Origin of the sequence: Shewanella sp. MTB7 (assembly GCF_027571385.1) — a bacterium.
Classification (GTDB): Bacteria; Pseudomonadota; Gammaproteobacteria; order Enterobacterales; family Shewanellaceae; genus Shewanella.
In genome coordinates, this window is the sequence record NZ_CP085636.1 from 2,191,091 (window position 1) to 2,248,761 (window position 57,671).

The 57,671-nt window shown below is 40.2% G+C and carries 53 protein-coding genes and 1 pseudogene (2 of these 54 running past the window's edge); 50 read left to right on the top strand and 4 right to left on the bottom strand.

Annotated features, from left to right (window positions below):
* From fliH to HWQ47_RS09405, 25 genes are all read left to right on the top strand, one after another.
* Positions 1-125 carry the 3' end of a flagellar assembly protein FliH gene (fliH, locus tag HWQ47_RS09285; RefSeq protein ID WP_269970856.1) on the top strand. The gene continues 871 nt to the left of window position 1, outside the view, so only the last 125 of its 996 coding nucleotides appear in the window; its start codon lies beyond the left edge, outside the window; the stop codon is at positions 123-125.
* An 83-nt stretch (positions 126-208) separates the two neighbouring features.
* Positions 209-1,549 carry a flagellar protein export ATPase FliI gene (gene fliI / locus HWQ47_RS09290; RefSeq protein ID WP_269970857.1) on the top strand — a complete coding sequence of 447 codons (1,341 nt, stop codon included), beginning with the start codon at positions 209-211 and terminating at the stop codon, positions 1,547-1,549.
* A gap of 69 nt (positions 1,550-1,618) precedes the next feature.
* Complete coding sequence (fliJ, locus tag HWQ47_RS09295; protein WP_269970858.1) at positions 1,619-2,065, top strand: flagellar export protein FliJ; 447 nt, start codon at positions 1,619-1,621, stop codon at positions 2,063-2,065.
* Positions 2,066-2,206: 141 nt separating this feature from the next.
* Positions 2,207-3,865 (top strand): flagellar hook-length control protein FliK, encoded by a 1,659-nt coding sequence (locus tag HWQ47_RS09300; RefSeq protein WP_269970859.1) that lies wholly within the window; start codon positions 2,207-2,209, stop codon positions 3,863-3,865.
* A gap of 120 nt (positions 3,866-3,985) precedes the next feature.
* Positions 3,986-4,507 carry a flagellar basal body-associated protein FliL gene (gene fliL / locus HWQ47_RS09305; RefSeq protein WP_269970860.1) on the top strand — a complete coding sequence of 174 codons (522 nt, stop codon included), beginning with the start codon at positions 3,986-3,988 and terminating at the stop codon, positions 4,505-4,507.
* Positions 4,508-4,668: 161 nt separating this feature from the next.
* Positions 4,669-5,697, top strand: coding sequence for a flagellar motor switch protein FliM (gene fliM, locus HWQ47_RS09310; protein WP_269970861.1), 1,029 nt, complete (start codon positions 4,669-4,671; stop codon positions 5,695-5,697).
* 57 nt (positions 5,698-5,754) lie between these two features.
* A complete protein-coding gene (fliN, locus tag HWQ47_RS09315; RefSeq protein WP_269970862.1) occupies positions 5,755-6,138 on the top strand; it encodes a flagellar motor switch protein FliN in 384 nt (127 codons plus the stop codon).
* A gap of 10 nt (positions 6,139-6,148) precedes the next feature.
* On the top strand, positions 6,149-6,523 hold the full coding sequence (gene fliO / locus HWQ47_RS09320) for a flagellar biosynthetic protein FliO (RefSeq protein ID WP_269970863.1): 375 nt from the start codon (positions 6,149-6,151) through the stop codon (positions 6,521-6,523).
* 5 nt (positions 6,524-6,528) lie between these two features.
* Positions 6,529-7,266, top strand: coding sequence for a flagellar type III secretion system pore protein FliP (fliP, locus tag HWQ47_RS09325; RefSeq protein WP_442802076.1), 738 nt, complete (start codon positions 6,529-6,531; stop codon positions 7,264-7,266).
* Positions 7,267-7,275: 9 nt separating this feature from the next.
* Positions 7,276-7,545 carry a flagellar biosynthetic protein FliQ gene (locus tag HWQ47_RS09330; RefSeq protein ID WP_143563274.1) on the top strand — a complete coding sequence of 90 codons (270 nt, stop codon included), beginning with the start codon at positions 7,276-7,278 and terminating at the stop codon, positions 7,543-7,545.
* Between the two features lie 70 nt (positions 7,546-7,615).
* A complete protein-coding gene (fliR, locus tag HWQ47_RS09335) occupies positions 7,616-8,413 on the top strand; it encodes a flagellar biosynthetic protein FliR (protein ID WP_269970865.1) in 798 nt (265 codons plus the stop codon).
* Positions 8,414-8,543: 130 nt separating this feature from the next.
* Positions 8,544-9,677 (top strand): flagellar biosynthesis protein FlhB, encoded by a 1,134-nt coding sequence (gene flhB, locus HWQ47_RS09340; RefSeq protein WP_269971712.1) that lies wholly within the window; start codon positions 8,544-8,546, stop codon positions 9,675-9,677.
* Between the two features lie 86 nt (positions 9,678-9,763).
* Positions 9,764-11,863: a flagellar biosynthesis protein FlhA gene (gene flhA, locus HWQ47_RS09345; RefSeq protein WP_269970866.1), complete on the top strand. Its 2,100-nt coding sequence runs from the start codon at positions 9,764-9,766 to the stop codon at positions 11,861-11,863.
* Positions 11,864-11,874: 11 nt separating this feature from the next.
* The gene (gene flhF, locus HWQ47_RS09350) at positions 11,875-13,272 is read left to right on the top strand and encodes a flagellar biosynthesis protein FlhF (protein ID WP_269970867.1); all 1,398 of its coding nucleotides are present in this window, start codon (positions 11,875-11,877) and stop codon (positions 13,270-13,272) included.
* A gap of 4 nt (positions 13,273-13,276) precedes the next feature.
* The gene (locus tag HWQ47_RS09355; protein ID WP_269971713.1) at positions 13,277-14,158 is read left to right on the top strand and encodes a MinD/ParA family protein; all 882 of its coding nucleotides are present in this window, start codon (positions 13,277-13,279) and stop codon (positions 14,156-14,158) included.
* Positions 14,151-14,891: an RNA polymerase sigma factor FliA gene (locus tag HWQ47_RS09360; RefSeq protein ID WP_269970868.1), complete on the top strand. Its 741-nt coding sequence runs from the start codon at positions 14,151-14,153 to the stop codon at positions 14,889-14,891. The genes HWQ47_RS09355 and HWQ47_RS09360 overlap by 8 nt, the downstream gene beginning before the upstream one ends.
* Positions 14,892-14,909: 18 nt before the next feature.
* Positions 14,910-15,293 (top strand): chemotaxis response regulator CheY, encoded by a 384-nt coding sequence (gene cheY / locus HWQ47_RS09365; RefSeq protein ID WP_012143382.1) that lies wholly within the window; start codon positions 14,910-14,912, stop codon positions 15,291-15,293.
* A 13-nt stretch (positions 15,294-15,306) separates the two neighbouring features.
* Entirely contained in the window at positions 15,307-16,044 is a 738-nt protein-coding gene (locus HWQ47_RS09370) for a protein phosphatase CheZ (RefSeq protein WP_269970869.1), read from the top strand.
* A gap of 15 nt (positions 16,045-16,059) precedes the next feature.
* On the top strand, positions 16,060-18,231 hold the full coding sequence (locus tag HWQ47_RS09375) for a chemotaxis protein CheA (RefSeq protein WP_269970870.1): 2,172 nt from the start codon (positions 16,060-16,062) through the stop codon (positions 18,229-18,231).
* Positions 18,232-18,255: 24 nt separating this feature from the next.
* Positions 18,256-19,374, top strand: a complete 1,119-nt coding sequence (locus tag HWQ47_RS09380; protein ID WP_269970871.1) for a protein-glutamate methylesterase/protein-glutamine glutaminase — start codon at positions 18,256-18,258, stop codon at positions 19,372-19,374.
* Entirely contained in the window at positions 19,367-19,975 is a 609-nt protein-coding gene (locus tag HWQ47_RS09385; RefSeq protein ID WP_269970872.1) for a hypothetical protein, read from the top strand. Before HWQ47_RS09380 ends, HWQ47_RS09385 begins: the two co-directional genes overlap by 8 nt.
* A 38-nt stretch (positions 19,976-20,013) precedes the next feature.
* On the top strand, positions 20,014-20,805 hold the full coding sequence (locus HWQ47_RS09390; protein ID WP_269970873.1) for a ParA family protein: 792 nt from the start codon (positions 20,014-20,016) through the stop codon (positions 20,803-20,805).
* On the top strand, positions 20,789-21,835 hold the full coding sequence (locus HWQ47_RS09395; RefSeq protein ID WP_269970874.1) for a chemotaxis protein CheW: 1,047 nt from the start codon (positions 20,789-20,791) through the stop codon (positions 21,833-21,835). The genes HWQ47_RS09390 and HWQ47_RS09395 overlap by 17 nt, the downstream gene beginning before the upstream one ends.
* A gap of 7 nt (positions 21,836-21,842) precedes the next feature.
* Positions 21,843-22,328: a chemotaxis protein CheW gene (locus HWQ47_RS09400; RefSeq protein ID WP_269970875.1), complete on the top strand. Its 486-nt coding sequence runs from the start codon at positions 21,843-21,845 to the stop codon at positions 22,326-22,328.
* Between the two features lie 84 nt (positions 22,329-22,412).
* Complete coding sequence (locus tag HWQ47_RS09405) at positions 22,413-22,817, top strand: DUF2802 domain-containing protein (RefSeq protein WP_269970876.1); 405 nt, start codon at positions 22,413-22,415, stop codon at positions 22,815-22,817.
* A gap of 496 nt (positions 22,818-23,313) precedes the next feature.
* Here the strand turns inward: HWQ47_RS09405 and HWQ47_RS09410 are convergent, their stop codons facing one another.
* On the bottom strand, positions 23,314-23,652 hold the full coding sequence (locus HWQ47_RS09410; protein WP_269970877.1) for an EscU/YscU/HrcU family type III secretion system export apparatus switch protein: 339 nt from the start codon (positions 23,650-23,652) through the stop codon (positions 23,314-23,316).
* A gap of 64 nt (positions 23,653-23,716) precedes the next feature.
* Positions 23,717-25,717 (bottom strand): hypothetical protein, encoded by a 2,001-nt coding sequence (locus HWQ47_RS09415; protein ID WP_269970878.1) that lies wholly within the window; start codon positions 25,715-25,717, stop codon positions 23,717-23,719.
* A gap of 234 nt (positions 25,718-25,951) precedes the next feature.
* Here HWQ47_RS09415 and HWQ47_RS09420 point away from each other — a divergent pair, with 234 nt between their 5' ends.
* Together HWQ47_RS09420 and HWQ47_RS09425 are read left to right on the top strand one after the other, a co-directional pair.
* Positions 25,952-26,788 carry an MlaA family lipoprotein gene (locus HWQ47_RS09420; protein ID WP_269970879.1) on the top strand — a complete coding sequence of 279 codons (837 nt, stop codon included), beginning with the start codon at positions 25,952-25,954 and terminating at the stop codon, positions 26,786-26,788.
* Between the two features lie 53 nt (positions 26,789-26,841).
* A complete protein-coding gene (locus HWQ47_RS09425; RefSeq protein ID WP_269970880.1) occupies positions 26,842-27,945 on the top strand; it encodes a response regulator in 1,104 nt (367 codons plus the stop codon).
* Between the two features lie 768 nt (positions 27,946-28,713).
* Here HWQ47_RS09425 and HWQ47_RS09430 read toward each other — a convergent pair.
* Positions 28,714-30,186, bottom strand: a complete 1,473-nt coding sequence (locus tag HWQ47_RS09430) for a peptide MFS transporter (RefSeq protein ID WP_269970881.1) — start codon at positions 30,184-30,186, stop codon at positions 28,714-28,716.
* A gap of 1,244 nt (positions 30,187-31,430) precedes the next feature.
* Between HWQ47_RS09430 and mntA the strand changes: the two genes are divergently transcribed.
* The 23 genes from mntA (at position 31,431) to HWQ47_RS09540 (ending at position 56,388) form a co-directional block, all read left to right on the top strand.
* A complete protein-coding gene (gene mntA / locus HWQ47_RS09435) occupies positions 31,431-31,856 on the top strand; it encodes a type VII toxin-antitoxin system MntA family adenylyltransferase antitoxin (RefSeq protein WP_269970882.1) in 426 nt (141 codons plus the stop codon).
* Complete coding sequence (hepT, locus tag HWQ47_RS09440) at positions 31,849-32,244, top strand: type VII toxin-antitoxin system HepT family RNase toxin (protein ID WP_269970883.1); 396 nt, start codon at positions 31,849-31,851, stop codon at positions 32,242-32,244. Before mntA ends, hepT begins: the two co-directional genes overlap by 8 nt.
* A 703-nt stretch (positions 32,245-32,947) precedes the next feature.
* Positions 32,948-33,484 carry a transcription/translation regulatory transformer protein RfaH gene (gene rfaH, locus HWQ47_RS09445; protein ID WP_269970884.1) on the top strand — a complete coding sequence of 179 codons (537 nt, stop codon included), beginning with the start codon at positions 32,948-32,950 and terminating at the stop codon, positions 33,482-33,484.
* 1,859 nt (positions 33,485-35,343) lie between these two features.
* The gene (locus tag HWQ47_RS09450; protein WP_269970885.1) at positions 35,344-38,076 is read left to right on the top strand and encodes an SLBB domain-containing protein; all 2,733 of its coding nucleotides are present in this window, start codon (positions 35,344-35,346) and stop codon (positions 38,074-38,076) included.
* A 206-nt stretch (positions 38,077-38,282) separates the two neighbouring features.
* Positions 38,283-38,639, top strand: coding sequence for a four helix bundle protein (locus HWQ47_RS09455; RefSeq protein ID WP_269970886.1), 357 nt, complete (start codon positions 38,283-38,285; stop codon positions 38,637-38,639).
* 257 nt (positions 38,640-38,896) lie between these two features.
* Positions 38,897-39,859 carry a Wzz/FepE/Etk N-terminal domain-containing protein gene (locus tag HWQ47_RS09460; RefSeq protein WP_269970887.1) on the top strand — a complete coding sequence of 321 codons (963 nt, stop codon included), beginning with the start codon at positions 38,897-38,899 and terminating at the stop codon, positions 39,857-39,859.
* 89 nt (positions 39,860-39,948) lie between these two features.
* Positions 39,949-40,914, top strand: coding sequence for an FAD-binding oxidoreductase (locus HWQ47_RS09465; protein ID WP_269970888.1), 966 nt, complete (start codon positions 39,949-39,951; stop codon positions 40,912-40,914).
* 20 nt (positions 40,915-40,934) lie between these two features.
* Positions 40,935-41,708 (top strand): glucose-1-phosphate cytidylyltransferase, encoded by a 774-nt coding sequence (gene rfbF / locus HWQ47_RS09470; RefSeq protein WP_269970889.1) that lies wholly within the window; start codon positions 40,935-40,937, stop codon positions 41,706-41,708.
* A complete protein-coding gene (gene rfbG / locus HWQ47_RS09475) occupies positions 41,709-42,791 on the top strand; it encodes a CDP-glucose 4,6-dehydratase (RefSeq protein ID WP_269970890.1) in 1,083 nt (360 codons plus the stop codon). It begins immediately after the preceding gene.
* A 1-nt stretch (position 42,792) separates the two neighbouring features.
* Positions 42,793-44,106 (top strand): lipopolysaccharide biosynthesis protein RfbH, encoded by a 1,314-nt coding sequence (gene rfbH / locus HWQ47_RS09480; protein ID WP_269970891.1) that lies wholly within the window; start codon positions 42,793-42,795, stop codon positions 44,104-44,106.
* A gap of 51 nt (positions 44,107-44,157) precedes the next feature.
* Entirely contained in the window at positions 44,158-45,879 is a 1,722-nt protein-coding gene (locus HWQ47_RS09485) for a thiamine pyrophosphate-binding protein (protein WP_269970892.1), read from the top strand.
* Entirely contained in the window at positions 45,879-46,889 is a 1,011-nt protein-coding gene (locus tag HWQ47_RS09490; RefSeq protein WP_269970893.1) for an NAD-dependent epimerase/dehydratase family protein, read from the top strand. Before HWQ47_RS09485 ends, HWQ47_RS09490 begins: the two co-directional genes overlap by 1 nt.
* Positions 46,890-47,005: 116 nt before the next feature.
* The gene (rfbB, locus tag HWQ47_RS09495) at positions 47,006-48,052 is read left to right on the top strand and encodes a dTDP-glucose 4,6-dehydratase (protein WP_269970894.1); all 1,047 of its coding nucleotides are present in this window, start codon (positions 47,006-47,008) and stop codon (positions 48,050-48,052) included.
* A 1-nt stretch (position 48,053) separates the two neighbouring features.
* Positions 48,054-48,926: a glucose-1-phosphate thymidylyltransferase RfbA gene (rfbA, locus tag HWQ47_RS09500; RefSeq protein WP_269970895.1), complete on the top strand. Its 873-nt coding sequence runs from the start codon at positions 48,054-48,056 to the stop codon at positions 48,924-48,926.
* Positions 48,923-49,324, top strand: coding sequence for a sugar 3,4-ketoisomerase (locus HWQ47_RS09505; RefSeq protein ID WP_269970896.1), 402 nt, complete (start codon positions 48,923-48,925; stop codon positions 49,322-49,324). The genes rfbA and HWQ47_RS09505 overlap by 4 nt, the downstream gene beginning before the upstream one ends.
* Positions 49,321-49,782, top strand: a complete 462-nt coding sequence (locus HWQ47_RS09510) for an acyltransferase (RefSeq protein WP_269970897.1) — start codon at positions 49,321-49,323, stop codon at positions 49,780-49,782. Before HWQ47_RS09505 ends, HWQ47_RS09510 begins: the two co-directional genes overlap by 4 nt.
* Positions 49,783-49,785: 3 nt before the next feature.
* On the top strand, positions 49,786-50,886 hold the full coding sequence (locus HWQ47_RS09515; protein WP_269970898.1) for a DegT/DnrJ/EryC1/StrS family aminotransferase: 1,101 nt from the start codon (positions 49,786-49,788) through the stop codon (positions 50,884-50,886).
* A gap of 116 nt (positions 50,887-51,002) precedes the next feature.
* The gene (locus tag HWQ47_RS09520; RefSeq protein WP_269970899.1) at positions 51,003-51,392 is read left to right on the top strand and encodes a hypothetical protein; all 390 of its coding nucleotides are present in this window, start codon (positions 51,003-51,005) and stop codon (positions 51,390-51,392) included.
* Entirely contained in the window at positions 51,364-51,579 is a 216-nt protein-coding gene (locus HWQ47_RS28065) for a DapH/DapD/GlmU-related protein (RefSeq protein WP_442802089.1), read from the top strand. The genes HWQ47_RS09520 and HWQ47_RS28065 overlap by 29 nt, the downstream gene beginning before the upstream one ends.
* A gap of 39 nt (positions 51,580-51,618) precedes the next feature.
* Complete coding sequence (locus HWQ47_RS09525) at positions 51,619-52,617, top strand: glycosyltransferase family 2 protein (RefSeq protein ID WP_269970900.1); 999 nt, start codon at positions 51,619-51,621, stop codon at positions 52,615-52,617.
* Positions 52,611-54,041: a hypothetical protein gene (locus HWQ47_RS09530; protein WP_269970901.1), complete on the top strand. Its 1,431-nt coding sequence runs from the start codon at positions 52,611-52,613 to the stop codon at positions 54,039-54,041. Before HWQ47_RS09525 ends, HWQ47_RS09530 begins: the two co-directional genes overlap by 7 nt.
* Positions 54,042-54,132: 91 nt before the next feature.
* A complete protein-coding gene (locus tag HWQ47_RS09535) occupies positions 54,133-55,302 on the top strand; it encodes a glycosyltransferase family 4 protein (RefSeq protein ID WP_269970902.1) in 1,170 nt (389 codons plus the stop codon).
* 9 nt (positions 55,303-55,311) lie between these two features.
* Positions 55,312-56,388: a hypothetical protein gene (locus HWQ47_RS09540; protein WP_269970903.1), complete on the top strand. Its 1,077-nt coding sequence runs from the start codon at positions 55,312-55,314 to the stop codon at positions 56,386-56,388.
* 415 nt (positions 56,389-56,803) lie between these two features.
* Here the strand turns inward: HWQ47_RS09540 and HWQ47_RS09545 are convergent.
* Positions 56,804-57,671 (bottom strand): annotated as a pseudogene (locus HWQ47_RS09545) (IS5 family transposase); it runs 53 nt beyond the window's last position.

Below are 57,671 nucleotides of genomic sequence, written 5' to 3' on the forward strand. Positions count from 1 at the left end.
AATTGAACGTTGCTGATACGATTTCCGAAACTGACAGAGACACATCGAATGATGAGCCAGTTAATCAAGCTGATGCATCTGCGACACCAATATCTGGTGATGATTCAGGCGACAAGCCGCAATAAGCGGCAGTTGTTGTCAAAGAACTTAAATAGAATAATCGTTTTTTTAGGTATTAAATTGTTTCTAGCCACAAGGCGAACAAAAGATGCATAGCCGTCAGAACCAACTGCTTAATAAAATTAAACAACAGTCGGGAAAAGTCCATCCATTCGTTGCCGAAGCGAGTGGCCAACTTGTTCGCGTGGTTGGATTAACACTGGAGGCGACGGGTTGTCGTGCTTCGATTGGTAGCCTTTGCAGTATTGAGACGTTAGCAGGTGATCTCGTTGCTGAAGTGGTCGGTTTTGATGACAAGCTTCTTTACTTGATGCCGATAGAGGAGCTTCGAGGGGTTTTACCCGGTGCTAAAGTGACGCCTCTAGGAGAGCAAAGTGGACTGAATGTAGGTCTATCTTTACTCGGTAGAGTGCTCGATGGTAATGGCCAACCTCTTGATGGTTTGGGGCGCTTACAAACGGATCAAAAGGTGCCAAGACACACGGTCCCTATTAATCCCTTATCCCGCCGCGCAATAACCGAGCCACTCGATGTGGGGGTCAGAGCCATTAATGCCATGCTGACGGTAGGTAAAGGGCAAAGGATGGGGCTTTTTGCAGGTTCCGGCGTAGGTAAGAGTGTACTGCTTGGCATGATGACTAGGGGGACCACTGCCGACATTATCGTGGTGGGATTAGTGGGTGAACGTGGCCGGGAAGTAAAAGAATTTATTGAGGAGATATTAGGTGAAGAGGGACGTGCTCGCTCAGTCGTTGTGGCAGCTCCTGCCGATACTTCCCCCTTGATGCGACTAAGAGCCTGTGAAACGTCAACCCGTATAGCTGAATATTTCAGAGACTTGGGTTATAACGTATTATTATTGATGGACAGTCTAACCCGTTATGCCCAAGCGCAAAGAGAGATAGCCCTAGCTGTAGGGGAACCGCCTGCAACCAAAGGATATCCGCCTTCGGTATTTGCAAAACTGCCTAAATTAGTCGAAAGAGCAGGTAATGGAGCACCTGGCCAAGGTTCGATTACCGCTTTTTATACTGTACTCACTGAGGGGGATGATCTACAAGATCCGATAGCAGATGCGGCAAGGGCTATTTTAGATGGTCACATCGTATTGTCCCGTCAATTAGCCGACTCTGGTCATTACCCTGCGATTGATGTCGAAGCCTCTATCAGCCGTGTTGCCCCTATGGTCATAAGTCAAGAGCACCTAGAAGCGATGCGTCGTGTGAAGCAAGTTTACTCTCTGTATCAACAGAATAAAGATCTTATCTCTATTGGCGCTTACACTCAGGGAAGCGATCCAAGGATAGATAATTCGATTAGATTGCAGCCAGCCATGAACGCTTTTTTAAGGCAAACCATGAAAGAAGCAATAAGTTTTGATAGCAGTGTGCTTATGCTGACCCAAATGGGCGCGCAGTGTAAGGTTTAAGCGCTGCTCTATTTTAACAAGTGAAAGCTAAATTAATATTAGTAATCCGTGTTCTTTTTTGGAGATTAAATGGCAAAACATGATCCGTTAGATACAGTATTAAAACTGGCAAAGGATGCGGAAGAACAAGCGGGGTTACAACTAAAGTCAGCTCAATTGATGTTACAAAAATGTCAGAGTCAGCTAGAGGCCTTGAGAAACTATCGTCTCGATTATATGAAGCAGATGGAAGACCATCATGGCAAGAGTATCAGTGCGAGTTATTACCATCAGTTTCATCAGTTCGTTAGACAAATTGATAAAGCTATCACCAAGCAGGTCGTGTCTATTCAGGACGCTGATAGTCAAAGAATACACAGACAAAAGCACTGGCAACAAATGCAACAAAAACGCAAAGCCGTTGAGCTTCTTCTTGCTCGCAAAGCAGAAAAAGTGGCACAAGAGGCGTTAAGACAAGAACAGAAGATGATAGATGAATTCGCTTCTCAACAGTTTTATCGAAAGCGAGTGCGTTAACCTTATCTTTCTATTCTACTTCTTACTTTTGGCACTGATATTGCTGTAATTATCTATATAGATTCTTTTCGACTCGCGGGTCGACATTTTGACGCTAAAAATAGGCCTTTATCTCGTAGGCTTTAGCGTTCTGGAGGCTTTATGCAGAAAATGTCCAATGTACTTTTAGCCAGTAATAAAGCTGAAAATAAACCAAACACAGAGATTAAACAAGCGGTTAACGACAATAAGTCCTCCGAAAATAGTGATTTTTCTTCGGCATTACAACAAGCAAGTGTAGAAGCTAAGCAACAAGTTAAAATTAAATCAAATGAAAGTGTTAGCACTAAAGTTGAGTTAGATAATGCTAGCAATATAAATCGCCAGACGGATGCTGAAGAGCAAGCACTCATTGAATCTCAACATCAGAACGGATCAAGTACCGAGGGTGAGACTGATGTATCCCACGTGCTAGCTCAAATTAATCTGGCTTCTGAGTTGAATAATGCCGATAGAGTGGTATCTACAGTCATCATTGAAGAAGGCGGCGATAGTTTGCCGCTTGGAGATCTCATTAAAGATGAGGTGTTAATTGATAGCTTAGGTTTGAATATTACGGAGGGGACAGAAAAAGGTCTGGGAGTACTGGATCCCGCAACGGCAGAACCTCTAGATAACAAGACACTTACTGAGTTATTAAATAAAAGTGGTCTTACACTAGAGGAGTTGCAAACTCTTTCTCCAGAGGTATTAACTCAGCTGATTACTTTCGTTAAAAGTGGTGAAGGTAATGTTCAAGATATTCTTGATGTAAGAAAGCAAGTTGAGATATTAGCCGGCGATGGGGTTAAAAATCATCAAGCTACATATGCACAGAACAAAGCAATGGAAATCGATGCTTCTAAAAATGAACCTGCTCTAGTTGGTAGCGCTGCAGAAAAAGAAAGGCCACAGGGGCAAACACTACCTGCAATTGAGACAAAACCATTAAACACGGCTCAGCTTCAACAAGTCGAATTAAATAAAGAGCAGAGTTTGGTCCTAGATAACAAAGGGCAATTATCGAGTTTTGAGAGTAAAGCCATGAATGTTCAGGGGCAAGAGACTGCATTCAAGAGTAAAGGTGAAAGCGTTAAGCTCAACAGTATCTTAGGTGAGAAGCTGGCTAGTCAAACAGAAGGACAAGTCGTTGCAGAAGAACAACTCAAAGGCGCTGAACTTTCAGTTAAATTGACGCCGATGAAAGCAGGAATGGAGTTTGGTTCGGCTTTCACTGAAACAGCGGTAGAGTCTAAACTTCAGCAAGCAAGCTCACAGCTAACACCACAACAAACAACTCGAAGTGATATTGCACAAATTCAATTGTCACTGAAGCAAAGTAATGAGCAGCAGGTACAGATGCAAGATATGATCCAGCGATTTTCACCTGTGATGAAACAACAACTTATTACGATGGTTAGTCAAGGGATACAACATGCAGAAATCAGACTTGATCCACCTGAGTTAGGTCAATTAATGGTGCGGATTCAGGTTCAAGGGGATCAAACACAAGTGCAATTTCAGGTAGCACAACATCAAACTCGTGATCTTATCGAGCAAGCTATTCCAAGGTTAAAAGAGCTTTTGTCTGAGCAGGGATTGCAATTGACTGATAGCCAAGTTTCTCAAGAGAATGAAGGTAATGGCGCTGATGGAGAACAAAACTCAGAAGATAGTGGAAGTCAGTTTGGTACGGAGCTGGATGAAATATCATCAGAAGAATCGTTAATAAGCTCAAAACAAGCAACTAGTTACCCTTCAGGTATAGATTATTACGCATAAGCAGGTAACCTATAGGAATTGAATGTGTGGATTGTCTTAAATTTAGCTAAAATCCTTATTGAGACTAAGCTTTTATCCAGATTTTACATATTCTAAAAACATGTTGAAAAGGGAAATAAAATGGCCGATGAAGAATCATTAGAGCTGGAAGGGAATAATGAACCCAAGAGTAAGAAAAAGCTGATTGTATTTGGTGTCATCGGTCTGGTTTTGTTACTGGCGATTGGTGGCGGTGTGTGGTTCTTCCTTGGTTCAAGTGAATCTAGTGATTCAGCAATGACAGAAGATGGCATTGCTGAAGTCGTTGAAGAGGAGAACACTGGCGAGGCTTTTTATGTTGGTATGCCAAGGCCTTTTTTGTTTAACCTTCCTGGTGCAACTCGTTCGAGGTTAGTTGAGATTAAAGTTCAACTTATGGTTCGGGGAGCTGATGATGATATTTTAATAAAGAAACATATCCCACTAATCGAAGATGCGTTACTGACTACGTTCAGCAGTGCAGATGTTCAGAAAATGAGTTCGTTAGCAGGAAAAGATGAGTTACGACAGCTGGCATTACTCAATGTACAAAACACACTACAGCCAATTACTGGGAGCAAAGTCGTCGAGAAAGTATTGTTTACGGGTTTTGTCATGCAATAACCTTTTGAACCGTTATTCATTTTTATTGTTTCGATATGAAAATAATAAAATACTATAATTTTAGAGTGTTAGGTGGATATCTTAAGACTGTAGGCATAGGTTTTAATTAAATGCTTATATGATGAGTCGCCCTCTTTTTATCGTTTAATTAAGGCAATATTGTGAGTGATCTATTAAGCCAAGACGAAATCGATGCGTTACTGCATGGAGTTGATGATGTTGAGGAAGATGAAGAAGAGCTAGATAGTGGCGATGCCCGCTCTTATGATTTCTCCTCTCAAGATCGTATTGTCCGTGGACGTATGCCAACGCTTGAGATCGTAAATGAACGGTTTGCTCGTCATTTACGAATTAGCATGTTTAACATGATGCGCCGCGCTGCTGAAGTCTCAATTAATGGTGTGCAAATGCTCAAATTCGGTGAGTATGTTCATTCCTTGTTTGTACCTACCAGTTTAAATATGGTGCGCTTGAATCCACTAAAAGGTACAGCGTTAATCACCATGGAAGCGAGACTCGTTTTTATTCTTGTGGATAACTTTTTTGGTGGTGATGGTCGTTTCCATGCCAAGATTGAAGGGCGAGAGTTCACTCCTACAGAAAGACGGATTGTGCAACTCTTACTTAAAATTATTTTCGAAGATTATAAGGATGCTTGGGCACCAGTGATGGACGTAGAATTTGATTATCTGGATTCAGAAGTCAACCCTGCGATGGCCAACATCGTCAGCCCTACTGAAGTTGTTGTTGTAAGCTCATTTCATATTGAGGTCGATGGAGGGGGAGGTGACTTCCATATTACTTTGCCTTACTCGATGATAGAGCCTATACGTGAACTTCTTGATGCTGGAGTGCAAAGTGATACTCAAGATACTGATATGCGTTGGTCTCAAGCGTTAAGAGACGAAATTATGGATGTTGATGTGGGAATCGATGCCACCATTGTTGAGCATAAAATTACTCTGAGGGATGTTATGGGACTTAAAGCTGGGGATATCATTCCTGTCGAACTCCCAGAACATATCATCCTACGAGTGGAAGATTTGCCTACTTATAGATGTAAGTTAGGTAAGGCTCGAGATAACTTAGCTTTACGTATTATTGAGAAAATTCCACGGCCTGAAACAGCCAAGTCAGAACTTCAGCTGATCACTCGTAAAGCAAAAGTTCGAGAAGTTAAAGAGTTATAAGATGTAGCTACAGTTAGTTATGAACGGTCTAGCAAATATAAAACTAAGGTAGATAAGATGAGTACAGAAGATACTGGTGATGATTGGGCCAATGCGATGGCCGAACAGGCATTAGAAGAGGTGGAAGCTGTTGAGCTTGATGAGCTTGCCGATACGGCCGCGGATCTGACAAGCGAAGAGGTTGCTAAGTTAGATGCAATTATGGACATTCCGGTGACCATATCAATGGAAGTGGGCCGCAGCTTTATTAATATTCGTAATTTATTACAGCTTAATCAAGGTTCTGTTGTGGAGCTCGATCGTGTGGCGGGAGAGCCGTTGGATGTGATGGTGAACGGTACGTTAATTGCTCACGGCGAAGTTGTCGTTGTAAATGATAAATTTGGTATTCGTCTGACAGATGTGATCAGTCAGACGGAGCGTATTAAAAAGCTAAAATAAAGGTCAGAAGATGCTTTCATTGTTTGCAGGTGGTGTTGCTGTTGCCTCCGAGGCAGTCGTTCCGGTTGAGAAAGGTTCTGCGTTAATGGCTCTGTCAAATATGATGGGAGGGCTGATACTGGTCCTCGTATTGATATTTGTATTAGCTTATATTGTTAAACGACTTAATCTAGTGCCTGCTAGTAATGGTGTACTCAAAATGGTGGCAGTTACACCGTTAGGGCAAAAAGAGAAAGTTGTGCTGATTGAAGTTGAAGGTCAACAATATCTATTGGGTGTTACTGCTCAACAGGTGAGTTTAATTGATAAGTTAGATGAAGCCGTCAAAATAGAGACGAACACTTTTGCAACTCGATTACGCCAAGCTAAGACAAAACAACTATGAAGCGAATGCTAATTTTTATTACGTTTACCTTGTTAATTATCTCTCCAGATCTTTTTGCACAAAATGGTATATTGCCTGCGGTAACGGTTACGACCGGAGCCAACGGAGAGACTCAATATTCAGTTACCATGCAGATATTACTGCTGATGACGGCGTTGAGTTTCTTGCCTGCTATGCTCATTATGTTGACGTCATTTACACGTATAATTATCGTTCTTTCTATTCTTCGGCAAGCTATCGGTTTACAACAAACTCCCTCTAATCAAGTCTTGATTGGTATGAGTATGTTTCTTACTTTTTTTATTATGTCTCCTGTATTTGATAAGGTTTATGATGAAGCTGTAAAACCTTATATTGATGAGACATTAACCATAGAACAAGCTTTTCATACGGGAAAGGAACCAATTAAGGATTTTATGTTGGCTCAAACTCGGATAACCGATCTTGAGACTTTCGTTGAAATTTCCGGATACCAAAACATTAATTCAGTGGAAGAGGCACCCATGAGTGTCATTATTCCCGCTTTTATCACAAGCGAGCTAAAAACGGCCTTCCAGATTGGCTTTATGCTTTTTGTCCCCTTTTTAGTGCTCGACCTAGTAGTGGCCAGTATTTTGATGGCAATGGGTATGATGATGTTATCACCTATGATTGTATCACTTCCCTTTAAAATTATGTTGTTTGTTCTCGTCGATGGTTGGAGTTTAGTGATGGGAACATTGGCTAATAGTTTTGGCACGTAGGGAGTCATTATGAGTCCAGAGTCTCTGGTTGATATCTTCCGTGAAGCCTTGTCTGTTATTGTGATTATTGTTTCAATGATCATCATTCCAGGTCTTATTATCGGCCTTGTGGTTGCCGTTTTTCAGGCAGCCACCTCGATTAACGAGCAAACGTTAAGCTTTTTACCTCGTTTGTTAACGACGCTATTTGCTCTTATGTTTCTTGGTCACACACTGATCCAAACAATGGTCGATTTTTTCATAGAGATGGTCAATATGATCCCACAGGTCATAGGCTAATGAGGACTGTTTTTTATGACGTTTGTTCACGGTCAGTGAATGAACATGTTAATTGTAAAGACTCTTAATTATGGAAGTATTAATTGGGACTCTAATGGACACGATAGCATCTTATATGTGGCCCCTATTTAGAGTTGCCAGTATGTTGATGGCGATGGCCATTATTGGTGCTAATACGACGCCAGTGAGAGTGAGAGTACTGCTATCAATGGCAATAACTTTCGCTATTGCTCCGGTACTTCCCCCTGTCGAAAATGTCGATCTTTTTTCAGTATCCTCCGCTTTTATTACTTTTCAACAGATTGTTATTGGTGTGGCGATGGGGTTTGTCACTCTGTTAGTTATGCAAACCTTTGTGTTAACGGGACAAATTATTGGTATGCAGACCAGCCTAGGTTTCGCTTCTATGGTCGATCCTTCATCGGGTCAGCAAACACCCGTGATCGGTAATTTCTTTTTGCTGTTAACAACCATGATATTTTTGGCGGTAGATGGGCACCTAGTATTGATTAGAATGTTGGTGGCCAGTTTTGATACGATCCCAATATCTGATCAAGGTATCAGTATCACAAGCTATAAGATGTTGGCAGAGTGGGGCGCTTATATGTTTGGTGCGGCGTTAACCATGTCGATGACGGCAATTGTGGCGCTACTAATGATTAACCTCTCTTTTGGTGTGATGACACGCGCCTCTCCACAACTCAATATTTTTGCCATAGGTTTTCCCGTTACTATGGTTACGGGCTTATTTATTCTTTGGTTGACGTTATCACCTATTATGGAACACTTTGGCGCGGTATGGCGAGAAGCTCAACTGCTACTGTGTGATGTGGTGGAACTTCAGTGTAATGTCGATGGAATGTTCTAATGGCACTCATTATGGTGTACATATCGGCGCAATATGGCGAGAAGCTCAATTGCTACTGTGTGATGTGGTAGAACTCCAGTGTAATGTCGATGGAATGTTCTAATGACTGACGACTTATTGGCGGTAAATGATGGCTGAAAATGACAGTAGTCAAGAAAAAACCGAAGAGGCAACCCCCAGACGTCGCGAACAAGCGCGGGAGAAAGGTCAGGTTGCGCGATCAAAAGAGTTAGGTACCTCAGCTGTTTTACTTGCTTCAGCGGTTGGATTTGTGATGGTAGGACCTGGGATTGCTAAAGCGTTAGCCTTAATCATGACAACTCTTTTTAGCCAAGAGAGATCACAAATATTCGATACCAATGAGATGTTTATGATTTGGTCGTTTATTGGGTCCGAGTTAGCATTTCCGATGTTGAGCTTAATTGCCTTTCTGGCCGTGGTGGCATTTATTGGTAACATCGTGCTTGGAGGGCTCACTTTCTCAGTTAAGGCGTTTATGCCAAAGGCTGATAAGATGAGTCCCCTAAAAGGTTTTAAGAGAATGTTTGGTGTGCAAGCTTTGGTTGAATTAACCAAAGGCATAGCAAAGTTTTCCGTGGTGGCTTTATCGGCGTATTTTCTACTTAGCTATTATTTTGATGATATTTTAGCGCTTTCACGTGAACATCTTCCCGGAAACGTTTATCACTCTTTAGATCTGCTCGCGTGGATGTTCATCTTACTTTGTGCTTCAACGCTAGTGATTGTTGTTATCGATGTACCTTTTCAAATTTGGAATCATAATAAGCAATTAAAGATGACTAAGCAGGAGATTAAAGACGAATATAAAGATACGGAAGGTAAGCCTGAGGTTAAGGGGAGGTTGCGACAGTTGCAAAGGGAGATGGCGCAAAGACGGATGATGAGTGAAGTGCCTAACGCCGATGTTATCGTTGTGAACCCGGAACATTATGCCGTCGCGGTTAAGTATGATGCGATGAAGTCTACAGCCCCCTATGTTCTGGCTAAAGGGGTTGATGATGTGGCATTTAAAATTAGGGAAATAGCCCGTGAACATGAGATAGCAATCGTCTCGGCACCACCACTAGCTAGAGCTATTTATCACACAACGAAAATCGATCAGGAGATCCCTGAAGGCCTATTTACTGCTGTTGCACAAGTGTTAGCGTATGTATTTCAGTTGCGCCAATATCAACAGCGTGGAGGAAGAAGACCAACACAGATCCCTGTTAACCAACCTATTCCTGATGATTTAAAATATTAATAAAATCAAACCTTATTGAACATATTCATATATTGGCTTAAATATTGCTTTATTAGATTTAGATGTCAAAGTTTGGACTCTTTTTAATGGATGTTAAAGCAAAACTAGGTCAATTTAGAAATATCAAATCTGCTCACTTTAAGGGTCTTGGTACCCCATTGCTTGTACTTGCAGGCTTGGCTATGATTATTTTGCCTATACCCGCATTTATTCTTGATATCTTATTCTCTTTTAATATCTCACTTGCTCTTGTCATTTTACTCGTATCGATTTACACCAACAGGCCTTTAGATTTTGCAGCTTTTCCGAGTGTATTACTTGTTGCTACTTTGTTGAGGTTGGCGTTGAATGTTGCATCCACTCGCGTTGTGCTCCTTGAGGGACATAACGGTGGCGATGCGGCAGGTAAAGTCATTGAAGCATTCGGTTCTGTGGTGATAGGTGGTAACTATGCCGTTGGGCTCGTGGTATTTTTGATCTTAATTATTATTAACTTTGCGGTTGTGACTAAAGGTGCTGGTCGAATATCAGAAGTGAGTGCTCGTTTTACATTGGATGCCATGCCTGGTAAGCAAATGGCCATCGATGCCGATCTAAATGCTGGTGTTTTGAACCAAGAGCAAGCCAGAATTCGTCGCGCTGAAGTAACCAAAGAAGCTGATTTTTATGGCGCAATGGACGGCGCATCAAAGTTTGTAAAGGGAGATGCAATTGCTGGGATTATGATTCTTGTTATCAATATCTTAGGTGGGTTCGTGATCGGTATGGTTCAACATGACTTGGACTTTTCCACTGCGGCGGAAATATACACGTTATTGACCATTGGAGACGGGCTTGTTGCTCAAATCCCTGGGCTATTATTATCCATTGCGGCGGCGTTAATGGTAACACGCCAAAATGAATCGGGTGATATGGGCCAGATGATGATGAGTCAGATGTTTGACAGTCCCAAGTCTATCGCAATTGCCTCGGGTGTACTCTTGGTTATGGGAATAGTGCCGGGTATGCCACATTTTGCCTTTCTTTCCTTTGGAGCGATAACGGCTTCTATCGCTTATTTTCTTTATCGTAAGCAAGAGACTAAACGGACTCAAGCATTAGAGTTAGCCAAGAGACCTTTAACTGAAACTGCGGACACTAAACCAAAAGAGCTGAGCTGGGATGATGTGCAACACGTAGATACTATCGGACTAGAAGTGGGGTACCGATTGATCCCTATGGTTGATAAAGGGCAAGGCGGTGAATTGTTAGGCCGTATTAAAGGTGTGCGTAAGAAACTCTCCCAGGAGTTAGGTTTTTTAGTTCCTGCTGTGCACATTAGAGATAACTTGGATCTTTCTCCAAATAGCTATCGTATATCCTTGATGGGGGTAGCATCTGGAGAGGCTGATATTCGATATGATTGCGAGCTGGCCATTAACCCTGGACAGGTTTACGGCAAATTAGAGGGTATAGAGACCAAAGATCCAGCTTTCGGCTTAGAAGCGGTGTGGATAGCACCAGAGCTGAGAGAACATGCGCAATCACTAGGTTACACAGTCGTTGATGCCGCCACTGTTGTGGCAACACATTTAAGTCAACTGCTAACCAATAATGCTGCTAAATTGCTAGGTTACGAAGAGGTTCAGCAGCTAATGGACATGCTGAAGAAGCACTCTCCTAAGCTTGTCGATGGCTTTATTCCCGATGTCATGCCACTAGGGACTGTCGTTAAAGTGATGCAGAACCTGTTGAACGAAGGGGTATCTATTCGGGATCTTAAGACCATCGTTCAGACGCTATTAGAGTATGGGCCTAAGAGTGCCGATACTGAGGTGCTTACAGCAGCTGTACGTATTTCATTAAAGCGGATGATCGTTCAGGAGATAAGTGGGCCAGAAATCGAAATACCTGTCATTACTTTGGCACCAGAGTTGGAACAGATGTTGCATCAATCTATGCAAGCGACAGGGGGAGAAGGTCCCAATATTGAGCCGAGCCTAGCCGAGCGAATGCAAAAGTCTTTAGAAGATGCGTCCCAAAGGCAAGAGATGATAGGCCAACCGGCAATATTACTTACCTCTGGTATGTTACGTTCAACCTTATCAAGGTTTGTAAAACATACTATTCCTAACTTAAGGGTTATTTCCTATCAGGAAGTCCCCGATGAAAAGCAGATTAGAATTGTATCTGCTGTTGGCCAGTAGAGGGCATGTAAGTGAAAATTAAACGATTTTTAGCAAAAGATATGCGTACAGCTCTCGCTCAGGTTAAAGAGACCTTAGGTTCAGAGGCTGTCATTATGTCAAATAAGAAAGTGACAGGTGGCATTGAGATTGTCGCTGCGGTTGACTACGATGAACCGAAACCTAATTTGCAAAAAGTGCTCAATAAACCGACCGCGCCAACTTTTATGGAACTGGCAGAAGAAAAAATATCTTTAGGGTTTAAAAGACCTGTTCGATCAGAGACAAAGGTTAATCCAGCTCCGGCAGCAGATTCATTACAAGCTTTACTCGAGAGACAGCAAAGTAGAGTGAATCAACAGGCAACGAGTAAAAGCGATGAATTGGAGATGCCTGATTGGGCAAAGGGTTTACAAGCGCCTCAGATGAAGCAAGCTGCTCCTGAAATCAAGCCGTCACAATATGGTCAGAGAAGCAACTCAAATGGCAAGAACAATACGAACCATGAAATGGACGCAATGCGTGAAGAACTCGCTTCTTTACGCAATTTATTGACTCATCAGGTTACTTCATTATTGTCTGAGCAGAAAAGTCGGGTCAATCCTGTTGGGGCCATGCTGGAAAGTAAACTGTTAGATGCTGAATTCTCTCCTATAGTAGCGACTAAATTATCAGATTTGAGTGAGCACTACCAACCAGCAGAGTTAGTTAGAGCTTTACCCCGTTGTTTAGCTAATATGCTTGATAATCAAGGTGATGATATTGTCAGGCAAGGAGGCGTTGTGGCTTTTGTAGGGCCAACAGGAGTTGGTAAAACAACGACTGTTGCGAAATTAGCTGCACGGTTTGCTGCGCATCATGGTGCGGATCAAGTTGCGTTGATAACAACCGATCATTATCGTATTGGGGCCTTTGAGCAATTGGCAACCTATGGCAAAATAATGGGGTGTCCAGTTAAGCAAGCACATGATCTCAATGAGTTGGAACAAATTCTTTATCAGTTTCGTAATCGCAAGCTAGTATTGATAGATACAGCGGGAATGGGACAAAGAGATGTGAGACTTTTTCAGCAACTTGATAATTTAGCTGCAAATAGCAGATTACCTATTAGGAGTTATCTGGTACTGTCTGCTACAGGACAAAGAAGGGTATTAGAAGATGCAGTGGCACAATTTAAACGAATTCCTCTTTCGGGAGCTGTGTTAACAAAGCTCGATGAATCGGTTTCATTAGCTCCTGCATTGAGCGTATTGATACAAAGTGGGTTACCATTAAGTTATGTTACTGATGGTCAAAGGGTTCCTGAAGATATGCAAGTCGCTGATACATTTGCTTTAGCTAATAAAGCATTGTCAGTGTTAAACAGGAAAGAGCAAGTAATAACACAGAATTGTGAACGGTCTGATGAAAAGGCCTATGCATTTGAGTAAAGTAATGACTCGGGATCAAGCAAGTGGTTTACGTATGATGAATCAACCTTATAACGAAAAAGTAAAAGTAATCGCCGTTTCTGGTGGTAAAGGTGGCGTTGGTAAAACCAGCGTATCAATAAATACTGCTGTGGCACTGGCAGAGAAAGGGAAGCGAGTATTAGTTTTAGATGCTGATTTAGGACTAGCTAATGTGGATATTATGCTTGGACTTCGTGTCGTGCGTAATTTATCTCATGTCTTGTCTGGTGATGTGGATCTGGATGATATTATTGTGCGTGGTCCCAAAGGTATTGGTATCATTCCTGCTACCTCAGGGACACAAGCTATGGTAGAGCTTTCTTCAGCTCAACATGCTGGTCTTATTCGAGCATTTAGCGAGATGCGCACACAATTTGATATTCTGATAGTGGATACCGCAGCAGGGATTTCAGACATGGTGCTGAGTTTTTCGCGGGCTTCCCAGGATGTACTGGTTGTTGTGTGTGACGAACCTACCTCTATCACAGATGCTTATGCGCTAATAAAGATATTAAGCCGAGAGCACGGAGTCTTTCGCTTTAAAATAGTTGCCAATATGGTGCGAAGTTTACGGGAAGGTATGGAACTCTTTGCTAAGCTTAGTAAAGTTACAGATCGCTTCTTAGATGTCGCATTAGAATTGGTTGCTACAATTCCATTCGATGAAAACTTGCGAAAAGCTGTGCGTAAGCAAAAATTAGTAGTTGAAGCTTTTCCAAAGTCACCAGCAACGATTGCCTATCATGGTTTAGCTAATAAAATTATTAGCTGGCCAATCCCGCAGCAACCAGGGGGGCATTTAGAGTTTTTTGTTGAACGATTAGTACAGAAACCTGAATACCAAGAGGACAGAGCGAGTGAGTAAAACCGCTGCGTATACTTGTTTGGATAATAAAGCTTCTATCGTTGAACAGTATGCTCCATTGGTAAAAAAAATTGCTCACCATCTCTTAGCCCGCTTACCAGCATCGGTTCAAATCGATGATCTGTTGCAGGCCGGTATGATGGGGCTTCTCGAAGCTTCTACAAATTTTGATGGTAGTAAGGGGGCGAAGTTTGAAACCTTTGCCGGAATTAGGATCCGCGGTTCAATGCTTGATGAAATTCGCCGCGGAGACTGGGTTCCAAGGTCGGTGCATCGAAATCAAAGGCGTGTTGCTCAGGTCATTGATGAGTTAGAGCAAGAGCTAGGTCGAGATGCTAAAGACTCTGAAATTGCTCAAAAACTTGATATATCGCTAAATGAGTACCACCATATTCTTAATGATGTTTCAGTTGGGAAAGTGATCGGCATTGAAGATCTTGGTGTGTCGGTTGATGTTATTAGTCATGCTGAAGGTCAGCAAGATGATACATTTGAATCAATTGTAGATGTTGAGTTTCATACGGCCTTGGTGGCAGCTATTAAACTATTGCCTGAAAGAGATGGGTTAGTTTTGTCGCTTTATTATGATGAAGCATTAAATTTAAAAGAGATTGGGGCCATTCTTGAGGTTAGTGAGTCACGGGTAAGTCAGATATTAAGTCAGGCAATGCTCAGACTAAAAGCTAAACTTAAGCACTGGACACATAATAACGATCACGTACGTAATAATTAGAGCTCCGCGGAGGAAACTTTGGACAAGAATATGAAGATTCTCGTTGTTGACGATTTCTCAACAATGAGACGTATCATCAAGAACTTGTTAAGAGACTTGGGTTTTAACAATACTCAAGAAGCTGATGATGGTTCCACAGCATTACCCATGCTGCAAAAAGGCGATTTTGATTTTGTCGTCACAGATTGGAATATGCCAGGTATGCAGGGCATTGATCTATTGAAGGCCATTCGCGCTGACGATGAATTAAAACATCTTCCCGTATTAATGGTGACAGCAGAGGCTAAAAGGGAACAGATCATCGCAGCGGCACAGGCTGGTGTGAATGGTTATGTTGTCAAACCATTTACGGCTGCAACATTGAAAGAGAAGTTAGACAAAATTTTCGAACGACTCGGTTAATCAAGGTTGTGCTATGCAGGCTATTACATCAGGATTAATTTCGCTAGAACAAGCTACGCAACTTGTGGACCTGCTTACTGAAGGTGAGCAGGAGCAAGCTGACGAGTTGATCAGAGAGATCGCAACGCCTATTCAAAAAGAGTTATTCGATGAGGTTGGAAGACTTACTCGACAGTTACACAGTGCCATCGTTGACTTCCAAGTTGATGATAGACTGGTTGTTTTGGCGAGCACCGAGATCCCTGACGCAAAAGAACGCTTAAACTATGTCATTGACATGACAGAAAAAGCGGCAAATAAAACCATGGATGCAGTAGAGGAATGTTTGCCTTTAGCAAATGTACTTACTACAAATATACAGTCAGTAAAGCCGAAGTGGGCCAAACTCATGAAGCGGGATATTGAACTGACTGAATTTAAAACCCTCTGCCATGATGTTGAGCAATTTGTTGAACAAAGCGAACTCGATTCAATTCGCCTTAAAGATTTACTAAATCAAATATTATTAGCTCAAGATTTCCAAGATCTAACTGGTCAGATCATTCGCAGAGTGATCGACCTAGTTAGAGAAGTTGAGAATAATCTAGTTTCTATGTTGACCGTATTTGGTGAGCAGGCGGTTGAAGATAGTTCACCAGTTGCGGTAACGGGTATTGAAGCTGAAGGGCCAATTGTGAACGCTGAGGAACGAGAAGATGTCGTAGCAGGTCAAGATGAAGTTGATGATTTGCTATCGAGTCTAGGTTTCTAATTAGGAGTCAAGTTAATGTCATTCGATGTTGATGAAGAGATACTGCAGGATTTTTTGATAGAAGCAGGTGAAATTTTAGAGCTTTTATCAGAACAGTTAGTTACTTTGGAAAATAATCCAGAGGATACTGAGTTGCTCAATGCTATCTTTCGAGGGTTTCATACGGTTAAGGGGGGGGCTGGTTTTTTAAGCTTGAATCCTATGGTCGATGTGTGCCACGAAGCTGAGAATACGTTTGACTTGCTTCGCACTGGAAAACGTGGTGTTTCTGCAGAACTGATGGATATTATTTTGCATGCTGTGGATGCCATCAACTCAATGTTTGCACAAACACAAGTAGGTGAACAACAAGACTCTGCTGATCCTGAATTACTGGCTAATCTAAAATTGCTTAGTGCGGGTCAGTTACTCCCTAATGAAGGTGGGGCTAATTCGGAGCAAGAAGCAACACCAGAGATAGATACATCAACAGAGTTATTTGACGAGGTCGCGGCAAGCGATACTGGCGTTGATCTATTTGATGAAGAGCCTGTTTCCAACAATACAAATGGCAATATAGATGAAATAGACGAGTCAGAGTTTGAAGCACTGCTTGATGCACTTCATGGTAGTGCTGGCGCTGGAGATCAACCATCGGTAAATCAAAGTGCTGAATCAAACTCGAGCAGTGATATTACTGATGATGAATTTGAATCCTTACTTGATAATCTGCATGGTTCAGGTCAGTTTAAGTCAGATGAATCCGCTGCAAAAGCGATAGAAGCTCCAGCTACTCCGGTTGATTCTGATGACATTTCCGATGATGAGTTTGAAAAATTACTTGATGAGCTACATGGTTCAGGTTCAGCAACAAATGTAAGTTCACCAACGGTTGTTGTAGAAAAAAAGGCGCAAGCAACCTCCAAAAAAGTAGTGTCTGCCAATTCAACAGCTAAAGAAGCCCCCGTTGCGAAAGCCGCTCCGGTACCTAAAGCGAAGGCCAAATCTAAACCTGCCGCAACCAGTATGCCGCAAGCCGAAACAACCGTTAGGGTCGACACTGCACGTTTAGATCAGATAATGAATATGGTTGGTGAATTAGTTTTAGTGAGAAACCGACTTCTTAGTCTTGGCATTGCTCGTGAAGATGAAGAGATGTCTAAAGCGCTAGCTAATTTAGATCTGGTGACTGCCGATCTGCAAGGTGCGGTGATGAAAACTCGCATGCAACCCATTAAAAAAGTGTTCGGTCGATTTCCTCGGGTCGTTAGAGACTTGGCTCGTACGCTGAAAAAAGAAATTAATCTTAACATGATCGGTGAAGATACTGATCTGGATAAAAACCTTGTAGAAGCATTGGCAGATCCTTTAGTTCACTTAGTGAGAAACTCAGTTGATCATGGCATTGAAATGCCTGATGAGCGTGAAGCAACAGGTAAGTCAAGGACCGGTACTATCACACTTTCTGCGAGCCAAGAAGGTGATCACATCTTACTTAAGATTGAAGATGATGGTGCCGGGATGGATCCTGCGAAATTAAAAGAGATTGCTATCAGTCGTGGTGTATTGGATGATGAGACAGCATCACGAATGTCAGATACTGAAGCTTATAATTTAATCTTCGCTCCCGGATTCTCTACCAAAGTTGAGATCTCTGATATTTCAGGGCGCGGTGTGGGTATGGATGTCGTTAAGACGCGTATTGCTCAACTAAATGGCACAATTCACATCGATTCATTGAAAGGCAAAGGGACAGTTCTAGAGATTAAGGTTCCGTTAACACTTGCCATTATGCCGACCTTGATGGTTGAAGTTGCTACACAAATATTCGCATTGCCATTATCAAGTGTCAGTGAGATATTTCACTTAGATTTAACCAAAACGAATATAGTCGATGGTCAATTGACCGTGATAGTTAGAAAGAAAGCTGTACCATTATTTTATTTAGAACATTGGTTGAGTCGAAATCCTAGTGCCTTAGTGCATGGCGATAAGGCACATGGTCATGTGGTCATTGTTCAACTCGGTATGACACAAATAGGTTTTGTCGTTGACTCATTGATTGGACAAGAAGAGGTAGTTATTAAGCCTTTGGGGACCTTATTACATGGTACTCCAGGGATGGCTGGTGCAACTATCACATCTGACGGTGGTATAGCATTAATCCTTGATGTTCCTGGTTTGTTAAGTAATTACGCAAAAAAATAAAACGATATGCGGATAGGAAATTGAATGAGCATTAAAGTTCTCGTTGTTGACGATTCAAGTTTTTTTCGTCGAAGGGTTAGTGAAATTGTTGCTAAAGACCCTGACCTAGAAGTCATTGGAACAGCCGTCAATGGGGCTGAAGCCGTTAAAATGGCCGCAGATCTTAAGCCTAATGTCATTACCATGGATATAGAGATGCCAGTCATGGACGGCATTACTGCTGTTCGTGAAATAATGGCTAAAACACCTGTCCCTATTCTTATGTTTTCGTCGTTAACACATGATGGTGCCAAGGCAACCTTAGATGCGTTAGAGGCGGGAGCATTAGATTTTTTGCCAAAACGTTTTGAGGACATTGCAACCAATAAAGATGAAGCCATTCGGCTTTTACAACAAAGAATAAAAACCATTGGGCGCAGGAGAGTTTACCGGCCAATAACACGACCTGTTACCAAACCAACTTCAACGCCTTTATCTCGACCTCAGAGTACGACGCCACTACCCCGTACTGCGGGTAATGCTCCTATTGCGCCTAAATCTAATATCATAAATCGTGCTTCAGGTAGAAAATATAAAATATTGTTAATAGGTACCTCGACAGGGGGACCTGTTGCGTTGCAAAAAATACTGACTCAGTTTCCACAAAATTATCCTCATCCTATTTTATTGATCCAACATATGCCAGCAGCTTTTACTCCTGCATTTGCATCTCGATTAAATGCTTTATGCAAAATTGAAGTAAAAGAAGCTGTTTCTGGAGATCAGTTGAAAGCAGGTCATGCCTATCTCGCTCCAGGAGGAATGCAGATGATGTTAGATCGTGCTGGTACTCATGGGAGATTAAAAGTTGTCGCAGGTAGTGAGGATATGAATTATAAACCTTCGGTAGATATTACATTTGCTTCGGTATCCAAAATACTGGGTAAGGACACGTTAGCTGTTGTGTTAACCGGAATGGGAGCAGATGGTAGAGAAGGTGCACGAATGTTGAAGAACTCAGGAGCAACAATCTGGGCACAAGATGAAGCATCCTGCATAGTATACGGGATGCCGCAAGCAGTAACAGCCGCAGGCATTTCTAGTCAATCAATTGGATTAGAGCAGATGGCTGATGCTATTTTACGAGAATCATTTAATGGCTAGGTCTAAGGAGAAATCGAGCACTTTCTCCATTGTGGTTATTCTTTTACTTTCTGTCGCAGTATTTACCTTAGCTTCCTTATATTTAGATACTAGACATAAAAACAACCTATTACTGTTAGAAGTTGAGCGATTAGAGGGGACTCAGGTATTGTTAATGGTGCCTGATGAGCAGGCTGAAGTTGTTGCAAAATGGATGTCTGAAAATCCAGATGCCACTAAAACGATATTAACTCAAGCAAAGCCTAAACAAGAAGTTAAAGTGAGTGTCGGCCCAGGTACTGATGAAAAAGAAGATAACGCTTACTCGATAGATTACATTGATCAAATAAATATACTGACAAAGAAAGTGGAAATGCTTGAGAAAATAAGAGCTAATTCAATAGGAAATAGATTAATTGAAAGAGATACAGAGGAGTATATTCCTATCAATATTAGTGTTAGGCCCTCTGAATCACCGGATATTAACGTTATTAAGAATGATAAAAAGATTAATGTTAAACATTATTCTAAAGCCCACACCGTTTCAGAAAGTGCCGATGGTGTAAAAGTCATTGTATTACCCCATGGTGGGATTAGAGTAACGACTCGAGAGCTTGATTAGTTGGGCATAACAATAATAGCAGTTTTGAGGGGTTGTTTTTGAAAATCTGGACAGTCGCAAACCAAAAGGGAGGAGTTGGTAAAACAACAACAGTAGCGAGTTTAGCGGGGTCTCTAGCTAAACGGGGATTGAAGGTTCTGATGATAGATACCGATCCACATGCTTCTTTAGGATATTACCTCGGTATTGACTCAGAACTGGTTAAGTCTTCGCTTTACGATCTGTTTTTAGAACATCAAAGCCTGACTAAAGAGTTCATTCAGGAACATATTGTGTCGACGTCGGTAGACGGTATTGATTTGATTCCTTCAACCATGGCGTTAGCAACGTTAGATAGGTCATTAGGTCACCAAGGAGGAATGGGGTTAATACTTAAGAAGCTACTCTTGTTAGTTGAAGATAGTTACGATATTGCATTAATTGATTGCCCGCCAGTATTAGGTGTGCTGATGGTTAATGCGTTGGCTGCTAGTCAGCATATTATCGTGCCTGTTCAGACAGAGTTTCTTGCCATAAAAGGCTTGGATAGAATGATTAAAACTATGATATTAATGGGACGTTCAAAGAAAACACAATATAGCTTTACTATCGTTCCGACCATGTACGATCGTCGGACTAAAGCTTCTTCGGCTGCATTGCAACAACTTAGTAAAGAATATGGAGAGCAACTATGGCCAGATGTTATACCTGTGGACACTAAGTTTAGAGATGCGAGTTTAGCTCACCTTCCTGCATCACATTTTGCAGCGAGTAGTCGTGGGGTCAAAGCTTATGAAAGGTTATTAGATCATTTACTTGCAGGAGCAGTATCTCATGTCACGCTTAGTTGATGATGCTGTTTTAGATTATTTTTCTCTTTTGCTAACAGAAGAAAGTAGTGAAATTGAAAAAACTGAATCATCAGTTGACGCTCCTAAATGTGCAAGTCATCATCAATTTACTCAAGTTAGGTCCGAAAAATTGACCAGTTCCGCGATTAATAGTTCTCCTTCACTGGAGAGCGAACTTTCAGTTATAGAGAGTTCTGTATTATCTAAAAATCAAGAAAATGAAAAAACGCCATTGGCTCAGAAGCAATCTAAGCTAAGAATAATGACTTCAGTTGAGACGAAAGAGCGAGATCCACGATTAGATAAATTGGCTCTAGAACAGTTGCTGGAACCTTTACTTAAATCAACTAATGCGGAATCAGTTCCTCAAGTAACGGATACAGAAATAAGCAAAATAGATACACAACCTAAAGTGAAGTCGTTATCGGAGAGTATTAAACCAAAAGTTGAAGAAAAAACAAAATTTAAGAGTCATACTCAAGAGTTAAGAACACAAAAACAAACATTAGAAACAAAGTCTGAGACAAAAATCAGTGAAGTTCCGCCTAAAGTAACAAAAGATCTGCTTGAAACCCTCGATGATGAATTTCAAGTACTATTCTTTAAAGTGGCTGGGTTAACGTTAGCTGTGCCATTAGTAAGCTTAGGAGGAATCGTTAAACTTGATAGGCTTAACCATATTATGGGTAGACCTTCGTGGTATAAAGGAGTCCAAACTCATAGAGATTCGCAGTTAAATGTTGTTGATACTTGTGCTTGGGTGATGCCTGATAAGTATGATGATGCGTTAGCTGAATCCGTAAACTATCAATATGTTGTATTATTAGAAGATAGCAACTGGGGATTGACGTGTGAATCCTTAGTTAATTCGGTAAAAATCAAGAAATCGGATGTCAACTGGCGGAGCAAAACGGGTAAACGTCCCTGGTTGGCTGGAGTTGTAAAAGAGCAGATGTGTGGCATATTGCATGTGCATTCACTCATTGATTTATTAAATTCAGGTTTAGGTAGTCAGGATCCTGTTGGCTGAGGTAAATATGACAGACGCAAATCAAGTAGCGGTAAATAAAGATGACGAAGTGTTGCAATGGGTAACCTTCCGGCTCGACAATGAAACTTATGGCATTAATGTCATGCAGGTTCAGGAAGTATTGAGGTATACCGAAATTGCCCCAGTACCGGGAGCTCCTCATTATGTATTAGGGATCATTAATCTTCGAGGCAATGTAGTGACGGTGATCGATACTCGCTCTCGTTTTGGATTGGCCTCTTCAGAGATAGATGATTCGACACGTATTGTCATTATCGAAGCTGAGAAGCAAGTGATCGGCATTTTGGTTGATAGTGTTGCCGAAGTCGTATATTTACGAGGCTCTGAGATTGACAATGCACCTAATGTGGGAACAGAAGAAAGTGCTAAGTTTATTCAGGGGGTGAGCAATCGAGACAATGAACTACTCATCCTTGTCGATCTGGATAAGTTACTGTCCGATGAAGAGTGGATGGAGTTAACAGAAGTTTAACGGCAATTTAATCCTGAATTTTAGCCCCTAGTGTTAGGCTGGGGCTATTTTCTTGTTTCTGCTTTATAAGAGTCTTATTAAACCATGATAGGTGATGAAATATTGATCGCTGTTTTAGTGTGTGTGATTGCCTTTTTGGGCTTATTGCTTTTTCAACATATGCAAACTAAACAGTTAAAAAGTAAAGTTAATGCATTAACTCTTTTAGTAAAAGAGAGTGATCGCCAACGTGAAACCGTTAAGCGTGAACTTCAGGAATTAAGAAGCGGCACTATAGGTGTTGGTAGGCGTATGCTAGAGCTTGAGAAAAAAGCTTCTCAACAAGATGCAAGATTAGACGAGGCTAAACACCAAGATCCACAAGCTAAGCTCTATACACGTGCAATGAAGATGGTTGATTTAGGCGCAGGTGTGGAGGAGTTGATTAATGAGTGTGAAATACCTAAAGCTGAAGCTGAGTTAATTATTAGGTTACACGGGAAAGGCTAAGCTGATAAGGACGGCTATACGCCTTGCGAGATCCTAGGGTGCCAACAAGTTGGCTTCGAGAGCATCGCAAGCGACTTCTAGAATTTATGGGAGAAGGACGGACTTAGCCCTGCTAGAACGCAGCTAGCTGCTGCGAGAGCATCACTGCGTGACTTCTAGAATCTATATAATTGAGTGCAGATAAAGGCGAACGCCGCAAGTTGCTACGGTTAACGGGATGGCCTTCTTCTTTTGTAGGTCGGCATTTATGCCGTCAGCTTTATATTATACAGAAGGGCGGGCTTTGCCCTACTAGGACGGCACAAGTGCCTGCTAGGTTCTAGGGCTGCTTAGCTGCTATAAAGGCGAACGTTCCGTCATCTGTAAGCTATAGCGTTCGTCACTGTTTAGCTCGTATAGCAGGCCAAGGGCCGCTCTAACAGTGAGCTTGCGAACGTTCTAGCAAGGAGCTTGCGACTGTCCTCGAAGCTAACGTAGTTGACGTCCTTCTCAGCCTTTATACCTCCTCTACTATTTTTTGATGCATATTGTTCCACTCTTCTGGAAACTTACCATCAAGTACATAAGCGAAGGCTATGAGTTCAGCAATTAGTAGGTAAAGCTCTTTGGGGATTTCATCGCCAAGCTCTAAGCGTTGAAGAAAATCACACAAGTGTGCATTTTGATGGATATGAATCCCCGCTTCTTTAGCTAAAGCAATAATTTCATCCGCTACTATTCCTGACCCTTTAGCGGTGACTTTAGGTGCATTGTGGCCATCGAAGCCGAGTGCTACGGCTTCACGTTCTGATTCGACTGGGTCAGTACTGATTTTCTTATCCAAATCATCTTTCATTTCAATATCCAATACAGTTCATCTAGTTACAATTAACAGAATAAAATACTTTAAGTCTATCAACCTAAGCCTTGATCTTTACTAAGTAATGGTCACCTGGCAGCAAACTTGCCGGAAGTTTTGATTGCTGAGTCGAGATCTTATCCGGTGTTAATCCAATAGCACTTAATTTTTTGACAAGTGATGGGAGCAGCTTGTCGATCCGTGTTTGCAGTTCACTGTTTTCAACACTAATGGTCATATTTAGACGAGTCTCAATTACTTTAGCCTGAATTAAAATAGGACCTTGAAGTAAGTTGAACTTTAATTGTAGTTTCCAGCGAGTGCTGTTATTACTATCGTCGTCTGTTTCTTGAGTAAAGTGTCCCTCAAGGTTGTCTTGGTGCTGATCGAGTGAGTAGGGCAAGGTGAAATACCAATTTGACTGTCCATTAATGTCGTTACTTGCTTGGGAATACAAGTTTAGATTGCTGATTAATTTGCCGGCCGTTTCCGTAGTACCAGATTTTTCGAGCATAGCGAGTAGCATGTTACTTGCTCCCATTTTTTGTTGAAGCTTTTGAAAGTAATTTAACGTTGTCTGGCTGGGTTTTACTTTGTTATTTAGCGGGTCAGAGTCGAACTGACTGCTTTTAACACCAAGAAGTAAATGGAACAATATTGAAATTGAGTTCATATGAGATAGCAATGGTTTAACTAACATTTTGACATCGAATGGAGCGTTAAGACTAAGCTGCCCTATGAGTTCATCTCGTATTTTATTTGGGTCCGCTAAGGAGAACAGCTGAGAGGGGGGCATTTGGGGCATGAGTTTGTTTAATCGCGATGCAAGATTGTCTTTCACTTCATGCTTGTTTTCGACTATAGGGGGTAAACTGCCAGCTTTTCCAAATGCTTTATTTAATGCAGTTAACATTAATGCCTGTTTGGTGGCTTGAATTGCTGGAGTATATTCATTTGATCTATAGCCTCCTAAACTATCTTGAATCTTTGTACTCGATTGAGTCATTGTATTTAAATGTATCTCTTTAGCTGGGTTTAGCTGTTCTTTACTGTTTACTTGATTGGTCGTCATGTTTTCAGCAGTGTTTTTATGTGGGGGGAGTTCAACCGCTGTGATTTTTTTATTCTGAAATGTTGGTGGCGAAGCAAGATTAGTGAGCACTCGCTTGTCTGTGAGTGTTCGCTTACTTTCATCGAAACTTTGTGGGCTAAGGGCGTTATCAGAAGAAATAAGCTGTTTAATCGAAATGCTTTCTAACGGTTTTATCAAGTGAGAATACAATCTTGCTATATCTGGCTTGGCGATGGATAAAGACTTATCCACCTGTGTTGGAATCTCACTTTTTTTATTAGGGTCAATTAATGACAACTTAATGTCGATTTCACTTATGATTGGTTTTAAACTTAAAAACCACTTGTTGTTGAAATGTATGCTGGGTAAAACAGTAGCTTGGTTCGTGCCATCGGATTTTTTACTGGGTAATGTAACTGCAGAAGGGATGTGAACCATTAAATCGTTTGATAACATAAGTTTTTTATCAATAAGTTGAGCATAAGGTAAAAGGTAGCCCTCGCTCCTTGAACTTAACTGCTTAAGTTGATTAATATTTATATTGTTTTCTATTACCAACTGTTTAACTGCTTGTGGCAGTTCAAATGTTATCGTTTTAGCGAGACTAATAAGTTTACTTGCGGAACTGATTTGTTGATTTGCTGAGTTGAGAGTATTGGTGGTCAAGGAATCTAATGCGGCTTTAATGATGTACTCAGTAGCAAGAGGTATATCACTTCTGTTTTTATTTGATATAAAAGTAATATTGTAATCATTACCATTAATTGAAACTTGTGTTAGTCCAGAGGTGGTATTGATAGCGCCTGGCTTTATTAGGTGTGTCTGGACTGGGTTTAACTCATTTGAACTTAGTCTGTTAGTGGCTCCGTCAGGTAAATGGGTAACTAGTGTTTGGTTCGATGAAATGGAACTCTTCACCATGTTCGATTGGTTGTTTACGTTGCTAGTCGCAGGTTTGTTATTGCTTATTGGTTTCCCTTGGTTATTCATTTAGTTTTTCCTGCTGAAGCTGGGCTAATTTTTTGGTTTTTCTACTTTAGAGGTTGATCTATTTGTTTTGCTGGGTATCCTTGTTGGACTTAACGTATAATCACACTCACTAGTCTAGTTTATTATTACTGTGATACCTTCTTATCGTCAATGTTGAAGAAAAACTTTAATCTTGATTTACGATCAAATAACAATGGCTGAAATGGATTCAGTTGTAGGCTCTAAGAGAGAAATATGAAGTTTATTAGGAAAGTACTGATTCTAGTATCGCTTATCGTCTCTGCTTTTTCAGTATTTGCTCAGAACTCACCAGATGTGGACGTTGTGAATGTGGTTCTTGATGGTGACAACGTAGAGTTAAATGAAGTTGAGCTAATAGAAGATGGATCTTCAGTTACAATCTCTTATAACGATCCCAGGGATCCTATTGAGGGATTTAACAGGACGATGTGGGATTTTAATTATCTATTTATGGATCGCTACCTTTACAGGCCAGTAGCGCATGGTTATAAAGATTATATCCCTTTGCCGGTGAAAACAGGTCTTAATAATTTTGTTACTAATCTCGAAGAACCAAGTACATTAGTCAATAATACCTTGCAGGGTAAATGGGGGTGGGCAGCAAATGCTGGAGGACGATTTACAATCAATACCACCATGGGCTTACTTGGAGTCATAGATGTTGCAAGTATGATGGGCTTAACGAGCAAGCAAGATGAGTTCAATGAAGTTTTGGGGTATTACGGTGTCCCTGACGGTCCTTATTTTATGGCTCCTTTTCTAGGCCCCTATGTGACTCGAGAACTCGCCTCTGATTGGGTTGATGGCCTATACTTTCCATTATCGGAGTTTACTATTTGGCAATCCTTGGTCAAATGGGGACTTAAAAATCTACATCAACGTGCAGAAGCCATTGATCAAGAAAGATTGGTTGATAATGCACTGGATCCTTATACCTTCGTGAAAGAAGCTTACTTTCAACATATGGACTATAAGGTGTATGATGGCGATGTTCCTGTAGATTTAGATGATGATGAACTCCTTGATGAGTATCTGGAGGAGCTAGACTAAAAGAAGGAACTAGGGAAGTTCCTCAGACTCGACACTTTTGTATAGGACCTTTAATGGCGCTAAAAGATCTCGTTATTTTACTTGTGGAAGACGATCCTGTTTTTCGCCGCATTGTTGCAAGTTTTCTCGATAGCCGTGGAGCTACGGTACTCGAGGCTGATGATGGTGAGCAAGGTTTAGATAGATTCAAACAATATGCCATTGATATAGTACTGGCAGATTTAAGTATGCCCATCATGGGTGGATTAGTGATGCTTAAAAAGATGTCTGAGATTAATTCGAGTGTCCCCTCAATCGTTATCTCCGGTAACCAAGTAATGGCAGATGTTGTCGAAGCCCTAAGGATTGGTGCTAGTGACTACTTAGTTAAGCCTGTTGCAGATCTCTTTCTTATTGAAAATGCGATTAAGCAGTGCCTCGATGAAGGCCATATGAAAGATGTACAACTTGAAGATATAGAGGAGCTTTCTTATCAAGAGTTACAGGATAATCTAGCTTTATTAGAACAAAATGCTGAAGCAGCAAAAAGCGTGCAGCAACAACTCTTTCCTCCTTCTCAAATCAACTATCCTACTGCAAGAATAGATTACAGTTTATTTAAAACAGATGAGGTTAGTGCTTACTTTATTGATACGGTTAATGTCGGTGATAAGCATCTAGTGATGTATATGGCGCATTTTCACCCTCAAGACAACCGCGCCGCTTTTGGTAGTGTACTATTGAAAAGCTTCGTAAATCAAAAATTGAAACTTTTTCGTGATGGTTCGACACTTGCCATTATCGAACCTTATAATATGCTTTGCTATCTTAATGAGAGAATGAATAAATCAGGCCTAGATATTTTTATTGATATTGTCTATATCGTTGTAGAACTGACTCAATATCGCGCCTCAATCGCTCAAGCTGGTCATGGTTTACGCTGTTATATTCGTAATAGTGAAGGGTTAATGCCACTGGCATTACCTGACTCGCTTCAATTAGGCATTTTAGATTGGGGACAGCCTAGCTCCCAATTCAGAACTTTAATGCCAGGTGAAAAGCTGTGTATCTCTTCCAGCGCCCCAGAACACAAACAGATGTTACTCGCTGATCACTTCAGCGGGCTCACTTATGACATTCAAATGCCACCAGGTGGGTACGTCCAACTCTCTTTTTAATCGCTAAGAAGATCGTCGACTACGTCAGGTTCGAGGACGGCCTTTGGCCGGCTATAAAAGCTAAAGCAAAGATGAACGCTATGCTTACGGATAACGGAACGTTCGTGCCTCACTGACGGTAAAAAGCAAAGATGGATTCCGGCATTCGTCGGAAAGACGGTTAAGATTCATTGCCGTTGCAGGTCTCGTCCTTCCCTGCTTGTTCCGTGCTGCCCTAGGCTATTCCGTTACCCGTAGCCGTTTATGGCGTTCGCATTTATCTGCACCCTTCACTTGATTGTATAGATTCTAAAAGTCACGAAGTGACGCTCTCGCAGGGTAAAGCCCGCTCTCGAAGCTAACTTGTTGGCGCCCTAGAACCTCGTAGGGCGATGCCCGTCCTTCTCAGTTTATAAACTTGACGGCATAAATGCCGACCTACAATAAAGGAAGGCTGACCATATGTTATTCTCCGCTTGGCCCGTAAGCGCAGTGTTTCGTGCGGCTGCAGGCCATTCCGTTATCCGTAGCCGTTTATGGCGTTCGGATTTATCTGCACCCTTCACTTGATTGTATAGATTCTAGCAGGCACTTGTGCCGTCCTCGAAGCCAACTTGTTGGCGCCCTAGGAACTCGTGCCTCCTTTTTAGCTTTAGATATAAAAAAACGCCTTACTATTGCGAGTAAGGCGTTTTATAATTTTGTAGAACCTAGAACAGTAAGCAAAGCGTTCCGTGCGGCCGTAGGCCATTCCGTCAACTGTAGCCGTTAGCGGCGTCCTAGTAGCTTTTAATGCTTTATGCCTTCATGCTCGGCAGTGACTGCTATCTCTTCTTCAAGAGCTTGCTCTTCAGTGTGGTGACCGCTCTCTTCTGCGCCATGCATCCAATCAACTAGCTTGTCAGCCATGAAGTAAAGAATGATACCGGAAACAGCAGCCGTAATAGCGATACCTGCGAAAATAGCCATAGCATTAGCAAGTTGCTCCTCTTTTGGACCACCATGGCCAATTAAAGAACCAACAAGACCACCAACCTTATTTGCAACAGCAATAAACAGGAACCATACACCCATCATCAATGATGCAATGCGAAGTGGAGCGAGTTTAGTGACCATAGAAAGACCAATTGGTGACAAACAAAGTTCACCCATGGTATGGAAGAAGTATGCACCGACTAACCACCACATGCTCGATTTAGCATTTGCATCGCCACCCATTTCAAGCACGGCACCAATCATAAATAGGAAACCAATGCCTAATAGAACTAGACCTAAAGCAAACTTAACGGGAGAATTTGGTTCATTTTTACCTAAGCGTATCCAAATAGCAGCGATCACAGGGGCAAAGATAACAATAAACATAGCATTTAATGATTGGAACCAAGTGGTTGGCACTTCCCAACTGCCAATACTACGATCAGTGAAATCGTTGGTAAACAGGTTCATCAAACCGCCAGCTTGCTCGAAACCAGCCCAGAAAATAACAGTAAACAAACCCATGACCATGATGACTTTTATACGATCACGCTCAATTTTGGTTAATGGTTCTTTACGTACGTCACCAGAGGCTGCTGCTTTCTCTTTTTCACGTTGGGCAGCAGGTTTACGGCCGATATCACCTAAAAACTTTTGTGCATAAAGGAATTGGATGATCAATGAAATGATCATACCGATACCAGCACAAATAAAGCCAGCTTGGAAGTTACCATCAAAATAGGCAACAACTGAACCTACAATGATACCTGAAAGGAATGCACCTACGTTGATACCCATGTAGAAGATAGTAAACGCACCGTCACGGCGATGATCTCCCTCTTCGTACAGGTCACCAACCATGGTAGAGATATTTGGCTTAAATAGACCGTTACCTAGAATAAGCACACCAAGACCAAGATAGAAAACTTCAATCTCCATGCCTGGCACCCAAGCATGAGGTGTACCTAAAATGAATTGACCCGCAGCCATTAGTGCACCGCCAATCATTATGGCGCGACGTTGACCTAAGTAAGTATCGGCTAACCAACCACCAATGAGAGGAGTTAAAAAAACCAAACCGGTGAATGTACCGTAAAGAGAGAGGGCATCTGCACTCGTCCAACCTAAACCGTGACCACCTTGTGATTGAACACTATCTACCAAATAAAGTACTAAAATAGCACGCATTGCGTAATAGCTGAATCGTTCCCATAACTCTGTTGTAAACAACAGGAACAATCCCTTCGGATGCCCGAGCATCGTCCCTTGGGGTTTTGCTACGCTCATTAAATTTCCACCTTCGCTTGTGATTGCCTGCGAGACAAGTGTCGTCACAGAAAAATGATTAGTGCTTTGTTTTATAGTCTTGTAACACTAAGTGCTTAATTAGTTATTATTGTTCTAACAACATGATTTATTGTATGTTATTAGTAATATTCACAACGTAAGCGCTACATACGATTGTTATATTTTAATATTTGAAGCTATAAATCCTTCGAAACCCATCTTATATACCTTTTCACCTTGCCTGTGTCAATTTTACGCGCGTGAATGCTGAGTATTTAAGCAGTCAGAATAAAGAATAAACGGAAAGATATAATAACGGTGGTGACGAGCGTTAGGTGTGAGAACAGTTGCAAACTCTTAAAGAACAGAGCGATGACTATGTCATCTTCTAGAACGCTAGGCTGCTAGGACGGCCCTTGGTCTGCTAAATACGAGTTAGAGAGTGGCGAACGCTATAGCTTACGGATGACGGAATGTTCGTGCCTCTCTGACGGTAAAAAGCAAAGATGGATTCCGGCATTCGTCGGAAAGACGGTTAAGATTCTATTGCCGTTGCAAGTCTCGCCATTCTCTGCTTGTTCGGTGCGGCCCTAGGCCATTCCGTCACCCGTAGCCGCTTGCGGCGTTCGCATTTATCTGCACCCTTCACTTGATTGTATAGATTCTAGTAGGAGCATAGCGACGCTCTCGCCGTGACGAAGTCACGTACTCATAGCCAACTTGTTGGCGCCCTAGAACCTAGGATCTAGCAGGCACTTGTGCCGTCCTAGCAGGGCGAAGCCCGTCCTTGTGTATAATACAAACCTGACGGTATAAATGCCGACCTACAATAGAACAAGGCTTGCCCCGTAAGCGAAGTATTCCGTGCGGCCGAAGGCCATTCCGTCGGCCGTAGCCGCTTGCGGCGTTCGCCTTTATCTGCAACTCTGCACTCGATTATATAGACTCTAGAAGTCACGTAGTGACGCTCTCGCAGGGCAAAGCCCGCTCTCGAAGCCAACTTGTTGGCGCCCTAGAACCTCGTAGGGCGATGCCCGTCCTTCTCAGCTTATAAACTTGACGGCATAAATGCCGACCTACAATAGAAGATTTAACCGTAGATTCTAGTAGATTGTGATGTTCGCCTTTATAGCTGCAAAGCGCCCTAGAACCTTACAGTGCAACCCGTCCTTCTTCACTTCCTCTTACTTTTATCCATAAGCCGTTATGATATACTCAAATAAGTGTCAAGAATTATAAGTTACATGACGATGTTTAATTTAGATAAAAGCCGACTAATTAATTTAGTTTTAGACAAGATCCCAACGGTCAAACTTATCTATTTGTTTGGTTCTTACGCAAGTGGTGAGCAACATTCTAAGAGTGATCTTGATATTGCGATATTACCTGTTAAATCATTAGATAACCTTTCCCGTTGGCAATTGGCTCAAACCTTGGCTTGTGAACTTGATATCGATGTTGATTTGATTGATTTAACTTCAGCATCAACAGTATTGTGTCAACAGGTGATAACTCAAGGTCGATTGTTGTGGGGAGATAGTTATGACGATGATATTTTTGCCGTAAAAACGATCTCTATGTACCAAAATTTACAAGTAGAAAGAGCCATGATCCTCGCTGACTTAATGAATAAAGACCCTCGTGATGGCAGGGGAACTGTCCATGAATGACATTATTATCAATAAAATTGCCACGATTAATCGTTGCCTAAAACGTATTAAAGACGTTTATGGCAATGGTATAGCATTTAGAAAAGATCATACTCAACAAGATAGTGTGGTTCTCAACCTACAACGTACTTGTGAAGCCTGTATTGATATAGCAAACCATTTGAATCGTAAACATCAATATGGTGTACCACAAAGCAGTCGCGATAGTTTTACTCTTTTGGCACAAAACAATGTATTACCAGACGAACTTGCTGAAAATTTAAAAAAGATGGTGGGGTTACGAAACATAGCCGTTCATGACTATCAAGAGCTTAATTTAGATATTGTTGTTCATGTTATTAACCATCGTTTAAGTGATTTTGAACGTTTTATTGAAGCGATTAAGTGAAGAGAAAAGTAAGGACAGGAATGTTAGGTTGGCAGATAACGGAACGTTCGTGCCTCACTTACGGTAATAAAGAAAGGATGCCGACTACGTTAGCTTCGAGGACAGTCGTAAACTCCTTGCTAGGTGCGGCATTCGGCCTGCTATAAAAGCTAAAACAAAGATGGATTCCGGCATTCGTCGGAAAGACGGTTAAGATTCTATTGCCGTTGCAAGTCTCGCCATTCTCTGCTTGTTCGGTGCGGCTCTAGGCCATTCCGTCACCCGTAGCCGTTTATGGCGTTCGCATTTATCTGCACCCTTCACTTGATTGTATAGATTCTAGTAGGAGCATAGCGACGCTCTCGCCGTGACAAAGTCACAACCTAGAAGGCCTATGGCCGCTTTTCTCCGCTTGATCCGTAAGCAAAGCATTCCGTACGGCCGCAGGCCATTCTGTCATCCGTAGCCGTTTACGGCGTTCACCTTATCTTTATAGCTGCCGCCATTATTAGCTTTTCCTCTTTCCATCAAAATCGTAATTTGGTACCATTAATGTGTGAATGGGAAGTCGCAGTGACTAAGCAAAAGCTTAGGCCGTTTTTACCGTGGGCTGTAATACTTTTTATCCCATCTCTATTTGTCTATTTCTTTATCATTCTTAGTATGAAAGTTAGACCATTAAAAGCCGCGTGTTTCTTTTGGCATAAATAAAGAGTCTATCATTATGAAAGCTTGGTACTTGTTATATTGTAAGCCTCGCGGGGAGGCTAGAGCTGTACATAACTTAACTCTACAACAGATAGAGTCTTATCTTCCGACCATAGGCGAAGAAAAAAAAGTTAAAGGTCAAGTCTGCATTAAACGAATTCCGCTTTTCCCCGGCTATATGTTTATCCATTTCGATCCACTCGTTACTAGTGTTGCCCGTATTCATTCGACTCGTGGAGTTGGACGGATTATAGGTTGCAATGAATTAATGACCTCCATTGACGATTCAATAATCCACAGCATTCGCATGCGAGAGCATAAATTGCTATCTCAGTTGTTAAGCGAAAACGAATTAGCAACTGAGTGCTTAAACACTTCCCGTAGACAAGATATTAATCCAGGCGATCAGATCCGGTTTACAGAAGGGCCATTTGTTGATCTTGAAGGGATCTTTGACGAAAAAAATGGTGAAAAGCGTTGTCATGTTCTGTTCCACATTATGGGACAGAAGAAACGAGTCTCAGTGCCTCGAGATAGCATTCAAGCAGTCTAAGGTAGACGCTTTGCATCCATGGGGTGTTGGTTAATTCATCAACATGGTTTTTAAGCTTTCCCCCTGTTTGCTTGTAAGACATTCGCCATAGGAGTGATATTTAATAAGCTAATAAATTGGGTTAATCATTGGCGTTATGTCTGAGTTTAGGTTTATTGTGACGCACATCAATCAGAACTCAATCAGTTTAAAGTAATCTATAAACGACATGGAATAACTTGATATCGATCAACATTTAACCTAAATGCTTGAATTATGGTTTGTGACAAGGTTAAAACAATGACAATCGGTATTTTGAGGTGTCTCAATGCCATAGTTTCTGTATCGACGAGGCGTTGAATTGGCATGAAGAGTGTAGATGTAGATGTTGACGTGTTTAATGAGCATTTTTTGTTGATAACTCAGTTTGATTATGTAGTCGCTTTTTTAATGAACAGCATTCTTACGGTGGATACCGTATAATGCGTCGCTCTTATAATCCTAGTCGCACTATCAAGTGCAGTAGGGCATAGGATAAAATCAAATTTATAAATAGCGTTTGATTAAGAAAATAAACTGTCTTAATAACAAGGCTATAGATAGCGCTAAAAGACGTTGTCAGCAACGTAAACAGTACCGCAAAATGTGAATGACGCAAAGCGCGTTGGGCAATCTGGAAGCCGTAATCCATGGGCGGTAGCGTGTCTGAAGGACAAAATTATAAACAATTTTATAACTTTAGCGAGAGCGACAGAGCTCTGCGATTATCAGGATCGGTAGCGTGTCTGAAAGAAGACAAAGACGATAACTGAACGCTGCGCTAACGGAACGGATTTTGTCCTCACTGCAAGAACTGTTCGTCTCAGGCTTAATCTTTACCCGTAAGTGAGCATGCGAACGTTCCGTAATCCGTATTCGGTGAGCGTCAACGTATCCTCATTGATTTGTGTTTGTTGTAGGTCGGTATTTATGCCGACGCTGTTGATGGACTAAAGTCCAACCTACATTGAAGCAGAGAAGGACTGACTTTCTTTAAATACTTGTAATTATTTTAGAGGCTGTCAAAGTCCTGCTAGAACCTAGAACCTAGAACCTAGAACCTAGAACCTAGAACCTAGAACCTAGAACCTAGAACCTAGAACCTAGAACCTAGAACCTAGAACCTAGAACCTAGAACCTAGAACCTAGAACCTAGAACCTAGAACCTAGAACCTAGAACCTAGAACCTAGAACCTAGAACCTAGAACCTAGAACCTAGAACCAACTAATAATCTAGCCTAGAACTAGAATCAGCGTTCATCTCAGATTAAAAGATTCTATAGCAGGACAACGTCCGCTCTCGCAGCGTAGCGTCCTAGCAAGGAGCTTACGACTGCTCTCGAAGCTGACGTAGTCGGCGTCCTTGCTTGTTACCGTAAGAGAGCCTGTGAACGTTCCGATATCTGTAAGCGTCGCGTTCGCCTTTTTTCTTTACTCGTAAGCGTCAGCGTTCATCTCAGATTAAAAGATTTTATAGCAGGACAACGTCCGCTCTCGCAGCGTAGCGTCCTAGCAAGGAGCTTGCGACTGCTCTCGAAGCTGACGTAGTCGGCGTTCTATATTTTTACCGTAAGAGAGCCTGCGAACGTTCCGTAATCCGAATTCGGTGAGTGTCAGCGTTCTTCTCTGTATTTCCTAATTGCTTTGTGTTTGTTGTAGGTCGGTATTTATGCCGACGCTGTTGATGGGCTAAAGCCCAACCTACATTGAAGCAAAGAAGGACAGACGTCATTTGCTTTTACCGTAAGAGAGCTTGCGAACGTTCCGTTGACCGTAATCGGTAAGCGAAGCGTTCATCATATTTCTACATTTTTGCTTGTTTTTTCCACCGGAGATTATCTGTGTTACACAAAACCAAAAAAATACTCATAGCAGGTTTTAGTGCCTTCGTGTTGTTGAGCACCCAAGTACAAGCTGCCATGCCGTCGCCACAGATGATCGAACAATTTAAGAGCCTCCCAGCCTCTGAGCAACAAAGGCTCGCAAAGCAATATGGCGTAGACCCATCTATGCTCGGTGGAACAACGACTCAAGCGCCAGTAACGAATCCACAAGTGGTAGTGCCACGGGTAACTAACGATGTGGTTGATCATTCAGTCGATGCCGCTGACGAACTTAATTTCGAACAAGACAAGCAAAAAACTGAGTTAGCACGCTTTGGTTACGAGCTGTTTCAAGGTGAGCCGACAACGTTTGCGCCTGTGAGTGACGTGCCCGTGCCTAGTGAATACTTAGTTGGTCCTGGTGACAGCATCAAGGTGCAACTTTTTGGTAAAGAAAACAAAGAATACGATCTTGTCATAAACAGAGAGGGCGCTATTCAGTTTCCTGAACTGGGGCCTATCTCTGTTAGCGGACTAAATTTCTCTGAACTTAGAGAGTCTCTCGGCCATCGTATTGAACAACAAATGATAGGCATTGAATCAAATATCACCATGGGTGAATTACGTTCAATCCGGATATTTATCGCCGGAGATGCTTACAAGCCGGGCTCTTATACGGTATCGAGTCTGTCCACTATTACCCAAGCTTTGTTTGTGGCTGGCGGTGTCAATGAGATTGGCTCACTGCGTAACATACAGGTTAAGCGTAACGGTAAGCTGGTTGGCTCAATGGATCTGTACGATCTACTGATGCGTGGGGATGCGTCTGGTGATCTGCGCCTACGTTCTGGCGATGTGGTGTTTATTCCTGCGGTGGGCGGCCTAGTCAGTATTACTGGTGAAGTGCGTCGTCCTGCTATATACGAGCTTAAAAACAGCGAAAGTGTGACTGACATTGTGGCCATGGCAGCGGGCCTAAAGCCTGGTGCATATCCTAAAAGCAGCAGTATTGAGCGTTACAATAGCAATGGTTTACGCTCCATCCTCAATGTTGACTTGACCGCCAAAGCGGGTAAGGCGACAAAAACTCAATCCGGTGACTTTATTCGTGTTAAAAGTGCCTCTAACCAGTTTGAAGATGCCATAACGGTCGTTGGTGCAGTGGTACGCCCTGGTAAGTATCAATGGTATCAAGGTCAGAAAATCAGTGATCTACTGCCCTCTATCTGGGGCGATTTGACGATATCAGCCGATCTGAATTATGCCATTGTTGTGCGTGAAGTGAATCGTTATGGTGACATCGAAGTACTGCAGTTTTCTCCCAGTAAAGCCATTGGAGATAAGCAACTAACTCAGGACTTAACCCTACAAGCTCGTGATAAAGTCATATTGTTTAATTATAGCGATGAGGTCCAAAATCGTTATGAGCTAAATAAGTTAGTTAAAGAGCGCGTACAAAAAGTAACAGCGTTAAGTGGTGACACTTTAGTGGGTAACGATTTGTTTAACTCTGGGTTTGTACAACTCGATAAGCTACAGCTGACCGCACGTAATGAAATTGGTGGAGTGATCACCTCTAAAGAAGCACCTGACAATAAATTGCAGCTCATCAAAGGCGAAGTCAACAAAATGTTGGCCAATATGTTTGATGATAAAGAGTTAATTAAACTCAGTGGTTCGATGAACCGCCGTGAGCTTCTGTATCCTGTGGTGGCTGAACTCGCCACCCAAGGACGTGCCGAAGAGGGCGCCCAAGTCGTCGCCATTAGCGGTAAAATTCGTCATCCTGGTGTGTATCCATTAACACGAGGTGCAAAAATCAATGATTTGTTATCTGCATCAGGTGGCTTGATTGAAGGTGCTTACACGCCGCGAGCAGAATTAACCAGTACAATTACAACCGATAATTCATCTTCTGTGCGCCACACTGACATTAACCTAGGCGCTGCACTTGAAGGTGATGCTGCAGCAAATATTAACTTGTCTTCACGGGATATTTTGACCGTGATGACCACCCCTGATTGGCAAGAAAATAAGGCTGTTGAGATCCGTGGTGAAGTTAAATTCCCCGGTGTGTACAACATTCGACGTGGCGAAACACTAGAAGACGTGCTTAATCGTGCCGGTGGTTTTACCAAGTATGCCTATCTGCCATCGGCTGTGTTTGTTCGTGAATCAGTACGACTGCAAGAACAGTTAGAGATTAAAAAACTGGCCGATCAACTTCGCCGAGATATCGCCACTCGTGGGGTATCGAAAGACGGTGATGTGATTAACTACAGTGATGCCCAGTTGATGTTAACCGATCTTGAAACTATCAAGGCTGTAGGTCGTCTTGTTGTTGACCTCTCTGCAATATCCGTCGGTATCAAACAAGCCGATCTTCAGTTAGAAGACTCAGACATTTTATATGTTCCCTCGACCAAGCAAACTATTGCAGTCATGGGTGAAGTGCAGCACGCCGCAACTCACAGATTCAAAGAAGGCTTAACCTTAGATCAGTACTTAGCTATGTCAGGTGGTGAAAGAGAGCGAGCCGATGTGGATAGAACCTATGTCATCAAGGCTAATGGCTCGGTTATGATGCCAAGTCGTTCAATCTGGTTTAGCAGTGGAGACAGCCTACAACCCGGTGACACAATAATAGTACCGTTAAATACTGAGTATCAAAACAATCTATCACTCTGGACTCAAGTCACTCAAATTCTAGCCAACACAGCAGTCACATTCGCTACAGTCGCGAACTTATAAAGCTAAGACGAACGCCGCAAAGCGACTAGAGAACGCTCCGCTAACGGAACGCTGCAAGCGGCTACGGAACGGCCTTTGGCCTTACTGATTCTAATAGCGAAGCGCTCTGTAATCGCTCTTAGTTGCTTTTACCGTAAGCGCAGCGTTCTGTAGTGACGAAGTCACGTTCCGTAATCCATATTCGATTTAAAAAACCAAGGATGGTTATGAAATTTCAAAAGCTAGAGGTCTGGCAACTCAGTTATAAGCTGTCATGCTCAGTGTATTTAAATACAAAAGAACTAAGGGATTGGGGCTTTAAAGACCAAATAACCCGTTCCGGTCTGTCTGTACCTTCAAACATAGCAGAGGGTATAGAACGACAGGGAGTGAAGGAGCAAATACAGTTTTTGTATATTGCTAAAGCATCGCTAGCCGAAGTTATGACACAGGCGATGATAGGTAAAGATATAGACTACCTTGAACCGGTTTTTGTCGATGAACTATTAATAAACACTGATAAAATATCCGCAATGCTAGCGGGATTGATTAAAAGCATAAAAGCACGCAATCAATCATCTTAGCTTTACCGTAAGCGAAGCGTTCCTTCATCCGTAGCGCAGCGTTCAGTAGGTCGCAGACCGTTCCGTAAGAGAGCCTGCGAATGTTCTGTTATCCGTCTCAGCCGCCTTAACCGTAAACGAAGTGTTCTGTGAGCGAAGCGTTCCGTCAACCGTATTCGCACTTACCTGATTTTTCCGTAAGCGAAGCGTTCTGTAAGTGAACTTGTGAACGTTCCGTCAACCGTATTCAACAATTTAAACAAAGAGACAAGATTTGAATGTCCAATGAAATGAATAAATACCAATCAGATGTAAGGTTCCCTCAAACTACAAGCGAAGATGAGATTGATTTGAGGGAGTTGTTTAAAGTTATCTGGCAAGGCAAGTGGCTCATTATCGCCATTACTGCCGTTTTCGCTATCGGTTCCGTCATTTATGCTATTAAACAACCAAATACCTACAAGTCAGAAGCTTTATTAGCGCCTGCAAGTGAAGAACAAGGTGGTGGTTTGAGTGCCCTAGCTGGTCAGTTCGGTGGCCTAGCAAGTATGGCAGGCATTAACTTGGGTGGTGGTGGGGGAGTTGATAAAACTCAGATGGCCATTGAAGTGATGAAATCACGACAGTTTACGAGTCAGTTCATTCAAGAGCATAATCTACTACCAGATTTAATGGCGATTAAAAAATGGAATATGGCCGATAACAGTATTTCATACAACGATGAAATATATGATGCATCTAGTAAAAAATGGCTGCGTGAAGTTAAAGCACCGTTTAAACCAGAACCTTCAATGCAGGAAGCATTTAAAGAGTTTAACAAAATAGTCGCTGTTAACGCTGCAAAAGACACTGGTATGGTCACAGTTTCCGTTGAACATCTATCTCCTGCAATAGCTCAACAGTGGGTGACTTGGTTAATTGAAGATATTAACAAAGTGATGAAAGAGCGTGATGTCGCCGAAGCTAATCGCAGCAGTGAGTTTTTAACCAAGCAGATAGCGTTAACCAATGTGGCAGATATTCGTTCTATTCTTTATAAGCTAATTGAAGAGCAAGCAAAAACGATTATGTTCGCAGAAGTCCGTGATGAGTATGTGTTTAAGACCATTGATCCCGCATTAGTTCCTGAAGAAAAAGCCGGACCTAAGCGTGCATTAATTTGTGTGTTAGGCACAATGTTGGGTGGTATGCTAGCGTTGATGATAGTGCTCATAAGACACTTTGTGAGGAAAGAAGATTAGGCCGTTTCAAAATAGATAAAAAGTGTCTTAGCTGGTTTTAAAAGGCTGAGATTGAAAATTGAATAATACCGATTAAGAGTTTCTGTTAAATGCAATATAACATCGAAATACAGCCTTCAGGTGTTCAGTATAAGAGTGATGAAAACCTTCTAGAGGATGCTTTATCGCAATCGATACAACTAGAGCATAGCTGTAAAACGGGTGATTGTGGCGCCTGTAGTGCCGAGGTTTTATCCGGCACTGTAGAGAATGAATTGGGTGAATTGGTGACAAAGGGCTCGATTTTAACGTGTCAATCGAAAGCTAAAACAGATGTAATTCTAAAAGCTAAATATTACCCAGAACTTATCCATATAAAGCAGCAAACAATACCGTGTAAAGTCGCAAAATTTCGTTATGTTACAGAAGACATTGTTTCTATCACATTCAGATTTCCGCCGACTGCTAAATTTGACTACCTGTCAGGCCAGTACGTAGATTTGAGCTTTAAAGGTATAAAGCGCAGTTACTCAATCGCAAACGCTAAAACGGAATCAAAAGAGCTAGAATTGCATATCCGTAAAGTTCCCAGTGGTAAAATGTCAGAGTTAATCTTTGGTCAGTTAGAGGGAAATGAGTTGATGAGGCTGGAAGGTCCTAAAGGAACCTTTTTCGTTAGAGACAATAATAAGCCTTTAATTTTGATGGCTACGGGTACAGGTATTGCGCCTATAAAAGCGATAGTTGAAGAGTTGTTGTTTAAAGGTGATAACCGACCGCTTTATATTTATTGGGGAATGCAGTTCGCAAAAGAACTTTACTGCAATGAATTAATTGAACTTGCAAATATACATGAACACATAAAATTTACAGCTACTCTTTCGCGTGAAGTAACGGATAAGCATTTTAATGGCTATGTTCAAGATGCCGTTTGTAACGATTTATCTTCACTTACTGATTTTGAAGTGTATGCATGCGGATCATTAAACATGATCAATGACGCAAAAGAAAAGCTACATGCTAAGCAGTTACCATCAGATTCATTTTATTCTGATGCATTTACCCACGCGAAATAGATTTAATTATGGAGATTGAAATGAAAGCAGTAATTTTGGCCGGTGGCTTAGGCACTCGTTTAAGTGAAGAAACCGCATTACGACCAAAGCCTATGGTTGAAATTGGTGGTAAGCCTATTTTATGGCACATCATGAAAATGTACTCAACACATGGTATTAATGACTTTATTATCTGCTGTGGCTATAAAGGTTATGTGATTAAAGAATACTTTGCTAACTACTTTTTACATATGTCAGATGTGACATTTGATATGAAAGAAAATGAGATGAAAGTTCATCACAAACGTGCAGAACCTTGGACTGTGACCTTAGTCGATACCGGTGATCACTCTATGACAGGTGGCCGTTTAGCTCGTGTCGCTGATTATGTTAAAGATGAAGAAGCATTCTGTTTTACCTACGGTGATGGTGTTTCAGATGTGAACATTACCGAAAGTATTGCTTTCCATAAACATCATGGGAAACAAGCTACATTGACGGCCACGTTCCCACCAGGGCGTTTTGGAGCACTAGATATTACGGCCGGTAAAGTTAATAGTTTTAAAGAAAAACCAAGAGGTGATGGCGCTATGATCAATGGAGGTTTCTTCATCTTATCGCCAGAAGTTTTAAAGCACATTGATGGTGATAGCTGTACCTGGGAGCAATATCCGTTAAATAAACTCGCAGAAGATAATCAATTGATGGCCTATGAGCATCACGGTTTTTGGCAACCTATGGATACTCTGCGTGATAAAGTTCATTTAGAGGAACTTTGGGATTCAGGTCAGGCACCTTGGAAAACTTGGGAGTAAATGATGAATCCAAGTTTTTGGAAAGGGAAAAAAGTCTTTATGACAGGGCATACTGGCTTTAAAGGCAGTTGGTTGTCGCTATGGCTTTTGGAAATGGGCGCTATAGTAAAAGGCTACTCGTTAGCTGCACCCACGACCCCTAGTTTGTTTGAAGAAGCGAATGTTTCAGATGGAATGATCTCAGAAGAGGGAGATATTAGAGATTTTTTCCAGCTCAAAGAGAGCATCAATAATTTTAAGCCCGAAATAGTTTTTCATATGGCAGCACAACCTTTAGTGCGTCTTTCGTATGATGACCCAATGGAAACGTATTCTACGAATGTAATGGGTACTGTTTATCTACTTGAAGCGGTTAAGCAGGTTGGTGGCGTTAAAGCAGTAGTCAATATCACTAGTGATAAATGTTACGAAAATCGTGAATGGGTATGGGGCTATCGTGAAGATGAAGCTATGGGGGGATACGATCCTTATAGCAATAGTAAAGGCTGTGCCGAACTAGTTGCTTCTTCATATCGTCAATCATTTTTTAATGCCGATAAATATCATATTCATGGTTGTGCCCTTGCATCTGTTCGTGCGGGAAATGTAATTGGCGGTGGCGATTGGGCTGCAGATCGTTTAATCCCCGATATGCTGAATGCTTTTTCAAATGCTAAATCTGTAGAAATACGTAGCCCGCATGCAATACGTCCTTGGCAACACGTACTTGAACCGTTATCGGGGTATATCACTGTTGCTGAGCATTTATATGAGCACGGACCTAAATTCGCGGAAGGATGGAATTTTGGTCCACGTGAAGAAGATGCACAACCAGTTCAGTGGCTTGTTGAAAAACTAGTACAATACTGGGGGAATGATGCAAGTTGGTACTTGTCCGAAGGTGAGCATCCGCATGAAGCACATTATTTAAAGCTTGATTGTTCTAAGGCTAAAATGCGATTAAATTGGCAACCGATATGGGGACTAGAAGAAACTCTCGGTCGAATAGTCGATTGGCAAAAAGCTTGGTTGAGCGGTAAAGATATAAAGCAACATACCATATTAGAAATTCAACAATACATTGCAGCAAGAGCAGGAATTTAAAATGTCAAAAGAGTTAATTAGAAAACAGATCGCAGACTTAGTAGACCAGTATGCTGCAATAGAATATGCACCAAAAATGTTTATTCCAGGTGAAACAGTAGTGCCGCCATCAGGTAAAGTGTTAGGCGCTAATGAGCTTAAAATGATGGTTGAAGCGTCATTAGATGGCTGGTTAACAACTGGCCGATTTAATGATGCATTCGAAAAACGTCTTGGTGAATATTTAGGTGTACCTTATGTGCTAACAACAACGTCAGGCTCATCTGCTAATTTACTTGCATTAACAGCACTAACATCACCAAAGCTTGGCGAACGTCAACTAAAGCCAGGTGACGAAGTGATTACGGTTGCAGCGGGATTCCCGACTACTGTAAATCCTACAATCCAAAATGGTTTGGTGCCAGTATTTGTGGATGTTGACATTCCAACATATCAAATAAAGCCTGAAATGATTGAAGCGGCTGTTACCAATAAAACCAAAGCGATTATGGTTGCTCATACGCTAGGTAATGTGTTTGATTTAACTGAAGCTCGTCGTGTCGCTGACAAGTACAACTTATGGTTAATCGAAGATTGCTGTGATGCTTTAGGTTCAACTTACGACGGTAAGATGGTGGGCCAGTTTGGTGATATATCTACAGTAAGTTTCTATCCCGCGCATCACATTACCATGGGTGAGGGTGGGGCGGTATTTACTAAAGATAAAGAATTGCGAAAATTAATCGAATCATTTCGTGATTGGGGACGTGATTGTTATTGTGCCCCAGGCTGTGACGATACATGTAAGAAGCGTTTTGATCAGCAATTGGGTTCATTGCCACAAGGTTACGATCATAAGTACACCTACTCACACCTTGGTTATAATCTAAAGATTACCGATATGCAGGCAGCTTGTGGTCTTGCACAGATGGATAGTGTAGAGCAATTTGTCGAGCAACGTAAAGCAAACTATCATTACCTAAAAGATGGTTTAGCAAGTTGTGAAGAGTTTATCATTCTACCTGAAGCGACGGAAAAGTCAGACCCATCTTGGTTTGGTTTTCCTATTACAATAAAGCCTGAAAGTGGCATTGACCGTGTAGAACTATTGAAGTTCATGGACCAATACAAAATTGGTACGCGGTTATTATTCGCAGGTAATTTAACTCGTCAACCATACTTCAAAGATGTTGAATATCGAGTAGTTGGCGAGTTAACTAATACTGATATTGTAATGAATCACACTTTCTGGATTGGTGTGTATCCAGGTTTATCAAAAGATCATTTAGACTTTATCATTCTAAAGTTCGAAGAGTTCTTTGGGCTGAATTTCTAGCATTAATTATAAATTTAGCCAGTTAATACTGGCTAAAATTAGGAACTGTAAATGAAAGCTTCTGATGCAATAGCAAAAATACTGAGCGCAAACAATGTAACAGTAGGTTTTGAACTAATAGGTGGGATGATAACGCACTTAGTTGATAGTATTAACGTATTGGGAGATACAAAATTAATATCGGTTCATCATGAACAAGCGGCTGCATTTGCCGCGGGAGGGGTTGCAAGAGCAACAAATAATAAAAGCTTAGGTTTAGCCTTAGGCACCAGTGGTCCAGGTGCTACAAATTTAATAACTGGCATTGCTGATTGTTGGTTCGATAATTATCCATGCATTTTTATCACTGGGCAAGTTAATACTAACGAGCTCAAAGGTACAAGAAATATACGCCAACAGGGTTTTCAAGAGTTAGATATTGTAAGTATTGTAAAAAGTATCACCAAATATGCCGTACAAATACAAACTGCTGATGACATAGTAATTGAGATACAGAAAGCGATTGATATATCCGTTTCTGGTCGACCTGGTCCGGTATTAATTGATATCCCTATGGATCTACAACGAGCAGAACTAGATGATAATACTTTAGACTACTTGATAGACCGAATAAATAGTAAACCTGAATTTCCTGAATTAAGAGAAAGTACTAAATCTCAACTTCAAGAATCCGTAGAATGTCTTTTAAATGCAAAGCAACCTGTTTTTCTGATTGGCGGCGGTGCTGTAAGCGAAGACAGTTTTGCTATATGGCAACAAGATATTTCTAAAAGTAAAATACCGCATGTAGCAAGTCTTAAAGGCAGTGAAAAAACTCCTGTTTTAGATGGCTATTGGGGGATGATTGGTGCATATGGAACTAGAACTGCAAATTATGCAATTCAAAATGCAGATGTAATTATTGTACTAGGAAGCCGACTTGATGTTCGTCAGACTGGTGCCGATGTTAGCGATTTTGCTCGTTTGGCAAAAAAAGTAATTCAAATTGATTTAGACTCTGCACAGCTTGACAATCGCTTTAAAGCCGACATAAATATTCATGCAACGTGTGAGCAGTTTTTTCAAGTTTATCTTCAGTCAATCAATAAAAAAGAATTAATAAACAACGATTGGGTAAGTACACTTAAGCTACATTGGAAGAACTCATTTATTAATGAATATCCAGAGCTTGAAATTAGTCCATTTAATATATGTGAAATGTTATTAAAAAGATTCAAAAATATAGCCGCTCATTTTGTAGCGGATGTAGGTAATAATCAAATGTGGATTGCCCATTCTTTAAGAATCGGTCCTTCTCAAATGGTCCATCACTCCGGTGGTTTAGGTGCTATGGGCTTCGCAATCCCGACTTCGTTGGGTGTACATTACGCTACTGACAGCATTGTTGTCTCTATATCAGGTGATGGTGGTGCGCAAATTAATATTCAAGAACTGGACATTATATCACGTGAAAACTTACCCATTTTAACGATTGTTATTAATAATCAATCTTTAGGGATGGTACGAGCTTTCCAAGAGATGTATTTTGAAGGTCGTAACCAATCTACATATTGGGACGGGTATAGTTCATCGTTCTGTGATATTGGTATAGCGTATCAAATGAAATCAAGTATGATTACAAGTGAAAAAGAATTTGATAACGCTATATTTGAGTTTATACAAAATCCACAACCAACATTATTAGAGTTAATGATGCCAGATGCAAGAGAATGCAAACCTAGACTTGCATTTGGTAATCCAATCGATAAGCAACACCCTAACGGAAATACATAATGTCAGTTGATATAGAAGATCTTAATCTTATAGCAAATGAATTAGCTATGGACTTCTTATTCTTTAAAAATAAAAAAATATTCTTGACTGGTGGAACTGGTTTTTTTGGGAAGTGGTTGTTAGAAACGTTTTTGTATTTAAATGATTATCACAATTTAAATATATCAGTTAGGATTTTATCCCGTTCACCAGACAAGTTTAAAAGATTACATTCCCATATAAGTGGTCATGAAAACTTTGCTTTTATTAAAGGTGATATAAAAAACTTTCAAGATAGTACTGAAAGTTACGATTTAATAATCCATGCGGCAACAGATGCTTCATCTGGTCGGAATGAGTCCGAAAATGAGAAAATGCGTAGCACTATTATTGATGGGACAAGACGTATATGTGAGTTTGCTAGTCAGGTAAATTGCCAGCGAATACTTTATACGAGTTCAGGGGCCGCTTACGGTCCTCAACCTGAAAATATGTCCCATATACCTGAAACATTTGTTGATAATCCACGCTTTATTGATAAGGATGTTTATGCAAGTGCAAAGTTAGAATCAGAAAAGTATTTAAAGGCTAACTCGCCTTGTGAAGTCGTTATCGCAAGATGTTTTGCTTTTTCTGGTCCTTATTTACCTTTAGAAGGCAGCTATGCATTTGGTAACTTTATTGATGACGTTTTAAATGGAAATGATATTTCTATAAAAGGCGATGGAACAGCTGTTCGTTCATATTTGTACGCTGCTGATCTAGTTGTTTGGCTACTTCGTATTTTATCTTCAGGTAAGGCATTTGAAATTTATAATGTTGGCTCTTCAGAACAAGTTTCTATTGGGGAGTTAGCTATGCTAATTGATGCGGTTGCAGGTGGAAAATCTTTAGTAGAAACTCCATCTCTAGTAAAACAAACCGTTCATCAATATGTTCCTGATATAAGAAAGGCACAAAATGAGTTAGGGTTATGCGTTTATACATCATTGAGTTCGTCAATTAATAAGACACTAAGGTTTTATAAGTAATATTTGTTGAACTAACTCATGGATTATTTCAATGTAATATTTTATATCAAAACAGGTTGTAAATTGTCAATGTAGACTCTTTATGAAAATTCGTAAATCTAATTAATAAGATAAACATGAAAATACTCATCACTGGTGGAGCTGGTTTTATTGGTTCAGCTGTCATTCGACATATTATTAAAAACACACAAGATAGCGTTATTAATGTTGATAAATTAACCTATGCAGGCAACCTTGAATCACTTGTAAGCATAGAGCAAAATGATAGGTACGATTTTGAAAAGGTTGATATTTGTGACCAAGTTGAGCTAAGTAGAGTATTCAAACAGTATCAACCCGATGCTGTTATGCACTTAGCTGCTGAATCACATGTTGATCGTTCAATAGATGGGCCAGCTGAATTTATCGAAACAAATATTGTTGGTACATACACATTATTAGAAGCGGCTCGTCATTACTGGAATCAACTGGATGAAACTCATAAGTCAACTTTTCGTTTTCACCACATATCGACAGATGAAGTTTACGGTGATTTAGAAGGTCCAGATGATCTTTTCACTGAAGTTACTTCTTATGCCCCGAGCTCACCTTATTCTGCTTCTAAAGCCTCAAGTGACCATCTTGTTAGAGCTTGGCTACGTACCTATGGCTTACCAGTAATTGTCACCAATTGTTCAAATAATTACGGACCTTATCACTTTCCTGAAAAACTGATCCCATTGGTTATCTTAAATGCCCTTGAAGGTAAGTCATTACCCATTTATGGTAGAGGTGATCAAATTCGTGACTGGTTATATGTTAAAGATCATGCCCGTGCGTTATATAAAGTAGTTACCGAAGGTAAAATTGGCGAAACCTACAATATTGGTGGTCATAACGAAAAACAAAATATTGAAGTAGTTGAGACACTTTGTAATATTTTAAATGAGCTAGTACCTAAAAAAGCTGATTACAAAGAACTAATTACTTTTGTAGCGGATAGACCAGGACACGATATTCGCTATGCTATTGATGCAAGTAAAATTGAGAGAGAGCTTGGTTGGACTCCGTTGGAAACATTTGAAACTGGTCTAAGAAAAACAGTTGAATGGTATTTAGGCAATAGTGATTGGTGTAAACGAGTGCAAGATGGCTCTTATCAACGTGAACGTTTAGGTGTTTAATATGAAAGGTATCGTTTTAGCTGGCGGTTCAGGCACACGCCTTTATCCAATTACTAAAGGTGTATCAAAGCAGTTATTACCTGTTTATGACAAACCGATGATCTATTATCCATTATCGGTATTAATGCTTGCCGGTATCAAGGATATTTTAATTATCACCACCCCTGATGATAATGATGGCTTTATTCGGTTGTTGGGAGATGGCAGCGATTTTGGCATTACTCTAACTTATGAAGTTCAAGAAAGTCCAGATGGTTTAGCCCAAGCCTTTATCATTGGTGAAGAGTTCATTGGTAGTGACTCGGTCTGTTTGGTACTGGGTGATAACTTATTTTGGGGGCAGGGTTTTTCTCCAATGTTAAATAAAGCGGCATCTATAACCTCAGGAGCTACCGTGTTTGGTTATCAAGTACAAGACCCTGAACGTTTTGGCGTTGTTGATTTTGATGAGAATATGAGGGCACTTTCAATCGAAGAAAAACCAGTGAAGCCTAAATCAAACTTTGCAGTAACTGGATTGTATTTTTATGACAACAATGTTGTTGAAATAGCTAAACAGGTGCAACCCTCCGAACGCGGAGAGCTAGAAATTACTAGTATAAATCAAGCCTATTTAGATAAAGGTTTACTTAACGTAGAGTTACTTGGTCGTGGTTTTGCTTGGTTAGATACTGGCACTCATGAAACATTATTAGATTCAGCGATGTTTGTTGAAACAATTGAGCGACGCCAAGGTTACAAAATAGCCTGTTTAGAGGAAATTGCATTTAACAATGGTTGGCTAGCCGCAGCTGAAATAAAAGAGCTAGCAAAGCCGATGATGAAAAATAGCTATGGTCGATACTTAGAAGATATGATTAAGGACAAAGGATGAGTTTAATTAAAATTGTCGATTTTAAATCACTGGGTGATGAACGTGGTGGCTTAGTAGCTGTTGAAGCCCATAAAGATATCCCTTTTGATATTAAACGAGTGTATTACATCTCAGGGACTGAAAGTGGCGTAGCTAGAGGCTTTCATGCACATAAAGAATTGAGGCAGGTTGCAGTATGTGTAACCGGGCAATGTAGATTTATTATGGATAATGGTAGTAATAAACAGGAAATTATTATGGACTCTCCAGCTAAAGGTATTGTGATAGATAAGATGCTATGGCATGAAATGCATGATTTTAGTAAGGGTTGTGTATTGCTCGTGATGGCTAGCGATTATTATGATGAATCTGATTATATCCGTGAATATAATGATTTTAAAGCGTTGGCCATAAAATGAATATCCATAAATTAAGTGATGTGCAATCGAATAATATTGGGGATAATACTCGAATTTGGCAATTTAGCGTAGTTCTTGCTGGTGCTGTGATAGGAACTGGTTGCAACATCTGTGCTCATACTTTAATAGAGAATGATGTTGTAATAGGAAATGATGTTACAGTCAAATCAGGTGTTTATATCTGGGATGGAATCACCATTGAAGACAATGTTTTTATTGGCCCATGTGTTGCTTTTACAAATGATAAAGCCCCCCGCTCTAAAGAATATCCGGAAGAGTTCTTAAAAACGACTGTAAAAAAAGGAGCTTCACTGGGTGCTAACGCTACAATCCTACCCGGTGTTGTACTTGGTGAAAATTGTATGGTTGGAGCTGGCGCGGTTGTAACTAAAGATGTACCTGCCAATGCTGTTGTTGTAGGTAATCCTGCTAGAATTATTAAATATTTAGAGAAATAAGTCATGATCCCATTTTTAAACTTAAAAAAAATAAATGCACAGTATGCTGAAGATTTAAAACAAGCTTGTTCTCGGGTCATCGACTCTGGTTGGTACCTGCAGGGAAATGAACTAGAAACTTTTGAAACTCAATTTTCTGAGTATTGTGGAACTGAATATTGCGTTGGCGTAGCAAATGGCCTGGATGCGTTATCTCTTACTTTGAGGGCTTGGAAAGAACTGGGTAAATTGAAGGAAGGTGATGAAGTTATTGTTCAAGCAAATACTTATATTGCCTCAATATTAGCTATAACTGAGAATGCTCTCACTCCTGTGCTAGTTGAGCCGAATGAATCTACATTTAACTTATGTCCTGTTACTGTTGAAGCAGCAATAACCCCAAAAACAAGAGTTATATTACCCGTGCATTTGTATGGACAAATCTCACCAATGCCTGAGCTTATTAAAATAGCGCAAGAACATGGTCTATTAGTGCTAGAAGATTGTGCACAATCACACGGTGCTGAAATCGAAGGTAAAAAAGCTGGTAATTGGGGAGATGCAGGAGCGTTTAGCTTTTATCCTGGTAAGAACCTTGGAGCATTAGGTGATGCCGGTGCAGTTACAACTAATGATAAGCTGTTAGCTGAGACTATTAGAGCACTAGGCAATTATGGTTCTCAAAAAAAATACGAAAATATCTATCAGGGAGTCAACAGTCGTCTAGATGAAATTCAAGCTGCTATGCTGAGCGTAAAATTAGCACACATGCCAACTGAAATAATACAGCGAAGACTTATTACTCGCCGTTATTTAAATGAAATTAGTAATCCAGCAATAACCTTACCGAATGTAAATGACGTTGATTCACATGTCTGGCATTTATTCGTAGTGCAATGTACTAATCGGGATTCGTTACAAAAACATTTACAAGAGCAGGGGGTGCAATCGTTAATCCATTATCCAACCGCGCCTCATAAGCAACAAGCTTATAAAGAATGGAATGATCTAAAATTGCCAATTACTGAGAATATACATCAGCAGGTTCTGTCATTGCCAGTTGATCCGACAATGAAAGATGAAGAGGTTACAAGTGTGATTTCTGCAATCAACTCTTATACATAGATAGGTTTGAATAAAATAAATACTAATTTATACACTTATCTAACTACTTTTAAAATTCACACTAGATTATATATTTATGGGGTTTTGCAATTTACCTGATAATTAAGGAGGATTTGATGCCTAAATCTATGATAGAGGCTGTTATTGTTCTTACAATTATGATGGTAAGAACACTTTTATTTAAGTTACTTCATTTTATTAAACACCCAAACATAACATACCAAAGTGATATTAGATTATTTCAAAAGCTTGTCTCAAATGGGCGTGGGAATATCAAATTTGATAAGAGTGTCACATTTGGTGTCTGGCCATCATCAAATATCAAAAATGGAGAGATATACATTGAAGCAAGAAGAAATGGTTCACAAATAACAATTGGGGATAATGTTGTAATCAATAATAATGCAACGATTATTTCAGAGTCAGCAAGTATTACAATCGGCAAAAATACATTGATTGGACCAAATTTTATGTGCTTTGATTCTGATTTTTATTCTATTAATTAACCCCTCAACAAGATTAAGCAATAAGCATTCAAGTAAAGATGTTGTCATTCATGATAATGTTTTTATAGGTGCAAATGTAGTTATCTTGAAAGGCACGACAATTGGAAAAAATAGTGTTATATCAGCTGGAAGTGTTGTTTCTGGAGAAGTAAAGGAAGATGTATCTACTCAACACATAATAATATAAAGTGTGTTGATTTTATTGAAAAAAATAATGGTGATGAACATGGTAACGGGTAATACACAAATAAAGTTGACGATAGCAATTCCTACTTATAATGGTGGAGGGACTATTGCTAAGTTATTAAATAGCATTTTTGTACAGGATTTTGATTCTAGTAGAGTAGAAGTTTTAATTTCTGATAATGCTTCCACAGATAATGTCGAAAGTGTTGTAGCTGATTTCAAACAAGTTAATTATTTTAAAAATGAGAGTAATGTTGGTGCGGATCGAAATATTGCCATGTGTATCGAAAGGGCACAAGGGACATATGTCTGGGTTATTGGCGATGATGATGTCCTTGCTAATAAATCTTTATCCAAAGCTCTTAAAGTAATTGATGGCAATCAAGATTTATCTGCAATATATATTAATTTCAGCTTGTATAATTGTAGTGAACAAAGATACCTAAAAGAAAAGTGGCTTGATATAGATACTGATAGATGCTTCGACGATCCTTCAGAGTTTCTAAAACATGTAGGTATCGCGCCAAACTATTTATCAGCGACTATTCATAATAAGAATTTATTCCTTAATGGTGGTTATAAAGAGTTCTTTGGAACTAACTGGGTTCAATTTGGCTGTCTATTAAATTATATCCATCTAGGTAATACTTATGTAATAGCCGAGCCTTTGGTAATAAATGAAGGGGAATCCATAGAAGGTGAAGGAAACGTAAATGGACGTGCTATTCATATTTTATGTAATCTTAAACAAGTAGTAATAGAGCTCTCTCAAGTTCATTATCAAAAAAATGCCATTAATTATGCGGCTAAGCAAGTTGATAAAATGCTTACACGCAAGATAACATCGGCAAAAAGGTTGGGATTAAAAGTCGATTTTAAGACAATTACACGCTTAGTTCACTATTTTGGTGGAACGATAAAGTTTTGGCTCTTCCAGCTACCATTATTACTTCTCCCTCGAGTTTTTCACGTAATGCTACATTCTGTTTATAAAACTGAAAAAGTAAATAAACTTTATTGGAATACAAAAAAATGGTGAAGGATTTCTTTAAAGCTTTTTCTAAGACGGCAAGTGGCTCATTATTAAGTATGATTTTTGGGGCTTTACTGGTTAAAATACTTGCTGTTTTTTCCGGAACCCAAGGTGTTGGGATATTTTCACTATTTAGGGACTTTACAAAGACACTTTCTTTGATATTTTCTCTTAATGCTAATATTGCTATTGTGCAAGGACTAAGTGATGACTCTCTGAGTACAAAAGAAACATATTACAATAATGCCCTTAAGATCATAATTGTTAACTTGAGCGTTATTGGGCTTATTTTGCTGCTTTGTATGGATTCTATTAAAGAATACTTTTTTAGTGATTTTAACTTTATCTCTACGAGTAGTTTGACCTTTTTATTGCTTGCTGCTGTATTTGGCTGTTTTAATGTTGTTTTCTCTGCAGTGTTAAATGCTAATAGAAGCCTTGGTTACATGGCTTCATCACAAGTTATTGGTGCTTTTTGTGGGTTATTAAGTGCCTACCCATTAATAAATATTCTCCCTGCTCAGTACGCTTTTGTAGGGGTTTTATTGGTCATTAATGGTAGCTGGCTTATCGCAAATATCTATTTTCTTAATCGGTTAGGAATAAAGCTACAGTTACATGAGTCTTTAGTGACGAAAGTTGAAAAAGACAATGCGAGGCGTTTTACCACTCTTGCATTTGCTTCGCTTATAACGGGCGTTGCTGGGATGTGTACTATTCTTTTTGTCCGTTTTAAAATTGAAGCAAACTATGGAATTAGTATTTTAGGTATTTTTGATGCAGCCTGGACTTTAGGCACTGTATATGTGGTTTTTATACTTTCCTCATTAAACTCTTTTATATTACCAATGTTTGTTAGCAGGTCGACATCAGTTGAACAAAGTGTTCATGTAAATACGACTATCAAAATAGTTTTTTTACTATTCACTCCTTTAATTATTACCATGATGACTTTTAGTGATGAGTTAGTTTTATTTTTTTATACTGCTGAATTTGCAGGTTCTGCTGAAATACTGGAGTTATTCCTAATTGGCGATGTATTTAAAGTCGTATCCTGGATTCTAGGTATTAAGTTGTTGGCGGCTAATCGATCTTTTGCTTTTATTATAACCTCCTTAATATGGGATGCTTTATTCATTTCAGCGATTAGCATTTTAACTGATTTAGGTATAGTTGGAATAGCATACTCTTATGTATTAACACAGGTGATATATTTTGTAATACTTATTTTTGTTAGTAATAGAATCTTTGGTTTTAAAATGAATTTTAGCTCGTTTTTTCTCATGCTATTAGTATTTTCTTTAGTGTTAGTCTCATACTCTTCACCTGATTTTGCTACTCAATTTATTTTTTATGTCATATTTTGTACTATATATCTTGCTTTATTTGTTTACTTTCTGAAGTTCAATCGGAATTGGTTTTCTTTATAGTTAATATGTAATTTGTTTCTAAAATTTACCTCGAAGGTAAAATTCATAGCCACTTTTAGCCTTTGGGCTTGAGTTTTTATAAAGGTTTAATATGAATATTTTGTTTGTTGCTCCACAGTTGGGTAAAGGTGGTGCGGAAGATATAATCGTAAATATGACAAGTTATTTTGCTGAAAATAATAGAGTGTCATTATTTTTATTTAAAAGAACGCAAGATGATTTATACAACTTATCAAGGTTGCCAGAAGGAGTAGAGGTTATATCTTTATTCAACAATTCTTTTAAACACCACTCAAATTTTGAACGGCTTTTTGTTTTAGCTCTTTATGCCTTATCTCCATTTATTGCACTATATTTATATTTCCGCTTTAGGTTTTATAAGTTTGATATCATGCATTTCAATATGACGTTATCAAGTTTTTACCTTCCATTGTTTAAACTTATAAAAATAATTACTCCTAAAGCAAAAACAAAATTCATTGAGACTTTTCATACGAATTGGCATCTTTTAAAGTGGTTTAATAAGCTTATTTTCTCTATTAGTTGGTCTTGTTGCGATGCGGTGGTTTACGAAATTGGCTCTGATGAAATAAAAAACATAAAAAAATTCAGTTTTGCAAAAAACGTTCACTATATACCGTTTGGTGTAGAAAACGGTGAAGATGTCGATACGGATTATTTAAATTATTTCACGAATAAATATTTAAAAGAGTCGATGGATAATAAATTTGTCTTAATGAGTATCGCAAGATTAAGAATGTTTGAAAAAAAACTGGATCAGTTTATTGCCGTGTTAGCCGAAGTAAAGAAGAAAACGGATAAAGATTTTCATTATATTATTTGTGGTGATGGTCCAGATAGAAGAAAATTAGAAGAGCTAATTTCAGCTTACGCTTTAAAAAGTAATGTTACCATAACGGGCTATGTTGATAGACCACAACAATTGGCCATTATTCCTGACCTCTTTTTGGCTGCAATGGTTGAGCATTCAACAGGAATTGCCGGGCTTCAAGCTGGAATGGCAGGCACTGCGGTTCTAGGGTATCAGACTTCAAATAAATATAACGGTCACAATGACAGTATTTTCTCTTCATATGATATTGACGTTTTGAGCAATAAGATTATATCTCTCATGGATGAAGATTATCTTGAACATTATCGTGCTCAGTCTACAGGTTATATTGTTAAAACATTCAACTTTGACAAGTTTACACATAATTATAATCAGTTGTTTATTAAACTCGTTTGTAGAGAAAAATAAGTGTATTTGTTGACTAGAGTTCGTTTATGGCGTGCGTTTGTTTTTCTTAAAGTATTTTACATGCTCTTTGGTGTGTTTATTTATTCAAGATTTACACGGCTAGGAGATAGTGATCGATATCTAGATGCTTCATTGTCTTTTTCTCCGAAAATATTTTATAGTTCGACATCTCTTTTAGACTTTATTGGTTCAATTTTGGGAACTGTTCCATTTCTTGGACATTTCTTTGCTTGCTTTATTTCTATTTATGGCATCTCATATTTGCTGAAGAATATTCCTTTGAGCTATGGTATGTATATAGTAGTGGTTCTTTTCATGTCTTTGCCAACTTTCGGTATATGGAGCTCTATTTATGGGAAAGAGGCATTTACTGTATTTTCCCTCAGTGTAACATTAGCATACATTGTGAAATTTAATTATAATCAATGTGGTACTCCTCGGCCTATTGAATTACTAGCTATTTATTTACTTTTATTACTTAAACCACAATATTTTATTGCATTAGCAAACCTACTTACATTGTCGATTTTATGGAGAGCTAACTTGCATTTGGTTATCAAATGGATTATTTCTTGTTTGATTATTTTTATTGGAATCTTACTGTTATATGCGTTTAGAGATTTGATTGACCATCTTTCATTTGTAATGATTACTCACTTTTCTACTGATGCTAACTCGACTCGCGACGCATCTTTTATCTGGGACTCGCAGTATGACGTATTCAAAAATGCATTTTATGGTATGTTCATTGCTTTTATAGGTCCAACTTTCGAAGAAGGAATGAATAAACCTCTCCAATTAATTGCCTTTTTCGAGAGTGTGTTATTGATTTTTATTTTAATTGGGTACTTTATCAAGGATTTGTTGCTGGGGTTTAGCAAGTGTAAAGTTAATTTGGCATCTATTTTTATTATTCTTTGTTTTATGACTTGGCTCTTGTTCGTCCATTATCCTTTTGGTGTGCTCAACCCGGGCTCCGCGCTACGATATCGCTCCGGGTTTCTTCATGTTTTGATTATTGTTGTAGTGTATTATGGGTTTGCAAATCAGCGGCGGGTTAAAAATCTGTTTTTTCGTTCGGAATGATATTGATTTTTTAATGATTTGATTTCTATGTAGGCTCATTCATTATATGCTTTGATGCATGACTTGTTCTAGTTTACTTGTTTATATTAGTTTGAGAGAAGTTCATTTTCATTGAACTTCTCTAAAGTTTATCTTTCTTGTTTTGCTAGTATTTGAATTCTGTGTAGAATTGACTTAGCTAATTATTAATATAAGTTCATCATTATCATGCTTTTTAACTTTGCTTAGTCGAATGTTATGTCATTGCTCATGTTACAACTATTGGTGCAATATCAAATTAAACTAATATGGGCATAGTCAGACTCTTCTACACAAATACTCTTAGACAGAGGGACCTTCACTGAAGAACAGTGAACAGAAGCATTGTTGATATAATCCTAGCTCTAGACGCAGCTACCCTAGGTGTTTCATCGAATTAGGCAACTTGTTTCCTAGCAGGCATTCCTAGTCCTATGACTTTGTTCATTGCTTTACACTCGCTAGAGCTTCGCCTACCTGACAGTTGCAGTCCTTAAGGCTTAGTTTAGGGCTAATCAACTGCTTATATCGATACATCGCTGTCTCAAAGAGTGACCTTACGTCTAATTATTATCCTTTTTCAATTGCGAAACTGGTCACTCTTAAGGGCTGTTACTGCCTCGTTTCTTGGGTGTCTTTCCTCTCAATACCCTGAATTATTTCTCGGTGGGTCTCGGTGGGATAGTGGGTTTGCAACCTTAACGTTGAAGTAACTTATGGAATGCCTTGGTATCGTATGCACTATCAGCTGAGACCTGGGCTATACGTATTCTCAACGGGTTGTGCAATGTGGGTAACACTTCATTGTCGGCAACGTTAACCAAGGTGATTTCTGCTGACACTACTTCATGGTGACTACTATCAACTGCGAGGTGCAGCTTACGTCAGGTACGGCGCTTTCTTTACCATGCTTACGTGTTTCTATTCACCTTCAGCGTAAACTTTAAGACCTGTTGAATCAATGACAACATGTGCTACAGGACCATGACTCTTTACCCGATACTTGATTTAAACAATCTTAGCTCGTTTACTGATACAGCTGTAACTCGAGGAATTTAGGGCACATCTATAAGCTGGAAGACAGAGTTGGCAAAGCCTTCAAGTGCTCGCAACGATAAGTTGAATACGCCTTTAACAATAAGTGCAGTTTCAATAGCATCATCGGAGTAAATATCCCCTCGACTAAGACGACCATGGTATTCTGTACATCGCCAAGACTTAATGGCTTGCTCGTCAATCTAGAACGTCAAAGAGCCACGGTTATC

What these genes read in the sequence shown, in the direction of transcription:
- HWQ47_RS09355 (WP_269971713.1), top strand. Translation starts at nt 13,277, where the DNA reads ATGACTCGGGATCAAGCAAGTGGTTTACGTATGATGAATCAACCTTAT.
- HWQ47_RS09330 (WP_143563274.1), top strand. Translation starts at nt 7,276, where the DNA reads ATGAGTCCAGAGTCTCTGGTTGATATCTTCCGTGAAGCCTTGTCTGTT.
- hepT (WP_269970883.1), top strand. Translation starts at nt 31,849, where the DNA reads ATGAATGACATTATTATCAATAAAATTGCCACGATTAATCGTTGCCTA.
- HWQ47_RS09430 (WP_269970881.1), bottom strand. Translation starts at nt 30,186, where the DNA reads ATGAGCGTAGCAAAACCCCAAGGGACGATGCTCGGGCATCCGAAGGGA.
- HWQ47_RS09505 (WP_269970896.1), top strand. Translation starts at nt 48,923, where the DNA reads ATGAGTTTAATTAAAATTGTCGATTTTAAATCACTGGGTGATGAACGT.
- HWQ47_RS09525 (WP_269970900.1), top strand. Translation starts at nt 51,619, where the DNA reads ATGGTAACGGGTAATACACAAATAAAGTTGACGATAGCAATTCCTACT.
- HWQ47_RS09455 (WP_269970886.1), top strand. Translation starts at nt 38,283, where the DNA reads ATGAAATTTCAAAAGCTAGAGGTCTGGCAACTCAGTTATAAGCTGTCA.
- HWQ47_RS09300 (WP_269970859.1), top strand. Translation starts at nt 2,207, where the DNA reads ATGCAGAAAATGTCCAATGTACTTTTAGCCAGTAATAAAGCTGAAAAT.
- HWQ47_RS09530 (WP_269970901.1), top strand. Translation starts at nt 52,611, where the DNA reads ATGGTGAAGGATTTCTTTAAAGCTTTTTCTAAGACGGCAAGTGGCTCA.
- fliR (WP_269970865.1), top strand. Translation starts at nt 7,616, where the DNA reads ATGGAAGTATTAATTGGGACTCTAATGGACACGATAGCATCTTATATG.
- flhA (WP_269970866.1), top strand. Translation starts at nt 9,764, where the DNA reads ATGGATGTTAAAGCAAAACTAGGTCAATTTAGAAATATCAAATCTGCT.
- fliO (WP_269970863.1), top strand. Translation starts at nt 6,149, where the DNA reads ATGCTTTCATTGTTTGCAGGTGGTGTTGCTGTTGCCTCCGAGGCAGTC.
- HWQ47_RS09410 (WP_269970877.1), bottom strand. Translation starts at nt 23,652, where the DNA reads ATGAAAGATGATTTGGATAAGAAAATCAGTACTGACCCAGTCGAATCA.
- HWQ47_RS09415 (WP_269970878.1), bottom strand. Translation starts at nt 25,717, where the DNA reads ATGAATAACCAAGGGAAACCAATAAGCAATAACAAACCTGCGACTAGC.
- HWQ47_RS09485 (WP_269970892.1), top strand. Translation starts at nt 44,158, where the DNA reads ATGAAAGCTTCTGATGCAATAGCAAAAATACTGAGCGCAAACAATGTA.
- HWQ47_RS09515 (WP_269970898.1), top strand. Translation starts at nt 49,786, where the DNA reads ATGATCCCATTTTTAAACTTAAAAAAAATAAATGCACAGTATGCTGAA.
- HWQ47_RS09490 (WP_269970893.1), top strand. Translation starts at nt 45,879, where the DNA reads ATGTCAGTTGATATAGAAGATCTTAATCTTATAGCAAATGAATTAGCT.
- fliN (WP_269970862.1), top strand. Translation starts at nt 5,755, where the DNA reads ATGAGTACAGAAGATACTGGTGATGATTGGGCCAATGCGATGGCCGAA.
- HWQ47_RS09370 (WP_269970869.1), top strand. Translation starts at nt 15,307, where the DNA reads ATGCAGGCTATTACATCAGGATTAATTTCGCTAGAACAAGCTACGCAA.
- HWQ47_RS09420 (WP_269970879.1), top strand. Translation starts at nt 25,952, where the DNA reads ATGAAGTTTATTAGGAAAGTACTGATTCTAGTATCGCTTATCGTCTCT.
- HWQ47_RS09395 (WP_269970874.1), top strand. Translation starts at nt 20,789, where the DNA reads ATGTCACGCTTAGTTGATGATGCTGTTTTAGATTATTTTTCTCTTTTG.
- rfbB (WP_269970894.1), top strand. Translation starts at nt 47,006, where the DNA reads ATGAAAATACTCATCACTGGTGGAGCTGGTTTTATTGGTTCAGCTGTC.
- HWQ47_RS09510 (WP_269970897.1), top strand. Translation starts at nt 49,321, where the DNA reads ATGAATATCCATAAATTAAGTGATGTGCAATCGAATAATATTGGGGAT.
- HWQ47_RS09520 (WP_269970899.1), top strand. Translation starts at nt 51,003, where the DNA reads ATGCCTAAATCTATGATAGAGGCTGTTATTGTTCTTACAATTATGATG.
- fliJ (WP_269970858.1), top strand. Translation starts at nt 1,619, where the DNA reads ATGGCAAAACATGATCCGTTAGATACAGTATTAAAACTGGCAAAGGAT.
- HWQ47_RS09400 (WP_269970875.1), top strand. Translation starts at nt 21,843, where the DNA reads ATGACAGACGCAAATCAAGTAGCGGTAAATAAAGATGACGAAGTGTTG.
- HWQ47_RS09425 (WP_269970880.1), top strand. Translation starts at nt 26,842, where the DNA reads ATGGCGCTAAAAGATCTCGTTATTTTACTTGTGGAAGACGATCCTGTT.
- rfbA (WP_269970895.1), top strand. Translation starts at nt 48,054, where the DNA reads ATGAAAGGTATCGTTTTAGCTGGCGGTTCAGGCACACGCCTTTATCCA.
- HWQ47_RS09380 (WP_269970871.1), top strand. Translation starts at nt 18,256, where the DNA reads ATGAGCATTAAAGTTCTCGTTGTTGACGATTCAAGTTTTTTTCGTCGA.
- HWQ47_RS09535 (WP_269970902.1), top strand. Translation starts at nt 54,133, where the DNA reads ATGAATATTTTGTTTGTTGCTCCACAGTTGGGTAAAGGTGGTGCGGAA.
- HWQ47_RS09385 (WP_269970872.1), top strand. Translation starts at nt 19,367, where the DNA reads ATGGCTAGGTCTAAGGAGAAATCGAGCACTTTCTCCATTGTGGTTATT.
- HWQ47_RS09460 (WP_269970887.1), top strand. Translation starts at nt 38,897, where the DNA reads ATGTCCAATGAAATGAATAAATACCAATCAGATGTAAGGTTCCCTCAA.
- fliP (WP_442802076.1), top strand. Translation starts at nt 6,529, where the DNA reads ATGCTAATTTTTATTACGTTTACCTTGTTAATTATCTCTCCAGATCTT.
- HWQ47_RS09405 (WP_269970876.1), top strand. Translation starts at nt 22,413, where the DNA reads ATGATAGGTGATGAAATATTGATCGCTGTTTTAGTGTGTGTGATTGCC.
- rfaH (WP_269970884.1), top strand. Translation starts at nt 32,948, where the DNA reads ATGAAAGCTTGGTACTTGTTATATTGTAAGCCTCGCGGGGAGGCTAGA.
- rfbF (WP_269970889.1), top strand. Translation starts at nt 40,935, where the DNA reads ATGAAAGCAGTAATTTTGGCCGGTGGCTTAGGCACTCGTTTAAGTGAA.
- HWQ47_RS09465 (WP_269970888.1), top strand. Translation starts at nt 39,949, where the DNA reads ATGCAATATAACATCGAAATACAGCCTTCAGGTGTTCAGTATAAGAGT.
- rfbG (WP_269970890.1), top strand. Translation starts at nt 41,709, where the DNA reads ATGATGAATCCAAGTTTTTGGAAAGGGAAAAAAGTCTTTATGACAGGG.
- mntA (WP_269970882.1), top strand. Translation starts at nt 31,431, where the DNA reads ATGACGATGTTTAATTTAGATAAAAGCCGACTAATTAATTTAGTTTTA.
- rfbH (WP_269970891.1), top strand. Translation starts at nt 42,793, where the DNA reads ATGTCAAAAGAGTTAATTAGAAAACAGATCGCAGACTTAGTAGACCAG.
- fliL (WP_269970860.1), top strand. Translation starts at nt 3,986, where the DNA reads ATGGCCGATGAAGAATCATTAGAGCTGGAAGGGAATAATGAACCCAAG.
- HWQ47_RS09375 (WP_269970870.1), top strand. Translation starts at nt 16,060, where the DNA reads ATGTCATTCGATGTTGATGAAGAGATACTGCAGGATTTTTTGATAGAA.
- flhB (WP_269971712.1), top strand. Translation starts at nt 8,544, where the DNA reads ATGGCTGAAAATGACAGTAGTCAAGAAAAAACCGAAGAGGCAACCCCC.
- fliI (WP_269970857.1), top strand. Translation starts at nt 209, where the DNA reads ATGCATAGCCGTCAGAACCAACTGCTTAATAAAATTAAACAACAGTCG.